This window comes from Streptomyces pseudoechinosporeus, assembly GCF_054783935.1.
Map to the genome: position 1 here is coordinate 1 of NZ_BAAGPS010000058.1, position 57671 is coordinate 57671.

47 protein-coding genes and 2 pseudogenes (1 of these 49 running past the window's edge) are annotated in these 57671 nt (G+C 69.8%); 26 read left to right on the forward strand and 23 right to left on the reverse strand.

What is annotated here, in order from left to right; translation table 11 throughout:
* On the reverse strand, positions 1-194 hold a 194-nt coding region (locus ACYVO6_RS37635), incomplete at its 3' end, for a hypothetical protein (protein ID WP_461069353.1).
* A 197-nt stretch (positions 195-391) separates the two neighbouring features.
* On the opposite strand from ACYVO6_RS37635, the gene ACYVO6_RS37640 reads away from it, so the two are divergent.
* The 4 genes from ACYVO6_RS37640 to ACYVO6_RS37655 all read left to right on the forward strand — a co-directional run bounded on the left by ACYVO6_RS37640 (position 392) and on the right by ACYVO6_RS37655 (position 2637).
* The gene (locus ACYVO6_RS37640; RefSeq protein WP_461069355.1) at positions 392-1012 is read left to right on the forward strand and encodes an ester cyclase; all 621 of its coding nucleotides are present in this window, start codon (positions 392-394) and stop codon (positions 1010-1012) included.
* 47 nt (positions 1013-1059) lie between these two features.
* Positions 1060-1182 (forward strand): hypothetical protein, encoded by a 123-nt coding sequence (locus ACYVO6_RS37645; RefSeq protein WP_461069357.1) that lies wholly within the window; start codon positions 1060-1062, stop codon positions 1180-1182.
* A gap of 75 nt (positions 1183-1257) precedes the next feature.
* Positions 1258-1797, forward strand: coding sequence for an alpha/beta fold hydrolase (locus tag ACYVO6_RS37650; protein ID WP_461069503.1), 540 nt, complete (start codon positions 1258-1260; stop codon positions 1795-1797).
* 33 nt (positions 1798-1830) lie between these two features.
* Positions 1831-2637: a strictosidine synthase gene (locus ACYVO6_RS37655; protein ID WP_461069359.1), complete on the forward strand. Its 807-nt coding sequence runs from the start codon at positions 1831-1833 to the stop codon at positions 2635-2637.
* Between the two features lie 54 nt (positions 2638-2691).
* Here ACYVO6_RS37655 and ACYVO6_RS37660 read toward each other — a convergent pair.
* Together ACYVO6_RS37660 and ACYVO6_RS37665 are read right to left on the reverse strand one after the other, a co-directional pair.
* A pseudogene (locus ACYVO6_RS37660) lies at positions 2692-2916 on the reverse strand (XRE family transcriptional regulator); the annotation flags it as partial.
* A 266-nt stretch (positions 2917-3182) separates the two neighbouring features.
* Positions 3183-4442 carry a glycoside hydrolase 5 family protein gene (locus ACYVO6_RS37665; protein ID WP_461069361.1) on the reverse strand — a complete coding sequence of 420 codons (1260 nt, stop codon included), beginning with the start codon at positions 4440-4442 and terminating at the stop codon, positions 3183-3185.
* 105 nt (positions 4443-4547) lie between these two features.
* Here ACYVO6_RS37665 and ACYVO6_RS37670 point away from each other — a divergent pair, with 105 nt between their 5' ends.
* Positions 4548-5585, forward strand: a complete 1038-nt coding sequence (locus ACYVO6_RS37670) for an N-acetylglucosamine kinase (RefSeq protein WP_461069363.1) — start codon at positions 4548-4550, stop codon at positions 5583-5585.
* Positions 5579-7888, forward strand: a complete 2310-nt coding sequence (locus tag ACYVO6_RS37675; protein ID WP_461069365.1) for a glycoside hydrolase family 3 N-terminal domain-containing protein — start codon at positions 5579-5581, stop codon at positions 7886-7888. The genes ACYVO6_RS37670 and ACYVO6_RS37675 overlap by 7 nt, the downstream gene beginning before the upstream one ends.
* On the opposite strand, the gene ACYVO6_RS37680 is transcribed toward ACYVO6_RS37675, so the two are convergent.
* The 6 genes from ACYVO6_RS37680 to ACYVO6_RS37705 form a co-directional block, all read right to left on the reverse strand.
* Complete coding sequence (locus ACYVO6_RS37680; protein WP_461069367.1) at positions 7852-8757, reverse strand: carbohydrate ABC transporter permease; 906 nt, start codon at positions 8755-8757, stop codon at positions 7852-7854. The genes ACYVO6_RS37675 and ACYVO6_RS37680 overlap by 37 nt on opposite strands.
* Positions 8754-9773 carry a carbohydrate ABC transporter permease gene (locus ACYVO6_RS37685; protein WP_461069369.1) on the reverse strand — a complete coding sequence of 340 codons (1020 nt, stop codon included), beginning with the start codon at positions 9771-9773 and terminating at the stop codon, positions 8754-8756. The genes ACYVO6_RS37680 and ACYVO6_RS37685 overlap by 4 nt, the downstream gene beginning before the upstream one ends.
* Entirely contained in the window at positions 9773-11143 is a 1371-nt protein-coding gene (locus tag ACYVO6_RS37690) for an extracellular solute-binding protein (protein ID WP_461069371.1), read from the reverse strand. The genes ACYVO6_RS37685 and ACYVO6_RS37690 overlap by 1 nt, the downstream gene beginning before the upstream one ends.
* A gap of 210 nt (positions 11144-11353) precedes the next feature.
* Positions 11354-11995 carry a peptidyl-prolyl cis-trans isomerase gene (locus ACYVO6_RS37695; RefSeq protein WP_461069373.1) on the reverse strand — a complete coding sequence of 214 codons (642 nt, stop codon included), beginning with the start codon at positions 11993-11995 and terminating at the stop codon, positions 11354-11356.
* Complete coding sequence (locus ACYVO6_RS37700) at positions 11992-16269, reverse strand: glycoside hydrolase family 38 N-terminal domain-containing protein (protein WP_461069375.1); 4278 nt, start codon at positions 16267-16269, stop codon at positions 11992-11994. Before ACYVO6_RS37700 ends, ACYVO6_RS37695 begins: the two co-directional genes overlap by 4 nt.
* A 236-nt stretch (positions 16270-16505) precedes the next feature.
* Positions 16506-17396 carry a MurR/RpiR family transcriptional regulator gene (locus ACYVO6_RS37705; protein WP_461069377.1) on the reverse strand — a complete coding sequence of 297 codons (891 nt, stop codon included), beginning with the start codon at positions 17394-17396 and terminating at the stop codon, positions 16506-16508.
* A gap of 251 nt (positions 17397-17647) precedes the next feature.
* Here ACYVO6_RS37705 and ACYVO6_RS37710 point away from each other — a divergent pair, with 251 nt between their 5' ends.
* Both ACYVO6_RS37710 and ACYVO6_RS37715 read left to right on the forward strand, forming a co-directional pair.
* Positions 17648-18412, forward strand: a complete 765-nt coding sequence (locus tag ACYVO6_RS37710; RefSeq protein WP_461069505.1) for a sugar isomerase domain-containing protein — start codon at positions 17648-17650, stop codon at positions 18410-18412.
* A gap of 28 nt (positions 18413-18440) precedes the next feature.
* Positions 18441-18965: a CGNR zinc finger domain-containing protein gene (locus ACYVO6_RS37715; RefSeq protein WP_461069379.1), complete on the forward strand. Its 525-nt coding sequence runs from the start codon at positions 18441-18443 to the stop codon at positions 18963-18965.
* Between the two features lie 46 nt (positions 18966-19011).
* Here ACYVO6_RS37715 and ACYVO6_RS37720 read toward each other — a convergent pair whose 3' ends face one another.
* Both ACYVO6_RS37720 and ACYVO6_RS37725 read right to left on the reverse strand, forming a co-directional pair.
* Entirely contained in the window at positions 19012-19929 is a 918-nt protein-coding gene (locus ACYVO6_RS37720) for an AEC family transporter (protein ID WP_461069381.1), read from the reverse strand.
* Positions 19926-21221, reverse strand: coding sequence for an aminotransferase class I/II-fold pyridoxal phosphate-dependent enzyme (locus ACYVO6_RS37725; RefSeq protein WP_461069383.1), 1296 nt, complete (start codon positions 21219-21221; stop codon positions 19926-19928). Before ACYVO6_RS37725 ends, ACYVO6_RS37720 begins: the two co-directional genes overlap by 4 nt.
* Before the next feature lie 267 nt (positions 21222-21488).
* Between ACYVO6_RS37725 and ACYVO6_RS37730 the strand changes: the two are divergent.
* A pseudogene (locus ACYVO6_RS37730) lies at positions 21489-21640 on the forward strand (sugar isomerase); the annotation flags it as partial.
* Positions 21641-21684: 44 nt separating this feature from the next.
* Here the strand turns inward: ACYVO6_RS37730 and ACYVO6_RS37735 are convergent.
* The 7 genes from ACYVO6_RS37735 to ACYVO6_RS37765 form a co-directional block, all read right to left on the reverse strand.
* On the reverse strand, positions 21685-22404 hold the full coding sequence (locus ACYVO6_RS37735; RefSeq protein WP_461069385.1) for a VOC family protein: 720 nt from the start codon (positions 22402-22404) through the stop codon (positions 21685-21687).
* A 50-nt stretch (positions 22405-22454) separates the two neighbouring features.
* Entirely contained in the window at positions 22455-22988 is a 534-nt protein-coding gene (cpt, locus tag ACYVO6_RS37740; protein ID WP_461069387.1) for a chloramphenicol phosphotransferase CPT, read from the reverse strand.
* A 434-nt stretch (positions 22989-23422) separates the two neighbouring features.
* Entirely contained in the window at positions 23423-23779 is a 357-nt protein-coding gene (locus tag ACYVO6_RS37745; RefSeq protein ID WP_461069389.1) for a hypothetical protein, read from the reverse strand.
* 190 nt (positions 23780-23969) lie between these two features.
* Positions 23970-27071 (reverse strand): beta-N-acetylglucosaminidase domain-containing protein, encoded by a 3102-nt coding sequence (locus tag ACYVO6_RS37750; RefSeq protein WP_461069391.1) that lies wholly within the window; start codon positions 27069-27071, stop codon positions 23970-23972.
* A 145-nt stretch (positions 27072-27216) separates the two neighbouring features.
* Positions 27217-28032, reverse strand: coding sequence for an SAM-dependent methyltransferase (locus ACYVO6_RS37755; protein ID WP_461069393.1), 816 nt, complete (start codon positions 28030-28032; stop codon positions 27217-27219).
* 81 nt (positions 28033-28113) lie between these two features.
* Positions 28114-28350, reverse strand: coding sequence for a DUF397 domain-containing protein (locus ACYVO6_RS37760; RefSeq protein ID WP_461069395.1), 237 nt, complete (start codon positions 28348-28350; stop codon positions 28114-28116).
* A gap of 1 nt (position 28351) precedes the next feature.
* Positions 28352-29227 carry a helix-turn-helix domain-containing protein gene (locus ACYVO6_RS37765; protein ID WP_461069397.1) on the reverse strand — a complete coding sequence of 292 codons (876 nt, stop codon included), beginning with the start codon at positions 29225-29227 and terminating at the stop codon, positions 28352-28354.
* A gap of 241 nt (positions 29228-29468) precedes the next feature.
* Between ACYVO6_RS37765 and ACYVO6_RS37770 the strand changes: the two genes are divergently transcribed.
* The 5 genes from ACYVO6_RS37770 (at position 29469) to ACYVO6_RS37790 (ending at position 33716) form a co-directional block, all read left to right on the forward strand.
* Entirely contained in the window at positions 29469-30017 is a 549-nt protein-coding gene (locus ACYVO6_RS37770; RefSeq protein WP_461069399.1) for an ATP-binding protein, read from the forward strand.
* A gap of 73 nt (positions 30018-30090) precedes the next feature.
* Positions 30091-30390, forward strand: coding sequence for a trypco2 family protein (locus ACYVO6_RS37775; RefSeq protein ID WP_461069401.1), 300 nt, complete (start codon positions 30091-30093; stop codon positions 30388-30390).
* A 9-nt stretch (positions 30391-30399) separates the two neighbouring features.
* Entirely contained in the window at positions 30400-31491 is a 1092-nt protein-coding gene (locus tag ACYVO6_RS37780) for an effector-associated domain 2-containing protein (RefSeq protein WP_461069403.1), read from the forward strand.
* A gap of 132 nt (positions 31492-31623) precedes the next feature.
* Complete coding sequence (locus ACYVO6_RS37785; protein ID WP_461069405.1) at positions 31624-31818, forward strand: hypothetical protein; 195 nt, start codon at positions 31624-31626, stop codon at positions 31816-31818.
* Between the two features lie 29 nt (positions 31819-31847).
* On the forward strand, positions 31848-33716 hold the full coding sequence (locus ACYVO6_RS37790) for an HEXXH motif domain-containing protein (RefSeq protein ID WP_461069407.1): 1869 nt from the start codon (positions 31848-31850) through the stop codon (positions 33714-33716).
* 166 nt (positions 33717-33882) lie between these two features.
* Here ACYVO6_RS37790 and fxsT read toward each other — a convergent pair whose 3' ends face one another.
* Together fxsT and ACYVO6_RS37800 are read right to left on the reverse strand one after the other, a co-directional pair.
* Positions 33883-37860, reverse strand: a complete 3978-nt coding sequence (gene fxsT, locus ACYVO6_RS37795) for an FxSxx-COOH system tetratricopeptide repeat protein (RefSeq protein ID WP_461069409.1) — start codon at positions 37858-37860, stop codon at positions 33883-33885.
* A gap of 282 nt (positions 37861-38142) precedes the next feature.
* Positions 38143-39660 (reverse strand): VMAP-C domain-containing protein, encoded by a 1518-nt coding sequence (locus tag ACYVO6_RS37800; RefSeq protein ID WP_461069411.1) that lies wholly within the window; start codon positions 39658-39660, stop codon positions 38143-38145.
* A 101-nt stretch (positions 39661-39761) separates the two neighbouring features.
* Here ACYVO6_RS37800 and ACYVO6_RS37805 point away from each other — a divergent pair, with 101 nt between their 5' ends.
* Positions 39762-41525 (forward strand): ABC transporter ATP-binding protein, encoded by a 1764-nt coding sequence (locus ACYVO6_RS37805; protein WP_461069413.1) that lies wholly within the window; start codon positions 39762-39764, stop codon positions 41523-41525.
* Positions 41526-41684: 159 nt separating this feature from the next.
* Here ACYVO6_RS37805 and ACYVO6_RS37810 read toward each other — a convergent pair whose 3' ends face one another.
* Positions 41685-42743, reverse strand: a complete 1059-nt coding sequence (locus tag ACYVO6_RS37810) for an ABC transporter substrate-binding protein (protein ID WP_461069415.1) — start codon at positions 42741-42743, stop codon at positions 41685-41687.
* A gap of 410 nt (positions 42744-43153) precedes the next feature.
* Between ACYVO6_RS37810 and ACYVO6_RS37815 the strand changes: the two genes are divergently transcribed.
* Together ACYVO6_RS37815 and ACYVO6_RS37820 are read left to right on the forward strand one after the other, a co-directional pair.
* Entirely contained in the window at positions 43154-44950 is a 1797-nt protein-coding gene (locus ACYVO6_RS37815; protein WP_461069417.1) for a S8 family peptidase, read from the forward strand.
* 169 nt (positions 44951-45119) lie between these two features.
* Positions 45120-45797 carry an AIM24 family protein gene (locus ACYVO6_RS37820; protein ID WP_461069419.1) on the forward strand — a complete coding sequence of 226 codons (678 nt, stop codon included), beginning with the start codon at positions 45120-45122 and terminating at the stop codon, positions 45795-45797.
* A gap of 147 nt (positions 45798-45944) precedes the next feature.
* Here the strand turns inward: ACYVO6_RS37820 and ACYVO6_RS37825 are convergent, their stop codons facing one another.
* Positions 45945-47483 (reverse strand): hypothetical protein, encoded by a 1539-nt coding sequence (locus ACYVO6_RS37825; protein WP_461069421.1) that lies wholly within the window; start codon positions 47481-47483, stop codon positions 45945-45947.
* Positions 47480-48037 carry a hypothetical protein gene (locus tag ACYVO6_RS37830; protein ID WP_461069423.1) on the reverse strand — a complete coding sequence of 186 codons (558 nt, stop codon included), beginning with the start codon at positions 48035-48037 and terminating at the stop codon, positions 47480-47482. The genes ACYVO6_RS37825 and ACYVO6_RS37830 overlap by 4 nt, the downstream gene beginning before the upstream one ends.
* 283 nt (positions 48038-48320) lie before the next feature.
* On the opposite strand from ACYVO6_RS37830, the gene ACYVO6_RS37835 reads away from it, so the two are divergent.
* The 9 genes from ACYVO6_RS37835 to ACYVO6_RS37875 all read left to right on the forward strand — a co-directional run.
* Positions 48321-49265 (forward strand): ABC transporter substrate-binding protein, encoded by a 945-nt coding sequence (locus ACYVO6_RS37835; protein WP_461069425.1) that lies wholly within the window; start codon positions 48321-48323, stop codon positions 49263-49265.
* 37 nt (positions 49266-49302) lie between these two features.
* Positions 49303-50079: an ABC transporter permease gene (locus tag ACYVO6_RS37840; protein ID WP_461069427.1), complete on the forward strand. Its 777-nt coding sequence runs from the start codon at positions 49303-49305 to the stop codon at positions 50077-50079.
* On the forward strand, positions 50076-50861 hold the full coding sequence (locus ACYVO6_RS37845) for an ABC transporter permease (protein ID WP_461069429.1): 786 nt from the start codon (positions 50076-50078) through the stop codon (positions 50859-50861). Before ACYVO6_RS37840 ends, ACYVO6_RS37845 begins: the two co-directional genes overlap by 4 nt.
* Positions 50858-52492: a benzoylformate decarboxylase gene (mdlC, locus tag ACYVO6_RS37850; RefSeq protein ID WP_461069431.1), complete on the forward strand. Its 1635-nt coding sequence runs from the start codon at positions 50858-50860 to the stop codon at positions 52490-52492. Before ACYVO6_RS37845 ends, mdlC begins: the two co-directional genes overlap by 4 nt.
* Positions 52493-52501: 9 nt before the next feature.
* Complete coding sequence (locus tag ACYVO6_RS37855) at positions 52502-53248, forward strand: ABC transporter ATP-binding protein (protein ID WP_461069433.1); 747 nt, start codon at positions 52502-52504, stop codon at positions 53246-53248.
* A 243-nt stretch (positions 53249-53491) separates the two neighbouring features.
* Positions 53492-55849 (forward strand): GTPase-associated protein 1-related protein, encoded by a 2358-nt coding sequence (locus tag ACYVO6_RS37860; protein WP_461069435.1) that lies wholly within the window; start codon positions 53492-53494, stop codon positions 55847-55849.
* A 174-nt stretch (positions 55850-56023) separates the two neighbouring features.
* Positions 56024-56689, forward strand: a complete 666-nt coding sequence (locus ACYVO6_RS37865) for a vWA domain-containing protein (RefSeq protein ID WP_461069507.1) — start codon at positions 56024-56026, stop codon at positions 56687-56689.
* A complete protein-coding gene (locus ACYVO6_RS37870) occupies positions 56686-57594 on the forward strand; it encodes a protein phosphatase 2C domain-containing protein (RefSeq protein WP_461069437.1) in 909 nt (302 codons plus the stop codon). Before ACYVO6_RS37865 ends, ACYVO6_RS37870 begins: the two co-directional genes overlap by 4 nt.
* A 19-nt stretch (positions 57595-57613) precedes the next feature.
* Positions 57614-57671: the 5' end (the start) of a protein kinase domain-containing protein gene (locus ACYVO6_RS37875; RefSeq protein WP_461069439.1), read on the forward strand. 1295 nt of this gene lie beyond the right edge of the window; 58 of the gene's 1353 nt are visible here — the first part of the coding sequence; its start codon is at positions 57614-57616; its stop codon lies beyond the right edge, outside the window.

Below are 57671 nucleotides of genomic sequence, written 5' to 3' on the forward strand. Positions count from 1 at the left end.
ACGGTGTCGAGGCCAAGGCCGGGACCGGCCGCCTCCTGCGCTGGGGAGACTGGGACCAGCCCACCGCCACCAACTGAGAGGCGGTCCGCGAGAGCAGTGATGGTCTTCCGGGCGATCGTCAAGTGTTCGTCATCGTCGACGCGGCGCGCTCGCTGCCGCGCACGCTGCGCCCCGTTCTCCGCCGTGACGTTCACGGCTGACTGCGTGCCCCGGTGCTCGACCGGTAGGCCGCCACACGATCCCACTCGCCTCGGAACTCGCTTGCGGCCTCTCGGTCACCCCGATAGAATTACGACCGTAAGTCAATGAGTGGCCGCCCTCCCGGTGATGACACTCGTGACCGTCGCGTCCCGGGCTCGGAAGGGCGGTCGCACTCGCGCGGGCCGGAAACGTGTCAGACCCTGCTCGTCCAACCCGCCTGTTCGACCCGATTCCACTGTCCATCACCGGGGCGGAGCCGCTCCGTCCATCCACATGGGAGAAGCGCATGTCTTCCTCGAACGTCGAGACCCGAACGTCCACCGCCGACTTGCACCAGTTTGCCGATGAGTTGATCAGGCAACTCAACCTGCGGGACACCGACGGCGCGTTCGCCCTGTTCGCGCCGGACGCCCGCTTGTACGCCGCCGACGGCACCACCACCGGCGTCGAGGAGAACCGCGCGGTGGTGGCGTCGGTCTTCGATGCGTTCCCCGACGTCACCTTCACGCCGGTCCGTGTCGTCGCCGAGGACGATTGGTTCGCGATCGGCTTCATCTGGGTCGGCACGAGCACCCGGCCCTTCAACGGCACTCCCGCCACCGGCCGATCCATCAAGGTGCTGGAGTTCCGTATGTTCAAGGTGGCCGACGGGAAGATCACCGAGGCCTGGGGGCCTCATCGACCTGGCGTCGCTCTTCGCTCAGTTGCAGTCCTGAGAGGATTACGTGAGTTGATGCCTGTTTCACCCTTTCGGGAGGGGCAGGCGGGCTGGCCGCCGCGTCGCCGGGCGGCTGCGGCCGCGGCTGGGTGAACAAGCCCTGCTCGGTCTCGACCAGGATTCCGTGCTCGGTCAGCCGCTTGAGCTTCAGGCGGGTGTTGTTGATGTTGTTGGGCGCGATCTCCATGTCCATCGCCTCGTACACCTGCCGCGCCCGCAGCGGCGCGTCGGCCGCGGCGAACAGCACCGTGATCTGCTGGTAGGCCGGATGGTCCGGCAGTTTCGGGGCCGACGACGCCTACGCCTTCATCTCGGCGCTCGGCTTCGACAAGATCGACATCTTCTCCTTCTCCCTCGGCGGCTTCGTCGCCCAGGCCCTGGTGGTGAAGCACCCCGAGCTCGTCCGCAAACTCGTCCTCACCGGCACCGGGCCCAAGGGCGGCAAGGACATCGACAAGGTTGTCGCCACCACGTACTGGGACACGCTGCGCGCCACCTTGACCCGGTCGGACCCCAAGGAGTTCCTGTTCTTCAACCGCGACTCCGTCGGCAAGGCCGCCGCGCGCGCGTTCGTCAACCGGCTCAAGGAGCGCACCGTCGACCGCGACGCGAAGATCAAGGTCAAGGCGTTCCAGACGCAGCTGAGGGCGATCCAGAAGTGGGGGCGCTCCACCCCCGACGACCTGTCGAAGATCACCCATCCCACGCTGATCGCCAACGGCGACAACGACCGCATGGTCCCCTCGATCCTCTCCGAGGACCTGCACCGGCGCATCAAGGACAGCGAGCTGATCATCTATCCCGACTCCGGTCACGGCGGCATCTTCCAGTACTACGAGGAGTTCGCCCCGATCGCGGTCGAGTTCCTCGCCCGATGACCACCGTCTGACCAGGAAGAGAAAGGCAACACCATGAGCATGCCATCGACCGCCGCGCAACTGGACGTGAAAAAGCACTTCACCTCCTCGATCCTGTTGTGGGTGCGCACCGACCAGCCCCGTCAGACCGGCATGGACTACTGGAAGGGCCCGCACTCAGGGATCATCTCCGCCACCCCGGGCCTGGAGGAGTACCGCCAGATCCACCTCGCCGAGCACAACCCGGGCCGGTGGCCGGCAACCGGCGGAGTGGAGACCTCGATCCCCGTCGACCGGAAGATCGACGGCGTCGCGGAAGTCACCTTCCGATCGGCGCTTGCGCCCTCACAGGGGCGTAAGCAGACGAAGCTGGCCTACCAGGACGAGATCAACGTGTTCCGCCGCACCCTGCTCTACGCCGGCCCGCCGAACTCATCCCGCTGGTATGACGTCGCAGGCCCGGGAGAGAAGGTCGGTGCCCGCGTCCTGGTCTACCTGCGCCGCAGAGACGGGGCCGGCGCAGGTGAGTTCCGGAAGTTCGTCAAGAAGCAGCTCGTCCCCGCACTCGCCGGCACCGGAGTGCTGAAGGAGCTGCGCACGCAGACGTTCCTGCCCTGGAGCGAAAAGCTCTGGGACACCCCGAACGTCGCCCACGACAACCCCCACGACCAGCGCTTCCACGCCTCCCTCATCCTCGGGTTCACCGACACCGCAGCACGGGACGCCTTCTTCACCGGCAACGTGATCCAGGACCTGTCCGACCAGCTGGCACCGCTGGTCTCCGCGATCCACGCCTACGACGTCACCGCCGCCCTCACCTACGTCAAGAACGGCGACATCCTCCCGCACTACCAGGAGTGAGCGGCAACGGCCGGGAGGAAGACCGCCGGACTCTACGAAACTCGGGGCAGCTCACTCGTCGTCGAAGCGGAACACCGACAGCGACACGTGGTTCACGGCGTCCTCCGCCGCACTGAAACGGGCCTCCACGCCCTCCAGCGGGCCCAGCTTGGCCAGGGCCTCCAGGGTCATGCTGATCCGGGTGGACACCGTGAGCGCGACGTACTCGATCACTTCGCGCTGCCGGGTCACTTCGCCCGCCGGGTCTCCGAGGAGGAAGCGCACCCGACAGCCGGACGTGGGCGGAGCCCACTGACGTAACGAGCGCCGAGCCGCTGGAGCCGCTGGCCACGGGCGCCTGGCCACCATGTCGATGTCGCCAGTGCGCGACGGCCAGGGCGGGTCGGGGCGGGGGTGGACCCAGGGTGAGTCGCATAGCGTGAGCACTTCTCCCGCTTGTGTTCACGCAGTGCTCGTTTGAGTGCCTGAATGGCATTCCTCCGCCGTGTGTTCACGATTTACGCGACAGGGGTCATGGGACCGCGGTGCCAGTACGGCAGGTGAAGTCACGGCATCCGAATGAGTTCCCTGATGCCTCGCGCACTCAAGTACTCCGCATCATCCGCCCATGCCGCCCTCACCACCGCCGGGCGTGCCCCCTCGACCCGCAGTCGCATCCACTCCTCGAAGTACGCGCCGCCCGGGCCGGACACGGAACGGGTCGCGGGTGTGCAGTCCAGAACCAGGGCGGTGTCGCGGGGCTGCGCCCGGTGTGAGCCGGTGCGCAGCTTCGCCACCGCGTCCGCGAGAGCCGTGGCGATGGGCTTGGTGCGGCCCGTGGAGTCGAAGAGGCCCAGGGTGTACTCCAGTTCCGGGAAGTCGGTGAGGGAGCGGTCCACGTCGTGGGAGCACCACCAGGTCACGCCCCACAGGTCCGTGCAGTCGGCCGCGTTCAGGACGGTCGCGCGGGCGAAATCCGGGGCGTCGGACGCGGGGATGTGCGGCTCGGGCGCTCCGGTCTCCTGGACCCAGACCGGGCGGGCCGGTTCGGTGGCGTACGCCTTGGCGAGTTCGACTCCGTACTCGGCGAGGTGCCGTACCTGCGGGGAGCGGGGGCCGTAGCGGCGTGCGCAGTCGGCGGAGAACACCCAGGGGTGGACGGTGGTCAGGTCGCCCTTGCGGGCGGAGGCCTCGGGGGTGAAGGGGTGGTCGTCGCCGTACCAGGCGGCGTCGTATGCGGAGTGGGTGACCAGGCCTTTCGCGCCGAGTCCGGTCCGGGCGGCGGTCAGCAGCGTGTCGAGGTAATGGTCCACCTGGTCGGGTGTGACCGGGTTGTGTTCGACCAGGTTGTTGAGCTCGTTGCCGAGTTGGAGGCCGAGGAGGTTGGGGCGGTCGGCCAGGGCGCGGCCCAGGACCCGTAGTAGTTCGGCCTGGGCCTCGATGGCCTCGGGGTCGGTGAACACATTGCGGTGGTGCCAGCTGCGGGTCCACTCCGGGTAGAAGTCGAAGCTGGACAGGTGGCCCTGGATGCCGTCCACGAGTACGTCGAGGCCGGCCTCGGCAGCCAGGTCGACCAGGTGCACCAGTTGGTCGACGGCGGCGGTGCGGATGAGCGTGCGGTTGGGCTGGAGGAGCGGCCAGAGGTGGAAGATCCGTACGTGGTCGAGGCCCAGGCCGGCTATCTGCGCCAGGTCCTCGCGTGCGTGCGCCGGGTCGAAGTCGTGCCAGGAGTGGAACCAGCCGCGTCGGGGGGTGTAGTTGACACCGAAGCGCAGGCTTGCGGGCGCGGTGGGAGTGTTGATGGGGACCTCCTCCTGGTCGGACACGTCGGGACCCGTCGGGCCTCATCGGGAACTGTCGGGCCTCGTCGGATCTGTCAGGGCCTCGTCGTGTCTTGTATCCGGCGAATGTATCAACCACCATGGTCGCCAATGAACAATGATTTGAACCAGGATTTCGTGGTCGGCCTGGACGTGGGCGGCACCCGTACGCGCGCCGTTCTGGCGTCCGTGCGCGACGGCCGCCCGAGGGGTGAGGGCGCCGCGGGACCGGGCAACGCCCTGACCGTCCCGGTGCCTCAGCTCACCGACCACCTTGCCGAGGCGGTCGCACAGGCCGTGCCGGAAGGGCTGCGCGGCCGGGTGGTGGCGGTGGCGGGCGGGTTCGCGGGCGCTTCGCGGACCGCCGCGGACGAGCCCGGCCGGCTCAACGCTCACTCCGCCCTCACCTCGGCGCTCCGGAGGCTGGGCATCGCCGCCGTATCGGTCGAGGTCTACAGCGACATCGAGGCCGCCTTCGCCTCCGCACCCGGCACCCCCGCGGACGGCCTCGCCCTGGTCGCCGGCACCGGCGCGGTCGCGGCCCGCATCACCGACCGCCGCTGCACCGCCACCGCAGGCGGTGACGGCTGGCTCCTCGGCGACGACGGCAGCGGTTTCTGGATCGGGCGCGAGGCGGTGCGGTCGGCGCTGCGTATGGCGGATGGGCGGGGTGGTTCCACGGTGCTGGCGGCACTGGTCGGCCGGGCGTTCGGGCTTCCGGACGACGTGTTGCCGGGCGGTGGTGAGGCGGAAGGGCCTGCCTTCACGTCCCGGGCACAGCGCGAGGCGTATCGCATGCGGCTGCTGCCCGCGGTCATGGCGCAGCCTCCGATCCGGCTCGCCGGGCTCGCGCCACTGGTGAGCGAGGCGGCCCGCGGCACGGATGCCGTCGCCACGGCCATTCTCCGCGAGGCGGCCGATCAACTTACCGAGACCGTCCGCGCGTTGGGCTGTCGCCCGGGAGAGCGACTGGTCGCCACCGGCGGACTGCTTGGCGCGGGCGGGCCCCTTACGGAGGCCGTACATCGTCGCCTGGGCGAACTCGGCCTGGAGGTCGACCGGGTGACGGACGGCTGTGGTGGCGCCGTTGCCCTGGCCCGTCTGGAGCGCGAGTTCGACCCGCCAACGAAGCGGCCAGCCGCATGCTGACCCCCAACCAGACTGCCCTCTACCGCAACCCCACCGCCCCCATCGAAGCCCGCGTCCATGACCTGCTGGGCCGGATGACGCTGCGCGAGAAGGTAGGCCAGCTCAACCAGCGCATGTACGGCTGGAACGCCTACCGCCGCACCCCATCAGGCTTCCAACTCACCGAAGCCCTGCACGCCGAAACCGAGCGCTTCGCCGGCCTCGGCGCCCTCTACGGACTGCTGCGAGCCGACGCCTGGTCGGGTGTCGACCACGCCACCGGAGCAGGCGCCGCGGACAGTGCGGCGCTCGCCGACCTGGTGCAGCGCCACGTCATCGAGGAGAGCAGGCTCGGCATCCCGGTGCTGTTCGTCGAGGAGGTCCCCCACGGCCACATGGCCCTGGACGGCACCGTCTTCCCGGTGAACCTGGCCGTCGGCGCTACCTGGGATCCCGAGCTGTACGAGCGCGCCGCGGCCCATGCGGCAGCCGAAATCCGGGCCCGCGGCGCCCACTTGGCGCTCGTCTCCGCACTGGACATCGCCCGCGACCCCCGCTGGGGCCGCACCGAGGAGTGCTTCGGCGAGGACCCGTACCTCGCGTCCCGTCTCACCGAGGCGCTCGTACGGGGCATGCAGGGGAACCCCGGCGATCTCTTCGCCCCCGACAAGGCTCCCGTCGTGCTGAAGCACTTCGCCGGCCAGGGCGCCACCATCGGCGGCCGCAACTCCGCCGAATCCGAACTCGGGCCGCGGGAGCTGCACGAGATTCACCTCCCCGCCGCGAGGGCCGGCGTACGCGCCGGAGCCGCCGCCGTCATGGCCGCGTACAACGAGGTCGACGGCATGCCCTGCTCCGGCAACCGCGCCCTGCTGCACGATCTGCTCCGCCAACGCTGGGGCTTCGAGGGCCTGGTGATGGCCGACGGCCTGGCTGTGGACCGGCTGGCCCGCATCACCGGCGACAAGGTTTCCGCGGGCGCGCTCGCCCTCAACGCCGGTGTTGATCTGAGCCTCTGGGACGAAGGCTTCACGCACCTAGAGGAGGCGGTTGAGCGGGGGCTCGTCTCCGAGCAGAGATTGGACGCCGCCGTCGCCCGCGTCCTGTGCCTGAAGTTCCGCCTCGGCCTCTTTGAACGGCCGTACACCGCAAGCCCGTTGCCGCCTCCATCCGTCGGCCGGGACCTGAGCACCGCCCTCGCCCGAGCCGCAGTCACCCTCCTCCACAACAACAGCGGCGTTCTCCCCATCCCCCCGACCGCGACCCGTATCGCCGTCCTGGGCCCGCACGCCGCCACCACCGCGCACCAACTCGGCGACTACACGGCCCCGCAACGCCCTGGCACCGGCGCGAGCGTGCTGGACGGGATACGACGGCTCGCCCCGCCCGGCACGGACGTACGCCACGCGCGCGGCTGCGCCCTCACCGGCGGCGACACCTCCGGCATACCCGAAGCCGTCGCCCTGGCCCGCGAGTCCGACCTGGCCGTGCTCGTGCTCGGCGGCAGCAGCGCCCGTACCCCCGAGACCGGCTTCGCCGCCAACGGGGCCGCACAAGAGACCGGTTCCGAGATGACCTGCGGTGAGGGCGTCGACCTCGCCGGGCTGCGGCTCGGCGAGGCGCAGTACGAGCTGTTGCGCGCCGTCTCGGCGACCGGCACCCCCGCCGTGGTCGTCCTGGTGCAGGGGCGCCCACACGCCGTCCCGGAGGCGGCGGACCTCGCGGCGGCGCTGCTCACCGCCTGGTACCCGGGCCCTTGGGGTGGCGACGCGATCGCCGATGTGCTGCTCGGGAACGCGGAACCGGTCGGCCGCCTTCCCGTCTCCGTCCCCCGGTCGGCGGCCCAACTGCCCGTCTACTACAACCACAAGGACACCGAGTACGGCTCCTACGCCGACGAAAGCGCCGAGCCGCTCTACTCCTTCGGGCACGGACTGTCGTACACGACCTTTGCGTACGGCCCGCCTCGTCTGTCGGGCCCCTCGGGGCACACCGTCGAGGTCGATGTCACCAACACGGGGGAGCGGCACGGGCGTACGGTCGTCCAGCTGTACGTCCGGCGGCTGCTGACCCCCGTCTGGCCGCGCACCCTCGAACTGAGGGCCTTCCGCTCCGTCGACCTCGCGCCGGGCGAGTGCCGTACCGTCGACATCCCGCTCGGCGCCGACCAACTCGCCCTGGCCGACGCCGACTTGGAGACGGCCGTGCTGCCCGGCACGCTGGAGGTCCGGATCGCCGAGTCGGCCCGGGCCGCGCTGACCGCGGTACCCGTCCTGTTCCGCGTGGATCAGAACTTCACCGCTCCCGACGCGACGCCCTTGTAGAACCACCGTTGTGTGATGGCGAACAGCACGAGCACCGGAATCAGGGAGATCACCGACCCGGCCATCACCACCCGCTGGTCGTAGCCGAACGACGAGGTCTGCAGCCGGGCCAGTCCCAGCGTGAGGGTGAAGTTCTCCTCGGAGCGCAGCACGATCAGCGGCCACAGGAAGTCGTCCCAGGCGGCGATGAAGGTGTTGATGGCGACGACCGACATCGCACCGAAGGCGCTCGGCAGGTACAGAAGCCGGAAACGCTGCCACTCTCCCGCCCCGTCGAGCATGGCCGAATCCTCGAGCTCCCGGGGGACGGCGAGGAATGCGGCCCGCATGATGAGGACATTGATGGCGCCGACGAAGCCCGGGAGCCATACGCCCGCCAGGCTGTCCACCAGCCCCAGGTCCCTCACGCTCAGGAAGAGGGACACCATGATCGCCTCGAAGGGGAACATCATCGAGGCGACCAGCAGGATCCAGACCGACTTTCGGCCCCGCCACGCCGGCTTGGAGAGCATGTAGCCGGCCATGGTGGAGAACAGCAGCTGGCTGACGAGGGACAGCACCACCACGATCATGCTGTTCCTGATGTACGTCGCCACCGGCACCTGGTCGAAGACCTGCTCGTACGCCCGCAGCGTCGGGTGCTGCGGCAGGAGGGAGGCGTTCGCGCCGAAGACGTCCTCCGTCGTTCCCTTCAATGAGGTCAGGAGCTGCCACAGCAGCGGGCCGACGGTGATCGCCAGCACGAAGAGCAGCAAGAGATAGCGGACCACGAGTTCGCGGGGGCGTCCGTAGTCCCGCCAGCGGAAGCGCCGCCGCGCGGGCCGCGGGGCGGCCGGGGTGCTCGGGGCGGTCGGGGTGCTCGTGGTCATTCCTCATCCCCCCTGGTGAGGCGCTGCGCCAGCAGCGTGAGGCCCAAGGTCAGTACGAAGAGGGCGACGCTGACCGCGGCGCCGTACCCGGCGTTGCCGCTCAGCGGATCGAGCCCGACGTCACGGATGTAGAAGGGCAGCGTGCGGGCCTGGCCGCCGGGACCGCCGGTGGGGCTGCCGAGCATGTAGATCTCGGTGAACACCCGCAGCGAGCCGATGCCCGTCAGCACGCCGACCAGCAGCATCGTCTGCCGCACGCCCGGCACGGTGATGTGCCAGAAGCGCCGGACAGCGCCCGCGCCGTCCATGGCCGCCGCCTCGTGCAGGTCCTGCGAGACGTTCCCCAGGGCGGCGAGGTAGAAGATCATGTACCAGCCGAGCCCCTTCCACAGCGTGAGGCCCATCGCGGACAGCAGGATCAGCCACGGATCGGACAGGAAGGGGATGGCCTCCCTGATCAGATGCGCCTTCTCCAGCCAGGTGTTGACCAGTCCCTCGTCCTTGAGCAGCCACTGCCAGCTCAGTCCGACGACCACGCTGGAGGCGATCACCGGCGTGTAGAAGGCGGACCGGAAGAACCCGATGCCGGGCAGTTTCTTCTCCACCAGCACGGCGAGCAGCAGCGGCAGCAGCACCATCAGCGGCACCACGATCACCGCGTACAGCACGCTGTTGCGGGTCGCCAGCCAGAAGTCGTCGTCGCCGAGCATGCGGGTGTAGTTGGACAGCCCGACGAAGTTCGCCGCGCCGCCGAGCGGCTTGGCGTCGGTGAACGACAGCAGGAGGGTGTTGAGGAAGGGGAACACGCCGAAGCCCGCGGCGCACACGATGGCAGGGAGGGCCCACACCCAGGGCAGCCACCAGCGGCGGTACAGGGCGGCGCCGTTGGCGCCCGGCGCGGGCCCGGGCCGCAGCGCCCGGCCCAGACGCCGCAGACGGCCCGGGGCCGGGCCCGGTGCGGCGCTGCTCGCGCCACCTGGCCCGGCCGTCGGCTTCGCGGTCTGTGTCGCTGTCATCAACTGCCCTGCGTCAGCAGCTCGTTGGCCTTGTCCTGGGCCTCCTTGACCGCCTGTTCGGGGCTCTTCTTGCCCTGCATGGCCAGTTGCACCTGGGCCACGATCGCGTTCCGCTGCGGGTCGGAGAGGACGATCTCGTCAGCGGTGGCGGTCTTGAGCTGCTCGGCGACCACCTTGCGGGCCTCGGCGAAGGGGTCGTCTCCGGTCACCGTGGTGAAGAACGGGTCGTCCAGCGACTCGGTGGTCGTCGGGAAGATCACGACGTTCGGGTCCTTGCACCAGGCCGTCTGGTTCTCCGCGTTGGTGAGGAACTTCGCGAACGCCAGCGCGGTGGGTGCGTTCTTGCTGGTCGCGGGGACGGAGATGTACTGCGGGGCGCCGGTGGTGTGCCCGAGCTTGTCGAACGGGTACTGGCCGACGCCGGTCTTTTCGTAGACCGACGGGCTGTTCTGCTTCACGAAGCGCACGAAGCTGGGGTTCGTCGATCCGTAGGCCACCTGGCCGTTGCTGTAGGGCGTGGAGGGGTCGTCGCTGGACGACAGCGAGTCCTTCGGCATCGCGCCTCCCTGATACAGCCTTTTCATCCAGGCGACCCACTCGGTGGTCCTGGGGTCGTCGGCGAAGACGAAGGACTTGCCGTCGTCGGAGTACACCTTGATGTCCATCTGCTGCCAGTCGGCCGGGAGGCGCCAGATCGGGTTGGCCATCGTCGCGTAGTACTTGCCCTTGGCCGATTTGGCGATCTTCTCGTAGTCCTCGAACAGCCCGAAGAGGGTCGTCGGCGGCTTCTTGGGGTCGATACCGGCCTTCTCCAGCATCTCGGTGTTGTACGTCAGGTTGATTCCGCCGGTGTACCAGGGCAGCACGGTGTGGATGTCCGAGCCGGAGGCGTCCTTCAGGGCGCTGGAGTCCCAGAATGCCTTCACGAAGGGCTTCGACGCATCGGGGTCCTTCTCGTCGAGGTTGAGCAGGTAGCCGGACTTGGTGAGGGCCGTCGCGGTGACCTTGTTCAGGTTGATCACGTCGGGCAGGGAGCAGGCCTGGGCGTCGGCGACGTTCCGCTCGGTGAACTTGGCGTCGCCCGGGTCGTCGACCCACTTGACGGAGGTGCCGGGGTGTTCCTTCTCGAACGCCTTGATCACTCCGTTGAAGAACGTCCCGAAGTCCTTCTTCAGGTTGGTCGTCTGGAAGGTGATCTTGCCCTTGACGTCCCCGGTGAGCTTGCCGGAACCGACGTTGCCCTTGTCGACCTTGCAGCCGCCGGCGGTGGCCTCGCCGTCCCCGGAGTCTCCGGAGAGACCGCAGCCGGCCGTGGCCAGCGACAGGACGATGAGGCCGGCCAGGGATCCGGTGAGTCTTCTTGCGCGCATTTTTGCCCTCCTGCGACCAGGCTTCTGCTGGTTCAGTCGCTGGTTCAATTCACCAACTTGGACTCCGATTGATGAAAATGTGGACCAAAATTCATCGGAGGTCAATGGGCTGCCGTGTTGCTTTTGGGTTCCGGATCGGGGTCGCGGACGGTCGGATGCCGGGCGCCGGGTGTCGGGCGAGTGCCGGTCGGTGTCCGTCAGTGCCCTCGGTCAGTGACGGTGCTCGTGGTCCGGGTGCGAGGGGTCGCCCGGGTGTTCATGGCCGACGGCGTACACCACACCGGCGCGGGCCCGGTCCAGCCAGGCGAAGAAGGCGCGCCGACCCGCCGCCTGCCGCAGCCCGTGGGCGATGCCTTCCCGTACGTCCGCGTACGGCAGAAAGTCCGCAGGCGCCGCGCCGCCGAAGGGGTCGACTCCTCGCCGCAGGGCGTCCTGGGTGAGGAAGCGGTCCCGGTTGCGGTCGTAGTAGTCCCGTACGGCTGCTTCGGGCAGGTCCTGCTCGTCCGCGAGTTGGGCCAGCAGGGTGCGTGCGGCGGGGGAGTAGGCGAGTACGACCGCGACGATGCTCCCGAGGTCGGCGACGTCGGCCTCGTCCACGGCGAGCACTTGGGGCGCGGCCTGAGCAGGAGGTTCCAGGCTGCGCTCGGCGCAGGCGCGGCGGGCGAGTTCGTCGGCGACGACGACCTGGGTGGCCCATCGGCGGCGCTGCCTCTCAGCACGGGCGAGAGCCTCGGGACGTGTTTCCCGATCCCGCGCCGGTACGGCTCTCAGCAGCGCGTCCACCCGTTCCCCGGCGAGGGTCTCGCCGTGCACCACGGCGGCGGCACCGTCGGGCGGGTGCACATGAGTCACGGCGTCACCTCCAGCGGAATGGCTTCGGTGTACGCGACGCTGCCGTGCCAGGCGACCTTCGCCATCAGCCAGTACGAGCCCGGCGGCACCGCCCGGCCGTCCACCTCGATGACGCACTCCACCTGCTCCCCGGGCGCCACGGCGAACCCTTGGCAGCCGGGCCCCACCCCCGGCCAGGTGCCCCACGAGGAAACGGCCCACAGGGTGCCAGTGATCGGACCACGGGTCGTGTTCCGCACGCTCACTGGAACCCGCCCTCGCTCACCCCTGCGCACACTGACCCACTCAACTCCCAGCCGGGACACCAGGGTTGGCCCGGTACGCCCGTCCGGCTCGCCCTCCGGAACCGCGCCCGGCACATCGAGGGCCACGACATCCTCGTACACCTGCCCGCCGTACGACAGCCGCGCGGCGAGCCAGTGCCGACCGGGTACGGCGTCGGGGGCGGGCGTCACGGTGCACTCGGCGAGGGTGAATCCACCGGGCCCCAGCGCGTACGGCAGTCGGTCGGGCTCGGCGACCCAGCCGGGCGGTACGTGGAGGGTCACGTCGCCCGACACCGGGGCATCGGTGAGCTCCGAGGCGACCCGCACGGTCGCGGTGACGGGCCCGTCGACGGTGAGCGCGGTCGGTGAGACGTACACGGTCACGGGCATGTTCCCGCGCGGCGCGGGGCCGGAGTTGTGCAGCCAGTACCGGGTGGGGACGGGTTGGGCGGGCTCGTACGCGGCGATTCCGGGCCCCTGAGCCGAGCCGGGGGAGCCTGCGCCTGTCGGGTCGCCGGGTGTGGCCAGCACCGTGGCGACCTCGAACCCGGTCAGGCCGACGCCGAGGACTCCGTCGTCCGGGGTCAGTGGCTCCCCCGGCGTCTCCAGGACGTCGGCACGCGAGCCGGCCGTCCATGGCCGCGGCCCGCGCACCCGCGCCCGCACCGGGCGGCCCGACACCTCGTGCATGCGCACCGCGATCCCACGCGCCGGGTCGGCGGGTGTCACGCTGCCCCGGGCCAGCGGGGAGCCGAGCGGCTTGAGGGCGTCGAGGAGTACCCGGCCCTCCGGCTCAAGACCCAGCAGAGCCGTCCGCCTGGAGAGTACGGGGGCTTCCGCTGCCTGGCCGTCCCGCAGCCGCGCCGTGAGCGGGTGGTTGAACTCATGCCCCGCCTGCGGGAGTTGCAGCTCGCGCCAGTCGCCCTCGCCGCCCAGCACCGCGTACTCGAAGGTGTGGGACCAGCGTTGGAGCTGAAAGGACGAGCCGTCGGGGGCGGTACGTCGCGGTGGGTCGATCCAGATGCCCGAGGGCCAGCCGGTGCAGGAGCGCATCAGGGACATGTAGAGATCGCCGGAGGACGTGACCACGCAGCCCGGCGTGCCGCGGTTGAGGACGGCGAAGCTGCGGCCGTCCCAGGCGTCACCCGGTGGCAGGGCCTCACCGCCGCCCGCCGCGGTGGCCCGTACCGTCGCGTCCTCCAGGTCCGCCACCAGCTCGGCGACCGCCTTCGCGTCGTCCTCGGGCCGGGCACCCGCCACCACGAGCAGCGGCAGCCGCTCCAGGTCACGGAGGTCCGCCCCCGGCACCCACTCCTCGCGCAGCCCCGCACGCGGCGCGACCCACACCGCCGCCACACCCCGCTCGGCCAGTTGCCGCCGCAGCTCGCGCCCGGCGGCCGGGTCCCAGCCCAGCGCCTCGGCGACCACGGAGTTGCGGTCGGGGGCGCCGACGGCGATACGGATGTCGGGGAGGTTGGAGTCCACCTCCAGGTCGCCGTAACGAGGACCGTCCGCGATCGTCGAGGTCGCCGTGACGCCCGCGCGGACGAGGGCCGCCGCGAGCGGGGCACCGAGGTCGCCGGCCTCCTCCCAGGAGGCGTAGATCAACTCGGCGACCCCGATCGACCGGTGCCCGAGCAACGCGCCCGCGTCGTCCCGGAGTTCGGTCCGCGCGGTGGAGCCGAGCCCGAACCACGTGTTGGCCGGGTTGTCCAGCGTCCAGGGAAACTGCTCGCTGTCGACGTCCACGAACCCGAACCCACGCCCGATCACCGCATCCGCCACCTCGTGCACCGGCAGCCCGCCCCGCACATCCGACGGCCACCGCACCCGGATGAGCCGGTCGGCCCCGTCGTAACCGTCGATGGTGGTGGACACGTCCAGCCGCGCGACCCCCTTCCACAGGCACAGCCGCTGGGTGTAGCGGAAGAGGCCGAGGTCCGCGGTGACGGTGATACGGGATCCGGCGGGGGAGTGCTCGACCCGTACGCCGGCGGTCACCTCGCTGCTGCGGGCGGCGGTCGTACCGGTCGGCGTGAGATGCCAGGGGCCCTCGCCGAAACGCGGGTGCCTCGGGTACTCCTCCTGCACGACCAGCTCGTTGCCGATGTCCCCGGCGCGGAGCAGGTCCCGGCCGCCCTCCGTCAGCGCGCGCAACCGGCTCACGCCCCCGCCGCGCGCCGGATCGACGGTCACCTCGTAGAACTCGTTGCGGATCGTGGTGCTTTCGCCGGGCGTCCACTCGGGTACCGTGCCCTCGGCGAGGGGCAGGGCGCGCAGGCCCATGCCCGGCACCTCCGGTACGACCACGCGCAGTCGGCCGTCGTCGTCGCGTACGGCAGGCAGCGGCAGACCCGTGTCGTCGAGCGGTACGAGCCCCGGGTCGGCCACGGTGAGCACGTCCCGCCGCTCCCACGTGGCGGAGTTGAAGACCACCAAGTCCGGTCCGCCGCCGGGCAGTTGGGCCACCTGCTGGGCCAGGGCGTCGGTCGCGTCGGCGTGCACCGTCCCGGCCAGGCCGTACAACTCCCGCCAGCCCGTCAGCAGGTCGATATAGACCTGGTCGGACTCGGAGCCGGTGACGGCGTCGTGATGGGCGCCGTAGATCAGCTGGCGCCACGCCTTGTCGAGCGCCGCGTCCGGATACGGATGCCCGGTGACCATCGAGGCGAGCGTCGCCCATGCCTCCGCGTCGGCGAGCAGCGTCTCCCCGTATCGCTGGGCCTGCTTGGTGTCGATGTACGAGACGTCCTTGCCGGTGTAGACGGGGTTCATGTCCCGCGTCTGCGGCGAGGCCTTGCGGCCTTCCTCGTCGAGTTGCGCACGTACTGCGGCGAAGAAGTCCCTCGGGATCGCGCTGACGAAACGCGGCCAGACATAACGGGCGTTCCAGTCCCGGTGGATGTCCATCACCCAACGGCACGGCGGCGCGTAGTCCCCACCGACCGGAAGCAGCACATTGCGCGTGAGCGCCACCTGCTTGAGCCCCTTGAACAGCTTGTACGCGGCTTGCTCGGCCTTGGGGAGGGTGGGGGCGTTGTCGATCGCCCAGCCCGCCCCGTAGTGGTTGACCATGTACGCGGTCAGCAGCCCGCGCCCCGAGGGAGCGATCCATGAGAACTCCGCCGGGAACTGCATCCGGTTCGGATCCCGCGGCTCCTCCCCGAAGACGGACAGCGTCGGCCCCCACTGATGGAAGGGCCCACGCGCCCACGAACTGGAGCTCAGCCCCGCGTCCGCCATCAGCCCCGGGAACTGGGGATCGTGCCCGAAGGCGTCCAACTGCCAGGCGGTTTCCGGGGACGCGCCCATGACAGCTCGCTGGAAACCGTCGCCGTACACGGCGTTGCGTACGGTCGCCTCGGCGCCGGTGAGATTCGTGTTGGGCTCGTTGTACGTACCGCCCATGATCTCCACGCGACCCGTGCGGATCAGTTCGCGGAGAAAGGCGCGCTCCTCCGGGAAGGCGTCCCAGTACGGCTTGAGGTAGTCGACCTCCGCGAGCACGAAGGTGTACGCCGGATCGCGCCGCGCCAGATCACAGTGGGCCCGCACCAGGCTCATCCCGGACTGGCCGCGCGAGTCGAAGGTACGGGCCGGGAGGCCGGTGGAGGCGGGATCGTCGGCGACGTCCCAGGTCTCGGTGTAGGCGGCCTGGGTGTTCCACCAGACGGGGTCGTAGTGGAAGTGGCTGACCATGAACATGGTCCAGCCGGGCTCGGCGACCGTGAACTCGCTGGTGTGGTGGGTGAGTTGGTCTCCGTCGGCGGCTGTCACCGTGATCTCGCGACGCTCGCCGACGGCGAGCTCGGTGACCATGGGGATCTCGGCGCGTACGGTGCCGTCCTCGGCCGTGGTGGCCTCGGTCTCGCCGGTCACGCCGGGGCCCTCGACAGTGAGGCGGACGGTCCGGCCAGGGCTGTGGCTCAGCTCGACGGCCACCACCTGGCGCGGCTGCTCGGTGGTTCCGACGAAAAGCTCGGTCGACTCGACAGAGGTGACGCGCATGGGTCTCCTACGAGAGGGCTCGGCGGAGCCACATCCTGACACCGGGGGGATGGTTCAAACAACCACCCGTGCGTCGCATTGGTGGTTCATCCATGCAGAATGCGTCTGCTCGGCCTTGGTGAAGTCCGGTGAAGTACGCGCCCCGAAGGAGGCCGCAGGCCTCTAAGGGGCGCGGGGAACTGCGCGACCAGCCCCCACCGGCCCGCAGCTTCATCGCTGCACTCCCAGCCGAGCGCTCAGCGGGTACGGCGGGACTTCACCGCATGCTGCGGGGTGATGTGGTCGGTCAGCGCCAGCGACGCGCTCGCCCGCTGGTAGGAGAGCTGGGCGACCCGTACGTACAGGCAGTCGATGAGCACCAGCACCGAGTGCCGGCCGCCGATGCTGCCGGTGCGCCCGGGGAAGATGGTCTCCGAGGAGGTGGAGGTGAGCCGGATGTCGGCGGCCTTGGCGAGCGGCGAGCGCGGGTCGGAGGTGATCGCCACCGTCGTGGCACCGCGCTCCTTGGCGAGCTCGAACGGCTCGATGGTCTCGCGGGTGGCCCCCGAGTGTGAGATGCCGATGGCGACGTCCGCCGGGGTGAGCAGAGCCGCCGAGGTGGCCGCGGCGTGCACCTCGGTCCAGCCGCGCACCGAGCAGCCGATGCGGAACAGCCGGGTCTCGGTCTCCTGCGCCACCGCGCCGCTGCCGCCGACGCCATAGACGTCGATGCGCCGGGCGCGGGCGACGGCCTGGGCCGCGCGCTCCATCGCGTCGAGGTCGATCCGGTCGATGGTCTGCTGCACCGCGCGCAGGTCGGCGCTGCCCACGACCTGGACGACCCGTTCGAGGTCGTCGTCCGGGGAGATGTCCGGGCCGATCTCGGCGCTGCCCCAGTCGGAGACCTCACCGCGACCGCGTTCCTGGGCCAGTTCGATCAGCAGATGCTGGTACGAGTCGAGCCCGATGGCCCGGCAGAAACGGGTCACCGTCGCCTGCGAGGTCCCGGTCCTGCGGCCCAACTCGGCGGCCGAGGCGTGCGTGACGCTCGCCGGATCCTCCAGGATCAGCTCGCCCACCTTCCGCAGGGAGCCGGCCAGCCGGGGCAGCTCGGTGCGGATGAGTGAGGTGACGTCCGTCGGGGGCATCCGATCTCCTTGAAACTGGCCGCTGAGAAGGTAACAGCCACCGTACAACTCACTAGTTGAAATTCAGGACCGGCGGCGATCGGCAGGTACGGGGTGCCAGTGGACGCGGCGGTGGATGCGATCGGGATGCGACTGCGGATGTCGCCCGTGGTTGCCCGCTGATCGCGAGGTGTGTTTTATTCATTCACGTATGGATGCACGCGATGGTGGTTTCAGCCACCGGTGGGGAGTACCCCTTGTCTGTCGAGTCCGTGAACGGCGGCTCCGTGAGCGCCGACGGCTTCGCGCGCGAGAGCCTGGCTGTCCTTGACCGCGTCACCGGGTCCGCGCGCGACGAGGTGCGGCGTGCCGCCGAGTTGATCGCCGACTGCGTGGGCGCGGACGGCGTCATCCAGGCCTTCGGCACCGGGCACTCCCAGGCCATCGTCCTGGAGGTCGCGGGCCGCGCCGGCGGCCTGGTGCCCACCAACCGGCTGAGCATCGCCGACCTCGTCCTGTACGGCGGCGAGGATGCGGGAGTCCTCGACGACCCGCTTCTGGAGCGCAAGTCCGGTGTCGCCCGGCGGATTTACGACCTCGCCGCCCCACGCCCCGAGGACCTCTTCGTCATCATCTCCAACTCCGGCGTGAACAACGTGATCGTGGAGATGGCCCTGCACGCCAAGGAACAAGGCCACCGCCTCCTGGCCATCACCTCGGTCGCCCACACCCGCGCCGTCCCCGCCTCCCACCCCAGCGGCAAGAAGCTCGCCGACCTCGCCGACGTAGTCCTCGACAACGCGGCCCCGCGAGGCGACGCCCTCCTCGAACTCCCCGACGGCGGCGCCGTATGCGCCCTGTCCACCCTCACCGGCGTGATGCTGGTCCAGATGGCCGTCGCCGAAGCCGCCTCCCTCCTCCTGGCCGCCGGCCGACGACCGCCGGTGTACGTCTCGGCCAACGTCCCCGGCGGCTTCGAGGGCAACCTGGAACTGGAGAAGCATTACGCGGGGCGCATCCGCCGCACCGCGAGCTGACTCAGAGGTCCTGTGTTGCAATGGTCAAGTGCAGTTTGAGCATGACAACATGGTCGGGGTTCACTTGGCCGTGGCGCTGGTGAATCTTGAATCGAGTGATTCGTGGGTGCCTGAGATGCTGGAAGGGGCCCTGCGGGAGCATCAGATCCGTCGTCCGCGTGTCACTGATTCCACCTGTGAGGAGATCAGGGCGTGGTCGCGACGGATGCGGCTGGTTTTCGAGTCGTCCTCGCAGGCCGAACGGTGCCAGACGATCAACACTCTGCTCGCGGATGGCGCCGCGAGTGTGTATCTGACCACGCATGACAGCTTGCGCCCGCATCTGCACTTCGCTCCGGACGGCCAGGACCTCCAAAGCCGCGTGAAAGCCGTGACGGCTGGAGGGTTGGCCATTTTCACCATGGAGGCCGAGGGGGAGCGGTTGGGCGTATGTGCGCTGGGCTCTTGCCGGAAGGCTTTCGTGGACACCAGCCGCAACGGCCGTCGTGCTTACTGTTGCGCACGCTGCGCCAACACTGACGCGGTCCGCCGGCATCGCATGAAGCATCACTAGCCTCTTGGTGGGCCGTTATGCGGCTGTCTTCCCGTTGGGGCGGCCGCTATGTCGGGACCAGTGCCATGACGAGCGGGACAGCGGCCAGGCCCAGGAGTGTCTGTGTCGCGGTGATCCCGGCCATCAGCGGTGCGTCGCCGCCGAGTTGCCTTGCCATGATGTACGACGACGATGCCGTGGGCAGAGCCTGGAAGAGGACGGCGATGATCAGCGCGTGGGAGCCCAGGCCGAACAGCTGAGCCGCGAGCAATGTTGCGGCCGGCATGAGCGCGAACTTGGCGGTCGAGGACGCGAGGAGCGGTGCTGCCCACGACCGTGCCGCGCCGAAGCGCAGAGCGGCACCGATGCAGAGCAGACCCAGCGGCATCGAGGCGGCTCCCAGAGCCTGGAGTGCTGGTTCGATGCCCGGCGGCAGGCTCAGATCGAGTGTTTGCAGGAGGATGCCTGCTGCGCAGGCGAGGATGAGCGGGTTCGTCACGAGCTGTTTGACGATGCCCGAGAAATGCAGTCGCGCGGTCCCGAACCGCGCGAAGACCAGCACGCACAGCACATTGACGGTGGGCACGACCGCCGCGTTGCAGACCGCGGCAAGGGCGACGCCCTTGGTGCCGAACAAACCGGCAGCGATCGTCACGCCAATGTAGTTGTTGAACCGGATACTGCCTTGGAAGACCGAGGTAAAGGCATCGTTTCTCAGCCGCATCATGGGTTTGCAGGCGATGACCAGTACGGCCACGGCCACCGTGGAGGCGATCAGAGCGCCGGCGAGGGGTCCCACCGGCAGATCGTCGGTGTCGGCGGTCGCCAGGCTGTGGAGAAACAGAGCCGGCAGCAGGACGCGATAACTGAGGCGCTCGGCTTCGGACCAGAAACTCTCGGCTGTGACCATCGATCGCTTGAGCGCGTAGCCCAGCGTGATCAGCAGGACGACCGGAACAAGCGCCTTTACGGTCAGTCCGATCACGCCGAGACCCGATCCAGTGCGGCAACGAGGATGCGGCAGCCTTCTTCCAGGGTTGCGGTGTCGGTGGCGAAGGAGAGCCGCAGGTGGCCCGGCGCGCCGAAGGCGCTGCCCGGGACGGTCGCGCATCCTGCTTCGAGGAGGGCGTCGGCTGCTGCGAGGTCGTCGCCGGTGGCAAGGCGCGGGAAGAGGTAGAAAGCGCCGTCGGGTTCCACTGTGTCCAGGTGCCGGCTCTGCTTCAGAATCGCCAGGCCCGCATCGCGCCGCCGGCGGTATATCTCGCGCCGTTCCGCCAGAAGATCCTGCGGGCCCTGCAGTGCGGCGACAGCCGCGATCTGGCTCACGGTCGCGGTCTGCGTGCAGTTCTGGGTCTGCACGGCGGTGATGCGGCGAACGAGATCGGTCGGCCCGAACCCCCAGCCGACACGCCACCCGGTCATCGCGTACGCCTTGGAGACGCCGTCGACGAGCAGGATTCGCTCGCGCAGGTCAGGCGCGACCTGGGCGATGCTGACGTACTCCCCGGCGTGGTAGCGGATGTGAGCGTAGATCTCGTCCGAGAGGATCATTGCCGAGGGGTGGCGCCGCAGTACCTCGGCCAGACCGGCCAGAGCGTCATGGCTGTAAGTGGCGCCAGACGGATTTCCGGGGGCGTTGAGCACGACCCAGCGTGTGCGGTCGGTCATGGCCGCTTCCAGCGCGTCGGGAGACAGTCTGAACCCTGAGTCGGCTGAGCAGGCAACGATCACGGGCACGGCACCGCACAGACGAACCATGTCCGGATAGCTCGCCCAGTAAGGCGCCGGGATGATTACCTCGTCGCCCGGGCTCAGGGTCGCGAACAACGCGTTGAAGATCACCTGCTTGGCGCCGCATCCCACGGCCACTTCGGCATCCGTGTAGCTCAGAGCGCGGTCTCGTTCCAGCGCACGCCGCGCGGCACGGCGCAGTTCCGGTATCCCGTTGGCAGGGGTGTAGCCCATCGGGCGGATGGCGGCCTGCTGGGCGGCAGCCGCGGCGTGAACAGGCGCGGCGAAGTCCGGCTCGCCGAGCGTGAGGTCGATGACGCGACGGCCGGCCGCACGGTACTCGGCCGCACGGCGAGCCATCTCCAGGATCGGCGAACCGGCAGGTGTTGCTTGGGCCTGCGAAAACGCGGGCGGAGCCGACCGCGAGCCCGCAGTGGCGCCCGCCGGGTTCGCGCGGCGGTCAGCACAGTGCCGGCGGGGAACCGCTTCTTCACTGGTCGAGTGGGAAGGATCAGTGGCCTGTGGGCCAGGCGTCATACCGTTCATGCCGACAGGCTGAAGTAACGTTGCGACGCATTACAACCATTACAGGTTCGCTGGACGGTCTCTGTGGTTCCGGTTCCCTGGCACGTCGTCGCTGACCACGGCCCTGCCGACCGCACCGCGACTACATGAATAGCTTGCTGATGTCGCCACCATTTCGGCCCGGCGTGTGCGTATCGCATGCGGCTGCTGCCCGCAGTCATGGCGGAGCCACCGATCCGCATCGCCGGGCTCGCACCGCTGGTGAGCGAGGCGGCCCTGGGCACGGATGCCGTCGCCGAGGCGGCCTCCCTCCTTCTCACCGCTGGCCCGTCGGCCGCCGCCCACCGGTGTACGTCTCGGCCAACGTCCCCGGCGGCTTCGAAAGCAACCTGGAACTGGAGAAGCACTACGCGGGGTGCATCCGGCGCACGGCCAGCTGAGGGTGGCGACTCGTGCCCGAGGCCCCGCTCGGCCGATGAGCGAGTCACTGCTCCAGGCGGTGAACCTGGAAGGTCAGTCCCTCTGGGCTGCTCAACCGCACAACACGACGACCGGTCTCTTCGGACCAGGTGACGGAGCCTTGGCCAAGGTCGTGTGCGCGGGCGACGACGCTGTCCGGATCACCGACCTCGACCGCAAGTTCCCACTGCGGGGCGGATGCGCCGCTGGGTCCACGTGTGGCGATGAAATCGGCGCAGATCAGAGGGGTGCCAGTCGTCTCCCCGTAGAAGTGCCGGGCCTTGTCAGGCTGATCGCAGGCCAGGACCATGCGGTGCGGAGCACCCGCCAAGTGGGGCGGGATCCTCCATCCGGTGAAGTGGCGTGGCTGCCACAGCGAGAAGGCGGCACCAATCGGATCGATCAATGTCGCCATGCGGCCCTGATCGCCCGCGTCGAAGGGAGGCACGACAAGGCGAGCGCCGTTCACCTCCGCCGCTTCGGCACGGCGATCGACGTTGTCGACAGCCAAGTAGTAGGCGATGTGGGCGGGTGTTCCCGGAGGGTAGACCGGGTTCGCCAAGTCGCTCACGCCGCCGATCGGGTGGCCGTCGACGGCTATCTTGGTGGCCTTGCGCCAGTCCTTCTCATCCACCGCGAAGCGCCAGCCCAGCGTCTTCGAGAAGAAGGTGGCGGTGCCGGCCAAGTCGCGGGTTTTGAGGTCCATCCAGCAGAACTCGTTCGATGAACCCAGACGGGTCGTCATCCTGTGCTCCTCGTCGTCTCGATGCTGGGCAGCGGGAGCCGATCCGGCGATCAGCTGACGTGGGCGGCGATGGCCCGCGCACACACCAGGGACTCGGTACGAGTCGTGTCCACCTCGAGGTCGTAGACCACGCCCTCGTGAACCACATCCGCCTGCAACGCGGCCATCCCCTGGACGCGATCTCCTCGTGCGACCTCACGGCCTGCGGCGACCGCGTTCTCACACCTGACGCCGACCCACAAGACGGCCGTTCCACCCAGAGCCTTCTGCCACCGCTCCTGGGACGCCGCTCCGCCGAGGAAGACGTCATCGATGATGACTCTGGCGCCCGCACGGGCCATCGCCACGACGCCCTCCATCCAGGCCGCCTCCAGCGCCCGGAAGTCCGCCCCGACGCTCACTCCGCCGTCCGCCGCGAACGCGATCCCTTCCTCCGACGACTGCATCTTCGCGGGCAGCGCGTCGACGAAGGAGTCGCACCCGAACGCCAGCCACGGATCTGGCAGTACGGACTGCAGGCACCGTACGATCCCGGACTTCCCCGAGCTGGAACCGCCGTTGAGAATGATCAACTGAGTCGTCACCGCGCCACGGTAAGGCGCTTCCCGCACGGCACGAAACGAATATCGGCGCACACTGCTCTGCTGCCACAACCCCGTGAACGTCTCCGGTCACTGCACCAGCGCGGACGGCACGGGCCGTCTCAGGCTGGTCGACCTCCTCGCGCCGGGCTGGCACGTACGGCGCTCGGCAATCGGAAAGCAGGTGCGCTGCCGCGTGCCCGCCGAACCCAGCTGGAACTGAAGGACTTGCTCCTGCCCGCATCGCAGGACGGTGGTCCGGAAGTGCACCGCCCTCGCCGGGGCGGCATCGACACCGGACGGCGCTACGCGCGGGGGACGGTCACGCAGCGGATGACTGGCCCGGCACAACCGCCGTCCGCCCACACCAGGTGCACGCGCCGATACGGCGGGAAGCCCGCGGGCAGGTTGGCCCATTCACCGATCAGGAACGCTGCTCAGTCCTCCCACCAGACGGAACCTGCGTAGATCCAGCCACACCAGTCGTTGGTGCGGTCAGAGTACTGAACCTTGAACCACTCATTTCCGTGGCTGTTCCTGACGCCCTTGAAGAAAGCCAAGGACGCACCCCGGGACACGGTCTTTACGACGGAGGCAGATTTGTAGTAAGTAGTCCTGATATACCCCTTGTCGACGACGACCGAGACCCTGTCGGTGGCCGTGCCGCTGCATGCGCCCTGGACGGCGGCAGGTAGTTGAGGCGGGGCGACGGCAGCAGCAGGCGACGCCCCCAGGGTTCCGATCATGATCGCAGATGCAGCTGCGGCTCCGGCCAGACGATGAAGCTTGCTCATCAGGTCACTCCCCGTTGAGGATTGTCATTTCTGTCCTCGGCCAAGCTAGGGGGAGAGTGTGTCAGCCCGAACCTGGAACTCTTTAGGTTGACCTCGGGCCGTCGATGGCGAGGCTCGCGAGACCGCCGGCCGACGCCCGCTGGTCTACGTCTTGGCCAACGTCCCCGGCGGCTTCGAGGGCTGACGCCCGCTACTCCACGGGTACGGGTGTGAGCGCGACCGCGAGCGGATAGGCGCCGGTGGCCAGAGGTGACCCGGTGGTGCCCGACGAGGTGTCGACCGGTACCAGGACGTTTCCGTCGGCGGTGGTGACGTAGGCCTTGGCGCCGTTCCAGTCCAGGGCGATGTCGAAGGCGGACCTGCCGACCTTGATCGTGGTGCCGGGGGCGCCGGTGACCGTGTCGACGGGGGTGACGGTGTCGCCGGTACTGGGGCTGACCCACAGGGTCCGTCCGTCCGGGGACAGGGCGAGACCGTAGGCCTGGCCGGAGACCAGGAGCGTCGGCTCGGTGTCGTTGGTGGCCGTGTCGATCGGAGTGACCGTCGAACCGCCGGAGTTGGACACGTACACCGTCCTGCCGTCGGGTGCGGCCACCACGTTGAAGGGGCGGGGGCCCACCGGGATGGGAGCGCCGGCCTTCTGGGTGGCCAGGTCGACCGGTGTGACGGTGTTGTCGTGGATGTCGGCCACGTACAGCGTCCTGCCGTCAGGCGTGATCGCCATGTTCTCCGGACCGGAGCCGACCGGGACGGCGGTGCCTGCCTTGAGGTCGGCGGTGTCCACCGGCTGGACCGTGTTGTCGGAGTAGTTGGCGACCCAGAGCGTGCGGCCGTCCGGCGTGAGCGCGAGCCCGGCGGGGACGCGCCCCACGGCGACCGTGGCGGTGACCGTTCCGCGCGCCACATCGATGACGCTGACCGAGTTCGAGCCCTGGTTGGCGGCGTAGGCGGTGCGCCCGTCCGCGCTGAGGATCACCTCACCGGGGTTGTTGCCCACCGAGATGTCGGTGCTCTTCCCGGAGTCCAGGTCGATCGAACTGACCGAAGCGCCGCTGAAGTTGGCCGTCAGCGCCCGGGGTGTGCCCGTGCCGTCGCCGACCTGGACCGGGATCGCCCGGTTCAGGACGGCCGTGCCGTCCGCCGAGCCCGTCGCCACGACGGAGCGGACCCCGTCTGCGGCGCCGTCCTGCGCCGTGAAGGTGACGGTGGTGGAGGCGCTGCCTCCGGCGGGGACGGTCAGGGTGCCCTCGTCGGGTGCGGCGGTTACGCCGTCGGGCACGTCGAGCCTCCAGGAGACCGTCCGGGCGGACGTGGACCGCTTGTCGGTCAGAGCCAGTGTCACGGTCTCGGTCGTGCCGGGCTTCAAGGCGAGGGAACCGGGATCGAAGGAGATGTCGACGCCGGGGTCGGGCGCGTTCTCGATCACTGTCGTGTAGAGGAACTGGTCCATCACTCCCGGCGAGACCTGCTGGGGAATCGCGTCCAGCTCCTTGCGCTCGGCCCTGAGCTTCTTCCAGTACGTGGTGACCGCGTCGGCGTCGCCCTCCTTGTTCGCCAGGAGCAGGTCCACGGCCGTCTGTCCCGCCGTGCCGTAGCGGCCGAGCTTGTCCAGCCAGGCGGATGTCTCCGTCAGGAAACCGGAGTTGTCGAGCCGGGCGCGCAGTTCGCGGGGCGTGGCGGCCATGTCGGAGAAGTACGCCCTGAGCGCCTCGGCGGCCTGGTCGAGGCCGCTGTCCTGCTCGTACGCCTTGCGGAAGGCGGCGATGAGCAGGGTGAGCGTGGGCGATTCGGTCGCGTCGAGCTGCGAGGAGTAGTTGTTCTCGGCGAAGATCCGCAGCCATTTCGCCGCCGCGGGCCCGCCGAGGTCGCGGACGGAGGCGAGGAAGGACGTACGGGGGTCGTAGGCGTCCGGGTTCCAGAGGTAGTCGGCGGAGGTGAACAGGGCGATCCGGCTCGCCTCGCCCTGGACCATGGGGTTGGCGGTCACTCCGGTTGCCGCCGCGGCCACTGCGGGTTCGCGGCCGGTGTAGGGGCCGAGGAGCAGGCGGCTGGTGACGTAGTCGTTGACCGGGTAGTTGTCCCAGATCAGGATCGGGTGGCCGTACACCTTGCGGGCCTGCTCGACCTGGTCGGCGGTGATGGTCGGCGCGATCACGCCGACGCCGGTCCACTCCACGACCACAGAGGGGTCAAGCTTCTCCCGGAGCGCCTTCTTGTAGGGGGAGTCGGCGAGGTCGGAGTACTCGGTGGGGACCATTTCCAGCGGTTGCAGGCCGGAGTGGTCGGCGGAGAAGTCCTGCCACACCTGGTTGAGCAGATGGGCCTGTGCTGTGCCCGCCGCGCCGCCACCAGTGCCGAACTCCTTCTCGTCGGCGTCGCAGTTCCACTTCGTGTAGCTGATGTCGTCGAGCGGGATCGCGAAGGAGCGCACGCCGATGTCGTACAGCGAGTCGAACTTGGCGGTGAGGGCCTTGATGTCGGCGTCCGAGGAGTAGCAGACCGACAGTCCCGGCGACAGGGCGTAGGTGAAGCGGACGTGGTTGGCGTCGGCCCGGTCCACCAGCTCCTCGATCCGGGCCAGTTCGGCGGACGGGTAGGCGTCACGCCACTTCGCCCGCAGGTACGGGTCGTCCTTGGGCGAGTAGACGTAGACGTTCTGCTTCGTACGACCGTAGAAGTCCAGCTGGTTCAGCCGCTCGGCGTGCGACCAGGGAGTCCCGTAGAAACCCTCGATGACCCCGCGCAGCGCGGCTGCCGGCCAGTCCCGCACGGCCACTTCGGGGAGTACGGAACGCGATCCGCGCGTCTTGGTGACGAGCTGGCGCAGGGTCTGGGCCGCGTAGAACGTGCCGGTGGGGTCGACGCCGGACAGGGCGACGAGGGCCCGTCCGTCCTTGCGCCCGGACGCCAGGACATAACCGCCCGAAGCCAGGCCGGTCGGCGGCTCGGCGCCCAGCCGTTTCAGCGCCTTCCCGGTGGCGCCGCTCTCGTCCGGGCCGCCCACGTAGACCGTGAGCCCGGCGGCGGGAGGCTTGTCACCGTCGCTCACAGTGATGATCTTGTCGGCTCCGGCATCGCGCAGAACGGACTCGACGAGCCGTCGGGCCGACGGGTCGGTCCGAGGGCCGACGACCTCCACGACCCGGTCGGAGACGGTGAGTCGACCCGAACCGGCCTTCATGCTCTGGGGAGTCGGCCACACCTTCGGAACGGCGCTCGGCGGCTGCTCCGCCGCGGACGACGACGGCGGGGCCGCCACCCCCGCGGCCGTCAGCAGCGCGGCGACCAACATCGCCGGTCGCCGCGTCCGTCTCCTACCTCTGACACGAGTGGCTGAGAGCACGGGATCTCCTCAGTGGGTGAATGGACCCACCGAGTGATGCTAGAGATGCTGAATGGAACATTCAACGGTGCCTGCGGCCGGGACAGGGCTTGGCTCAGGGCTTACGAGCCACCGCCCCGTACATGGCGATGTCCTCGTCCCGGATGGGCTCCGAATCGCTGCCGTCCGGACGCCACTTGTGGACCTGCGTGATGCCCGGCTCAACCAGTTCGAGGCCTTCGAAGAACTCCTCGGCCTCCGGGAACGTACGCAACCGCATGGGCATGTTGCGTGCCGCGTACTCGCGCGCGACCCGGCCCACCTCCTCCGGCGCGAACTCCGCGGTGCCGATGGACATCGCGAGATAGCTGCCGGAGGGGAGCGGTTCGAGGAGGCGGCGGACGATGCCGACCGCGTCGTCCTCGTCCAGCACGAAGTGGACGATCGCGATGACGGTGAGCGCGACCGGCTTGGACAGGTCGAGGGTGTCGCGGAACTCGGCGGAGTCGAGGATGGCCTCCGGGTGCTGGAAGTCGGCCTCGATGTACGACGTCTTCCCCTCGGGCGCGCTGGCCAGCAGGCCCTGGGAGAGGGTGAGGACGATGGGGTCGTTGTCCACGTAGACGACGCGGGACTCGGGGGCCACCGACTGGGCGATCTCGTGGAGGTTCGGGGAGGTGGGGATGCCCGTGCCGACGTCGAGGAACTGGCGTATACCCGCCTCCTCGGCCAGCCAGCGCACCGCGCGGTTCATGAAGTCGCGGTTGGCCCGCATATGGATCGGCAGGGCGGGCCACTCATGCGACATGGCGTCGCCGGCTTCCTTGTCGGCGGGGTAGTAGTCCTTTCCGCCGAGGATGTAGTCGTAGATACGCGCGGAGTGCGCGCTCTCGGTGTCGATACGGTCGGCAGGCCATCCGTTGTCGGACAACGCGGCCCTCCCATCAAGTCGTCGGATAACAAGGGTAGTTCGGTCAACAAGGGTGTTTCGGACCGGGGTTGCTCAGAGCAGTCAGAGCAGGAAGTCGGCGTCGCCCGCCTTCACGCCCGTCAGGAAGCTCGTCATCTCGCGGGGAGTGAAAACCAGGGCCGGACCGTCGGGATCGGTGGACTGACGCACCGCCACCCGTCCGTCGCCCAGCTTCTTCACTTCGACGCAGGCGCCTCCCGCGTCGTCGCTCCACGGCTTGTACCAGCCCTGCGCGCCGAGATCACGGGACGGCACGCCGTTGCGTATGTGGTGGTGCACTTCAGAGCTCCTTGCGTATCGCACCGAGGAGAGCCTCGGTCCTGCTGGCGGGTGTCGACTGGGCGCCCAGCCGGTCCAGGGCCTCGCGATAGACCAGGACGTCGTCGGCCTTGTCGAGATACACAGCGCCCACCAGGCCGCTGAGATACACGATGTCGGGCAACTCCCTGGCCCTGAACCGGAAGAGATGGAAGGCGCCGGCCCGCATCGCCGGATGCGGGCCGTTCCCGAACGGCATGATCTGTACGGTCACATGGGGCAGCGCGTTCAGCGCGATCAGGTGGTCGACCTGGGCGCGCATCACTTCGGGTCCCCCGACCGGCCACCTCAGCACCGTCTCGTCCATCACGATCCACACGCGGGGCGGGTTCGGACGGGACAGCAGTTCCTGGCGCTGCATACGCAGCGCGACCCGGCGCTCCGTGGCGTCCGCTGGAGCGTGCGGATTGCCGGCGCCGAGCAGGGCGCGCGCGTAGGCCTCGGTCTGCAGCAGTCCGTGCACGAACTGCGCCTCGTACGCCCGGATCTGCAGCGCCGCCTGCTCCAGGCTCAGATACGCGGCGAACCAGTCGGGCAGTACGTCACGGTAGGTGTGCCACCAGCCGCGCTTGTTGGCCTCCCGGACCGACTTCAGGAAGGTGTCGATCTCCTGCTGGTCCTTGACGCCGTAGGTCTGGAGCAGCTTCTCGGCGTCCGCGAGCCTGAGCCGGGCCACCTTGGCGGATTCCATCCGGCGGATCGTGGAGTGGCTCACCCCGATCGCCGTCGCCGCCTGCTCGTACGTCAGACCGGCCCGGTTGCGCAGCTCCTCGAGCTGCTTGCCCAGGATCATGCGCAGGACGGAAGGCGCGCCGCCCCAGTCGGTTTCCGAGGTCACGCCTTACCTCCTCACCCGTGGTCCGGGCCAATGCATCGCAGTCTGTCACGATCATCGTCGACCGGGGCGGCCTGCGCCCTACAAAATGCAATTTTCAACTTGCTGGTTGCGGGACGTTGTCCGCAGATGTCACAGTGGTCGTACGCCCCGGTCCGGTGAACGAAGGGGCTGTGCAGCTCAGTTGGGGGATCACGGGCCGCAACTCGGAGTGTTGTGCTCTGCAGACGAAAGGCGTACGGCGATGGTTTCGCCCTCCTTCCCCCAGTCCCTGGGCCGACTTTCCGGAGACGAACTCCTCCACAAGGCAGGCGTGTTCGGCCTGCCCGCCGTCCCCGCCTCGGTGGGCGCCGCCCGCAGGAACGTACGGGAGCTGCTGGGCGAGTGGGGCATCAGCCGCGAGACCTGTGACAACGCCGTACTGGTGACCTCCGAGCTCGTCACCAACGCACTCACGCACACGGAGAGCGATCTGATCGTGTGCAGACTCCGCGCCGCGGGAGAGCGGCTCCATATCGAGGTCGAGGACCAGAACCGCGGCTGCACGCTCCCGGCGTGCAGACAGCCGAAGCCCGACGACCAAGGTGGCCGCGGGCTTCTGCTCGTCGGCGTGCTGAGCAGCGACTGGGGCGTCAGGGACGCACCGCACCGGTCCGGCCGCATCGTCTGGGCCGAACTGCCGACGGTGGCGACGGAGGCAGCGATGACATCGGAGATATCGGCGACATCGGCTGTATCGAAGCCCCAGGACGGATCGGCCGACGCCCATGCGGCCGATCCGTCCTGGACGTGACGGCGGTCCGGGCCGAGCCGGCCCTCGCTGTCCCCCACGCGTGCTGGGATCACGCCGGGGGTAAAGGGGCCATGTGATTGAACTCGCGGAAATGATCGCCCAGTTGCGTACGGAGCTCTCCGCCGCCATGTCCGCGGCGCGCGACGAGGAGCTGCGCTTCGAGCTGGGCGCTGTGGAGCTCGAGGCGGAGTTCGTCGTGGAGCGGTCCGGTACGGCGGAGGGCAGGGTCCGCTTCTGGGTCGTGGAGGCCGGTGCCGCGGGCCATACGGGGACCAGCACCACCCATCGGGTCACGTTGACCCTGGAGCCTCGCCTTCGTGACTCCGGGGCGCAGCCCTGGGTGGGCGGAGATGAAGCGGAACGCGAGCGCTGAGCCGGTCCGATGTCAGCTCAGACGCAGGTACGGGCACAGAGGTTGGCGGCGGTGCGGGTCGCCGAAGTGCTCGTGAGCAGACCCGGTGGGCAGCCCGGGCGGCGCGGGTCCGGCTACCGGGTGTCAGAGCGGTGCGTGCTGACAGCGGCGCACGTGGTGGCAGGACCGGTGACGTCGGTACGGGTGCGCCTCGACGCCGACCGGCCGGGGGAGTGGACCGCCGACGCCCACATCGTGCTCCTCGCCGAGGCCGCCGATGTCGCACTGCTCGAGATCACGGGCGCGCCGCCCGAGCCCGGTGACACCGAGCGGCCTCGCTACGCCGCGGTGCCCGACGCCGACGTGGTGCTGCCCTTCAGCGCGGTGGGCTTCCCCCGGTTCAAACTGCGCAAGGACAGCATGCGCCTCCTCGACGACGGCGCTCCCAGCCAGTACCGGGACTCCTGCCACCTCACGGGAACGGTCTCCGTATTGTCCAACCGCCGGGAAGGCACCCTTGAACTGGCCGTCGCCGCCCCACGAGGCGACAGCGAACCGGAACGCTCTCCCTGGGAGGGAATGTCGGGTGCCGTGGTGTGGTGCGACGGCGCCGTGATCGGAGTGGTGAGCGCCCATCACCGCTCGGACGGCCTGGGGAGGCTGGCCGCCAGCCGCGTCGAGCACTGGTACGAGGTGCTGTCCGCCGCCGAGCTGGAGCGGTTCCATCGGTACGCCGGCCTGCCGGCGCGTGAGCGCCTCGGGTCCGCGACAGACCCCGTACATTCCCGGCCGGTCGCCGGTCTGCCCCGTCTGACCGGTCTGCCTTCCGACCTGCCGCTGCGTGAACTCGCGGACCTCGTGGACGCGTTGGTGGCGCTTCCCTCCCTGCGCAACGCGAACAGCATGGCCCTGCTGCTCGACAGCATCAGCGCCGAGATCGCGGCGAACAGCCCGAGGGATCCCCGGCTGAGGACGGACGTCTACGGGATCGTACGCACCTGTCTGCGCTATCCGGGCACGCTCGATCAGCTCCTGGAGGCCGTACGTCTGCTGGAGGGGCCCTCCTCGGAAGTGGCCCGAGTCGACCATGAGGCGGCCCGACTGGCCCGGCGACATGGCTGACTCGATCTCGCGGTGTGGCCTGGTCGCGGGGTTTCGGCTTGAGGCCTGCTGGGTCATCATGATGAGGGCACGGACCGCGCGGACATGGAATTACGGGATACGGGAGGGGACTTGGCAGCCGTGGAGCGATCGATGCCTGCCGTCGAGTCCGGTCTCGTAGATCTCTCGGGGGTTTCTCTTGAAGCGCTGCGCTCCATGGACAACACGGCCGTCGCCGAGTCGCTGGAGCGGCTGCTGCACCAAATCGACGACCCGTCCATCACGGAGTCGGGGCACAACCCTCAGTCCATCAGGGAACCGGGGCACAGCCCGTCACGTTTCGACTGAGGGCATAGGCTCGGTGCTGAGGAGTGCTCATGCCGGGTGAGCCCTCTGCCTCGGCGGACCTGCCGTTCCACCAACTGTCGGCGGCAAGCTTACGGACCCTTGCCCGAGGCGAGGGCGGCGGCGCCGTGGTCGCGGAGATACTGGCCGCCGAGCGCAGCCGTCGGTTGCTGCTTCTGCGGGCCCTCGACGAGGGCGTTCCCGAAGACGATCCTCCGCAGGCGTATGGGGCGGCGCTGTCGCACCGGGACGCCTGGTCCCTCCTCGAACGCGTCCAGCGGCAGGCACCCGAGGTGTTCGAGGATGTCTTGATGTCCCCGCCCACGGGCATGTGGGCGTCCCTCGCGCTGCGTCAGATGCGAGGCAAGTCCTCAGAGGACGCTCCCTTGTGGGTGGTGCTCGGGCACTTGTCGGCGCTGGCCGCAGCAGCCGGAGCCCGGGCCGGTCTGGACTTCTCGCTGGTCGTACCGGTGCGCCGGGGCCTGGTGCCGCTACCGACACTGGGGTGCGCGGTGCTGCCCGTGCGTGAGCCGTGGAGCGTGGCCCAAGTCGAGGCGCGACAAGGGGAGTTGAGGATCAGCGGCGAGTGCGGCCAGGTGCTGGTCCCGCGGGACGCGGAGGCGAACAGCCCTGACTGGCATGCCGTACGCCACGTCGTACTGGAGTCTGGAGAACGTCCCAAGCGCCTGTCCCTCGAAGAACTGGACCCCCACCGGACGTTCCCTCGTCCGAGCGAGCCCCGACTCCTGTCCGCCGCCGAGGCCGAGGCATGGGAGGGCATGCTCGTCGACGCGTGGAAGATCCTGCTGCGGGACGAGCCGGAGAGCGCCGAGGCCATGCGACACGGGCTGCTGTCGATGACTCCCACGCCGACGACGGAAAGGTTTCGGCCGTACAGCGGGACGGCCGGGGACGGATTCGGAGGTGTCACGGCGTCCTGTCCGGACGACGTACCGCAACTCGCCGCCACGCTGGTGCACGAGTTCCAGCACACCAAGCTGAGCGGCCTGATCCACCTGCAACCGCTGAGCATCGCCGAGGCCACACAGGATCCGGAGGAGCTGTTCTACGCCCCCTGGCGGGATGATCCTCGCCCACTGAGCGGCTTGTTGCAGGGTATCTACGCCTTTACGGGGGTCACCCGTTTCTGGCGCGTACATCGGTACACCGCTGATGTCGCCCAGGCCTCGCCGGCGCATTTCGAATTCGCTCTGTGGCGTACGCAGGTGTGGTCCACTTTGCGCCTGGTGCGGGGCCACGAGAGGCTGACGTCCCTGGGCCGGTACGTGATCGAGGGGCTGCGCGAGCAGTGCGCCCAGTGGCTGGCCGACCCCGTGCCGGACGCCGAGTCGCAGCTGGCCCGGGAAGCGGCAGCCGACCACCGGGCCCGCTGGCGTGCGCACCATCTACGGCCTCCCGCCGTGGCCGTGGAGGAGGCCGTGCGGGCCTGGCAGCGGGGCGATGACCGCGCGCCGGTCGGCCTGGCCGCCGAGCCCGAACTGGTGCCGGACAGTGAAGCCCGTTTCCTGGACAGCGCGGCCATCCTGGTCCGGCACCGCCTCAGCGAGCCCGACGGGGCCTGGCGGCGGGCTGCCGCCCAGGGCTCCGGAGATACCGCCGGTGTCGAGGGCGTCACCGCGGCGGACGTCCTGCTGGCCTGCGACGACCGGGCCGGAGCCCGAGCCGCCTTCGTCGCGCAGCTCTCCGGCAAAGGCGCACCCGTGGCAGCCTGGGCCGGTCTGGGCCGGGCGCTTGCCGGTGAGGGACAGGTCCGGAACGCCGCCTCCCGCCTGCTGCTCCACTTTCCGGAGCGGGCCCGTGCCGTACACGAGGCGGTCGAGGCCGCCCAGGGCCGGGCCCCGGACCCCGTACGCCTCGCGGAGTGGCTGGGCCAGGGCTGAGCGCTCCGCTGGAAGAACCTGGAAGAACGGTGATGAACCCGCGGGCCGGTGGGGGCTGGTCGCTCCCCCACTCTCGGCTTCGCTCGAGCGGGGGGATCCCCATCGCGGCGGAGCCGCATATGTCACAGCCCCGCGCCCCTTGCGGGGCGCGGTCCCGCACCGGACTTCACAGCCTCAGCGGGTCGATGTCGCAGTTGGCCCGCAGGCCCTCCTTGGCCTCCACCGTGGCCGGGTGTGCGGTGCCCGGGTCGGCTCGCAGCCGTGGGGCGTCGAGAACCCGCTCCATCCGCTCCAGAGTGTCCTGGCGGAGTGCGGTGCCCTCTTCCTCGGCACCGACGGCGATGAGGTCCATCGCGAGGTTCACGGAGCACGCCAACGTGGTCGGGTGGTCCGGGCCGAAGGTGGACAGGCACAGTGGCAGCGTCGTCTCGCCCCGGGTGCGGGCCTCGGCGTGGTTGCCCAGAGCGGCGAGATCACTGGCGAGGTTGATCGCACAGTTGAGGGTGGTGGGATGAGCCGCGCCGAGCCGCTCGGTGAGGGAGGCGAGAGCGGTCTCGTCCAGGCGGTGCGCCTCCTCCGGCTGGCCGAGCAGCCTAAGGGTGACCGCGAGGTTGACGTCCGAGGCCAGGACATGCGGATGGTTCGGGTCGTAGACCTGGCGGTAGTCCTTGCAGGCGTTGACGCCGCGCGCGCGGGCCGCCTGCAGGTCGCCGTTCTGGCGCAGGGCCACCGACAGGGCCAGCGCGGCGGACAGCGACTGGGGGTGGGCGTCGCCGTAGCGCCGGGTGAACCTTCCGTAGGCCTCCGTGGCCAGTTCGAGAGAGCGGGCGTGGTCGCCCGCCTTACGGCAGGCCTCGCTGAGCTGGCGCATCACACCGATGGTGGCGGGGTTTCCGCTGCCGAACACATCGCGGAACGCCTCCAGTGCGGCTTCCTGGAGGGCACGCGCACCGACGTAGTCCCCCATCTCCCGCACGTCGATGGCGACGGAGTTCTCGGTGATGAGAGTCCGCTGGTCGTCGCGGCCGAACACCCGCAGCTTGAGTGCCAGCGTGTGCTGGTCCAGCTCCAGGGCCCGGCCGAACTCACCGGCCAGGCGCAGGCTCACCCCGAGGTTGTGGGCGGTGTTGAGGGTGGTGGGATCGTCCTCCCCGAAGGCCCTGCGGGCCCGCTCGTACGCGATCTCGTCCAACTCGGCCCCGGTGGCGAACCTGCCTTCGGCGCGGCGTACGGCGGCCTCCATGTTCATCGCGTCCAGGGCGTCCTCTCGGGTGTCCTCGCCGTCGGCGGGCGCGGTCCGCGCGTAGATCTCCCTGAGCTGGGCCACCAGCCTGGCCGCGTCGTCGAAGCGGCCCACGACCATATACACGAAGCAGAGCCACTGACCCATGAGGCGTGTCTGCTGGTCCTCCTCGCCGAAAATGGTGCGCCAGGACTCCCAGGCCTGTTCGGAGAAGTCGAGCGACACGTCGTGGTCGCCCCAGTAGTAGAGGTAATTGGCAATGTTCATGACCAGCTGCCGTACCCACGGCTGGTCGGACTTGATCGCTTCGGAGGCGATGACATGACCGTAGAGCTCCGCATACCGTGGCCAACTGGCCGGGCTGGTCGGACTTTTCGGGTCGGCGGCGGCCAGCAGGGTGTGGGCGCCATGGCGCATGCGGGACTGCTCCTCGGGGGTCATGCGGTTGTTCAGCACGAGCTGCACCAGGCGATGCATCTCAATGGAGTTCGTGCGATGGTCGATCCGCGCCAGGGAGTAGCGGTTCACCTCCCTTATGGCCCTGGCGAGCCTCATTGGATCGTTCAGCGTCGCGTCCAGCTCGGGGAAAATGCTGCTGTTCCCGAGGCCGGAGAAGATGGACCGGGAGATCGGGTCCGGGGCGAAATAGGAGCACAGCTGCAGCAGCCGCAGAGCTGACGGGCTGCGGGTTTCCAGATGGTCGAGGGACACATTCCAGGCTGCGGCGACAGGCAGTTGGTAGTCCGGCGGCGGGGCCACTTCGAGGAGTTCGGTGCGCTTGCTCTCGAACAGCCGCAGGTATTCGGAGGCGGGCATTCCCGTCTCCGCCCGCCAGGCGGCCGCCTGTTCCAGTGCCAGGGGCAGGTCGCCCAGTGCCTCGGCCAGCTGATCGGCCTCGTCGTCCTGCAGCGGCGGCCCGGAGCGGCGCAGCAGTTCCTTGCTCTCCTCGCGGGTGAACACATCCACTTCGAGGGATCCGCCGACCAGCCCCCACCGCCGGTTGCGGGAGGTGACAAGGATCGTTCCGTTGCCGCCGGTGGGGAAATAGTGACGTACCTGCTCCGGACTGTCGGCATTGTCGAAGATGAGCAGCCAGCGGGAGAAGGGCCGCCCCTCGCGCAGCGCCTCGCGGACCGCGGGTCCGGCGATATTGGCTTCGGTGCTGGTCTCGATACCCAGGCGCCCGGCAAGCTCCACCAGCGCCTGCCCGATCTGGCCGGGCCGCTCCGCGGGAATCCACCACACGATGTCGTACTCCGACTGGTGGCGATACGCGTACTCGATGGCGAGCTGTGTTTTGCCGACACCTCCCATACCATGAATCGCTTCCGGCAGAACCGTGGTCGTGCCTTCCCGCAGACGCTCGTCGAGCTGTTCCAGCAACTCCATGCGGCCGGTGAAATTGGGGTTCCGGGGCGGCAGATTTCCCCAGACGCGCGGTTGTGATGTGCGGTCCCCCGGCACCGTTCGCGGGTGCGTAGTCGACATCTCCGATGCTCCTTCAGAAACGTTACGAGAAATGGGGGAATCACCGTGTTCAGCTGTCCCCGAGCCGGACGGTGCGGGGCCCGTCGAAATGTGTGGTGTTTTCTCCAGGCTGACTGCGTATCGCCGATCGTGCCAGTGCAACACTCTGGCCAACATGTCGGTGCGCTGCGCATAGCGGCCGGACAACGCCCGCAGAGCAGCGAGCTCCACGCGGAGGAATGCGATATTGCGACTGTTCACGCGCGGCATGGCCAAGGTGTCCAGCGGTTCGGTGGGCGGCGGCAGAGGCGAGCCGCCTTCCTCTGCCTCGTCGGCCAGTAACGCGCGTACGTCACGCAGAATCCGCGCGGTGTCACTCCGGCGTCCCAGCGCGAGGAGTTCCTCGCGGATGTCGGGAGCGAAGACGAACGTCACGTCCGCCGGGCCCTCGCCCCGCACTCCGCTGGGCCGGACCAGACCGCTCATCAGCAGTTCCGACACGTGGACCGGACCCGCGCCCGGAGTGGTCTCCACGATCCGGTGGATGACGGGAAGACTCAACGGCGCGGCGGACAGCCGGGTCGCGAGGGTGAACGCCGTGGGGGAGGCGCCCGCCCGGAAGTCCGAGACACGCTCCGCCGCGGGCACCGTGCTCTGCGGGTCGGGCACGTACTCCGCCCAGGGCAGGGCGCGCGCGGCGTCGGGCCTGCGCTTCCACTCCCTGGCCTGAATGGCGGACAGGTCCAGCCAGTGCGGCTCCTGCCCCGAGACCAGGCGTGTCAGGGCCTGCGCCCAGCGGTTGGTCAGCGCGAGGACCGGTACGACGACGGTGCCGGTGTCGTCCCTTTCGGTCTCGTGCCTGTCCGTCTCGTGCCTGTCGGTCCCGTGTTCGCCGGAGTCGGGTAACTCCACCGGGGCGACGCGTGGTTCCCAGTCGAACTCGCTGTTGGCCGCCCAGGCGCGCGGGGCGCGGATCCGCACCCGGGAGACGTCGAGCCCCGTACGGAACCACAGCTGCTGCGGCAGCATGTGCACCACGGCGACAGAGCACGTACGCCCCCACGCGCGCAGCAGGGGCAGTACGGCGCCCGATCTCCATCCGGCGGCCAGCCCGTCGGTCAGCACCAGCACCAGGCGGCGTACCCGAGCGGCGTCGCCGAGCGGTTCCTCCAGGCGCATCCGCGCCGGATCGGTCTCGTCCGTCCTCAGCAGGCGCACCACCCGCACCCGGGTGAAGTCTCCCGCCCCATCCAGCTCGTCGGCCAGCTCCCCGACGGCTCGGTCCCACAGCTTCATCGTCACGTGGGTGTCGATGACGAGGACCGCCTCCGCGGGCTCCTGTCCGCCCGGCCGGCCGAGCCTGCTCAGGACGTGTGCGGCCTCCTGCCGTGCCCGCGTAGCAGGTGGGGGCCGCTGCCCGTCGTCATCGTGCATAGGTGCTCTCATGGCGTCGCGGTGACGGTGAGAGTTCCGCGGAGTCCCGCAGACCGCGGGCATGCGTGACGTCCACGGGCAAAGCCTCGCAGTGCGTCCGCTCTCCGGGCAAGTGCGTGCGGGGGCTCATGCGAGGCGTGGGCGACAGCATGCCCGGCATGACTGGGGTCCCGGCGCCAGGGTGGAACACATGTGCGTCAGCGGAAGCATCCAGGTGCACGGCGTGACGCCCCTTCCTCGCCGGGTGCGCGCGGTCCACGGGCGTGCGTCCGTACGGCCGGTTCAAGGCTTCACCGGCGCACGGTCCGGCCCGGAGGGGCCGGGTCTGCGCTCCGGATCGTCGACCAGGATCGCGAGATGGCGCCCCACATGGTTGTCCCATCCCTCCGGCCCCACCGCCAGAGCCTCCCTGCGCCATTTTCCGGCCCGCTCCACCAGGCCTGCCAGCCCTCTGTCCTGCACGATGTCGGCGACCGCCTCCTTGAAGGCGGGGTCGTCGCAGTCGCCGCGATGCCAGATCATCGCCGGTATGCCGGCGCGCAGAGCCGCCATGTACTCCTGCTGGCCGGACGGCGAGTCGGTGCCCGGCGGCTGGCTGAGCACCAGGCACACCGCGTGCTCGTCCTCCTTCAGCTCCAGTTCCAGGTGGAAGTGCGACCGGTCGGGACGGTTCCAGTACGAGTGGCTGTCCGCCGGCTTCTCCTTGAGATGACGCCACTTCTTGTGCCAGGGCCGGTGCCAGGCCGCCTTGCGCAGCCGCTCGAAGCTGCGGACCAGGACGGCGTAGTCCATCACCAGCGGTGTCGGGGACGACGAGGACGACTCCTTGTGCCACCACTCCACCGGCTCGCCCAGCAATTCCCACGGGAGGATGAACTCGAGGACGACCGGTTGCCTCAAATCCGCCCACCGCTCCTCGGTCTGCTCGATGAGCTGCTCGACCTCGCGGGGAAGATCGTCGCGGTGCAGGTGCAGCGTCTCGCCCGGCACGGGATGCCAGCCCTCCGCGTCCGACTGCCGCCAGTGGGAGAGGTAGTAACGGTCGGGATCCACACCGTCGGGCTCGAACTGGATCATCAGGTAGGCCGGCACCAGGGAGGGCGGCGGCTGGACGGCGCCACCGCGCTGCCAGTCCGCCATCTTGTCCTCCAGCCCCCACGCGCGGGCCTGCCCACGGTTCCAGCGGCGCAGCAGCTCCGCCGCCTCCCTCTGTCCGTCCTCCATGAGCTGATCGGCGGCCAGCGCCAGGAACGCCATGCTCACCGGGAGTTCGTTCGCGGCCGAATTGTCCCCGGCAAGGCGCAGGAAGACCGCCCAGCCCGTGTCGCACCACTCGGGGAGCTCCTGGATACGCGACCGGCTGGCCCGCCGCATCATCGCCGCGAGGCCCGCCGACGACCGCATCTCGCGCAGCACCGGCCGCAGGGGATGCAGATCGGCGCCGTCGAAGAAATCCACCGCCTCCCACTCGTCCACCAGACGCCGCAGCGACGCGATGGCGACGGACTGCTGCTCCACATATCCCAGGCAGCGCACCAGACATGACAGACCGTCAGGGATCTGTGTGCAGTTCTCCACCAGGCGCAGCAGCCACGGACGCAGCGCCTCGCTGCGTAACGGCTCCACCGGCGTGCCCAGTTCCTGGCCCAGCATGCTCACCCACAGCTCGACGCTGCTTCCGTGCCGCACCGTGGCCGACTCCTGTAATACGTCGACGACTTCGGCCGCCAGCTCATTGCGAACCCGTGCAGGGCTGCGCCCTTCCACCCCCGTGACCTCCCGATCGCCACCAACTGTCATCGAGTTCGTCGTACGTCGTAAACCGTCTTGATAGTGGCGACCAGCGTACGGCTACAGTTCCAACCACGTCAGGGTGTCATCAATGCCATACGGGGAGCGCCGTGCAGGATTCCGAGCCGTCTGCCCCGCCCGCCGTGCCGCCTTGGCGGCTGTTGCTCGGATATGTGCGGCCGCATCGCTGGGCGTTGCTGGGCGGGGCGGTTCTGTCGTTGATGACCGGGGCGACGGGGCTCGCGTTGCCGTTGGTGGCCCGCGGGTTGATCGACGACCTGCAGCACGACCGTGCCATCACCGGGGCGTTGCTGGCCATGTCCGCGCTCGTGGTCGCCAATGCCGCGATCGGGGCGCTGGGTGGCTACGTACTGCGGTACACCGCCGAGTCCGTGGTGCTCGGGGCGCGGCGCGCGCTGGTGTCGCATCTGCTGCGGCTGCGTATCGCCGCCGTCGACCGCAGCGAACCCGGCGATCTGATGGCCCGGATCACCTCCGACACCACACTGCTGCGCGAGGTCACCACCGATTCGCTGGTTGGTATCGGTACGGGCGGACTGACCCTCGTCGCCACGCTCGTGATGATGGGGGTGGTCGACCCTGTGCTGTTCGCCGTCACCCTGGGCGTGGTATTCGGCGCGGGCACGGTGATCGGGGTGATCGTGCCCCGTATCAACCGGGCCAGCAGGCAGGCGCAGAACGCGGTCGGCGCGATGGGTGCCTCACTGGAGCGGGTCCTGGGCGCGCTGCGTACCGTCAAGGCGTCCGGGGCCGAGCACCGTGAGGAACAGGCCGTGCACGCCGCAGCCCAGGAGTCGTGGCGGCAGAGCGTGAAGGCCGCCAAGTGGTCGGCGCTGGCCGGGAACACGGCCGGTCTGTCGATGCAGATCGCGTTCATCACCGTGCTCGCGGTGGGCGGGGCGCGGGTCGCGACCGGTGCTATCGACATCGGCACGCTGGTCGCCTTTCTGCTGTTCGTCTTCTATCTGATGTCGCCTATCCAGCAGGTCGTCGGCGCCGTCGCGCAGTACCAGACGGGTGCGGCCGCCCTGGCCCGGATCGAGGAGGCCCGGCAGCTGCCCGCCGAGTCGGCGACCGAACCCGCGCCGCTGCCCAGCCCCGGCGCCGAACCCGCCGCGGTCGCCTTCGAGAACGTCCGCTTCCGGTACGCCGACGACCTGCCGTACGTCCACCACGGCGTGACCTTCACCATCCCGCCGCGCGGCATGACCGCCTTCGTCGGACCGTCAGGCGCGGGCAAGACCACCGTCTTCTCCCTCATCGAGCGGTTCTACGACCCGGGCGAGGGCCGGATCACGCTGGACGGCCGGGATCTCGCCGACTGGGATGTGTCCCAACTTCGGTCCGCCATCGGTTACGTGGAGCAGGACGCACCTGTCCTCTCCGGAAGCCTCCGCGACAACCTTGTGCTCGGCAACCCCGGCGCCGACGAGAACGACGTACTCCGCGCCCTGAAGACCACCCGCCTCGACGGCCTCGTCGACCGGCTGCCGAACGGCCTGGACACCCTCGTCGGCCACCGCGGCACCAAGCTCTCCGGCGGCGAACGCCAGCGGGTCGCCATCGCCCGCGCCCTGCTGCGACGCCCCCGGCTGCTGCTGCTCGACGAGGCCACCAGCCAGCTCGACGCGGTCAACGAAGCGGCACTGCGCGACACCGTCGCCGATGTCGCCCGTACGACCACGGTCCTGGTCGTCGCGCACCGGCTGTCCACGGTCACCATGGCGGACCGCATAGTCGTCATGGACGCGGGCGAGGTACGGGCCGTCGGCACCCACCGCGAACTCGTGGCCGCCGACCCGCTCTACGCCGAACTCGCCGCCACGCAGTTCCTCGCGGCGGCGGACGCCTAGCGCCCCGTAGGGGCGCGGGGCTGTTTCAATTTGCGGCTCCGCCGCGATGGGGGTCCCCCCGCTCATGGGGGGTCCCCCCGCTCGAGCGAAGCCGAGAGTGGGGGAGGAGCCGAGAGTGGGGGAGCGACCAGCCACGACGGACCCGCAGCTTCGAACCGCCTACTCGGTCACGGCCTCTGCCCCCTTCACCGCCGCCGCGAGTTGCTCGAGGCGCGGCGCATACCCGGCGTGGCTGAAGCGTTCCTCGTTGGCCCACTCCATCGTCTGGTCCGCCTGTACGGCGGGCAGGCGGGCCCAGGTCGGCTTGGTCTTCTTCAGCTCGGCGGGCTGGAGGTTGCCGACGCGGTTGTCGACGAGGATCAGATCGGCCTCGTACCTGTCGGCGTTCTCCAAGCTGAGTTCCTGCCAGAAGCCGCCCTGGCCCGTCTTCTCAGGGGTGACGAACTCGACACCGAGCGATTTGTAGTAGCGCAGATCCGTGAAGGCGTCCGGGGCGGCGACGTACAGAAGGTCGGCCGACGCGGAGACCGCCATGACCTTCAGGCCGCCGCGTGCCTTGGCCTCTTGGCGCAGGGTTTCCGAGGCCGTCTCGAAGCGCTTCTTGGCGGCGGTGACCTTGTCTGCCTTCACGTCTGCGCCGAGAGAGGCGGCGAGTTCGGTGAAGCGGCCGATCACCTCGGTGAGCGAGCTCTTCGTGGTGAGGATGCCGACGCTGGGGGCGAGCGACTCGATCTTCTCGGCCGACTCCTCGGGGACGTACCAGAGCGCCGGCGGTTCGGTCATCTGGGCGATCAGGAGGTCGGGGCGCAGTTCGGCGTACTTCTCGACGTTGAACTGGGGGTAGACGTTGCCGAGGTTCGGCACCTTGTCCACGTCGACATCACCGGCCCGGAAGTCGGGCTCACCGTTCTCCAGCGTCGCAGGCCCGAACACACCAGTGCACTCGATCCCGAAATCCTGCAGAACGGCAGCCACGCCGATATACGCGACCAGCCGCTTCGGCGTGCTGTCGGCCTTGACCGTCTTCCCCCGGTCGTCCTTGAAGCTCCAGGCCCCGCCGGCAGTTCCGTCCCCCGTCGCCTCACTGTCCGAGCTGTCGGAGGCACCGCCACACGCCGTGAGTACGGCGCCGAGACCGACCGCACCGGCCGCTCCGAGAACGCCACGACGGGAAAGAGCTCGAGGGTACGAAGTGGGTGCAGGGCGCGGCGAGTTCATGGAACGCATCCTTCAGCGAGGGACCAACGCCTGGTAAGGCTAACCTAACTTGACCAAGGCCAGCAGTTCCGCCGTCCGATGCGGAACGGCGGGACGAGAGCGGACCGAGCGGGGGAAAGCGGTGTCTTCCGGTCCTCAACTGGGCGGCCCGTAGGGGGATCTCGGGCAGGGATCGAGGGTTTTCCCCGTATCCGGAGGATCAGGGTCCCGCCTATTGTTCGAACACAGCTGACCCATAGGTCACCCCCTCAAGGGTCGCTCGCGCCTGGCCGGCCGCCGCGTCTTTCTGATCGCACCTGTCTTTTCGATCGCACCCCCCGCCGCTTCGACGACGAAGCGATTCGAACGCTGCTCCGTCGCGTCACGTTGGGCGCCTCGCCCCGGAGCCGGCCCCCGAAAGGCACACACTCTTGCGTACTTCACGCTCCGCGAGACGGACGCTGATATCCGTCACCGCGATATCCGCGACGCTGCTGGCAGGCACCGCCACCTCGGTCGCCGCCGTCCCCACCGAGCAGACGAAGGCTGCCGCCGCCGAGCAGACCACCGCCGCCGCCGTGGCGGCCCCCGCCGAGCGGCTGATCGTCGGCTACAAGTCCGGCGCCAGTGAGGCCAAGTCGAACAAGGACGCCGCCGAAGACGCCGAGGCCAAGGGCAAGGACGCGGGCGAGAACCTCGACTTCCAGCGCCGCCTCGGCACCGGTGCCGCGCTCGTCGACCTGGGCGCGAAGCTCAGCAAGGCCGCGGTCGCCGACGTCGTCGCCGAGTACCAGGCCGACCCGCAGGTCGCGTACGTCGTTCCGGACCGCCTCAACAAGCCCCTCGCGGACCCGAACGACACCGAGTACAGCAAGCAGTGGGACCTGTTCGAGTCCACCGCGGGCATGCGCGTACCGGGCGCCTGGGACACCGCGACCGGCACCGGCGTGACCGTCGCCGTGATCGACACCGGCTACGTCACCCACTCCGACCTCGCCTCCAACATCGTCGGCGGCTACGACTTCATCGCCGACACCGCGGTCGCCGTCGACGGCAACGGCCGCGACAGCAACCCGGCCGACCCGGGCGACTGGTACGCGGACGGCGAGTGCGGCCAGGCCGAGGGCAGCACCTCCTCCTGGCACGGCACCCACGTCGCGGGCACCATCGCCGCCGCCACCAACAACGGCAAGGGCGTCGCCGGCATCGCGTACAACGCGAAGATCTCCCCGGTGCGCGTCCTCGGCAAGTGTGGCGGCTACGACTCCGACATCATCGACGCCATCACCTGGGCGTCCGGCGGCACCGTCTCCGGCGTGCCCGCCAACACCAACGTCGCCAAGGTCATCAACATGAGCCTCGGCGGTGGCGGCGCCTGCACCAGCGCCACCCAGACCGCGATCAACAACGCCGTGAACCGCGGCACCACGGTCGTCGTCGCAGCGGGCAACAGCAACGCCAACGCCGCCAACTACTCCCCGGCGAGCTGCAACAACGTCATCTCCGTGGCCGCGCTCAACCGCGCCGGCTCCAGGACCTACTACTCCAACTTCGGCTCGACCGTCGACATCGCGGCCCCCGGCGGCGAGACCAGGACCACCACCGCCAACGGCATCCTGTCCACGCTGAACTCCGGTGCGCAGGGCCCGGCTTCGGAGTCGTACGCCTACTACCAGGGCACCAGCATGGCCGCCCCGCACATCGCGGGCCTCGCGGCGCTGGCCAAGTCGGCGAAGTCCTCGCTCACCCCGGCCCAGATCGAGTCCGCGATCAAGACCAACTCGCGTGCTCTGCCCGGTACTTGCTCGGGCGGCTGTGGTGCGGGTCTGGCGGACGCGACCAAGACGGTGCAGGCGGTGAGCGGGACCGGCGGTTCCACGGGGGGCACCACCTTCACCAGCACCTCGGCCGTCTCCATCCCGGACAACGGCTCGGCCGTCGAGTCCCCGATCGCCGTCACCGGCCGCACGGGCAGCGCCCCCTCGGCCCTCCAGGTCGGCGTCGACATCACCCACACCTACCGCGGTGACCTGGTCGTCGACCTGATCGCCCCGGACGGTACGAGCTACCGGCTGAAGGCGTCCGGCTCGGACTCGGCCGACGACGTCAAGACCACGTACACCGTCAACGCCTCCAGCGAGACCGCCAACGGCACGTGGAAGCTCCGCGTCCAGGACGTCGCCGCCCAGGACACCGGCACCCTCAACAACTGGAAGCTGACCTTCTGACGGCCTGCTGACCAGGCTGACAACTTCAGACCGCCACCCCCCACAGGGGCGGCCGACGCGAGCGGGCGTCGGCCGCCCCGTCTTTCGTTCCGCAGACGGATACCTTCGGCGATGCTTCTCATTCCGTCGCCGGATGGCGGAACGTGCACGTCCGGGACACGATGCCCGCATGAAGGGTGACTTGTTTTCCAGTGAGTACATGGTGCAGCCCGCCACCACCGTGGGCATGAGCGTGCAGAACGCCAAGTCGATCCGATACATGATCAACGGCGAGATGCTCGCACGACAGGGGGCGATGATCGCCTATCGGGGAAACCTGCAGTTCGAGCGCAAGGGCCAGGGAGTCGGCGGCATGCTCAAGCGCGCCGTCACCGGGGAGGGGCTGTCGCTCATGGCGGTCCGCGGGCAGGGAGAGGCCTGGTTCGCGCAGGAGGCGCAGAACTGCTTCATCGTCGACATCGACCCCGGCGACGTCTTCACCGTCAACGGCCGCAACGTCCTGTGCTTCGACGCCTCACTGTCGTACGAGATCAAGACCGTGAAGGGCGCGGGCATGACCGGCGGCGGCCTGTTCAACAGCGTCTTCACCGGGCAGGGCAGGCTCGGCCTGGTCTGCGAGGGCAATCCGCTGGTCATCCCGGTCTCGCCGCAGTACCCGGTGTACGTCGACACGGACGCGATCGTCGGCTGGACGGCCAACCTCCAGACCAGCCTGCACCGTTCGCAGTCCATCGGCTCGATGATCCGCGGCGGCTCGGGGGAGGCGGTCCAGCTGATGCTGCAGGGTGAGGGATACGTCGTCGTACGCCCGAGCGAGGCGACGCCGCAGAAACCGCAACAGCACTGATGCGTAGGGTCTCTACCACCAGGGGCTCCGCCCCTGGGACCCCGCTGGGGGCTCCGCCCCCAGACCCCCGTATCGGCCTTGCGGCCTCGTCCTCAAACGCCGGACGGGCTGATTTCAGCCCGTCCGGCTTCTGCGGAGCTGACGTCTCTACTCTGTGGCCGCTCGGCGGCGCCACAGGACCGCTGCGGTGCCGCCGGCGAACAGGGCGGCGGCGGTTCCGGCGGTCAGCAGCACGGTGGTGCCGGTGGAGGCGAGGATGCCTTCGCCGGATGTGGCCGCCGAGCCGCCACCGGTGGTCGTGGTCAGTGAGCCGCTGTCTCCGCTGCCACCGACACTGCCTCCGGTCCCGTTGCCTCCGTTGTCCCCGCTGGACGTCGGGATGTCGATGGGGACCACGCCGTCCGAGGCGGACGGGTCGGCCGTCGGATCACCGGTCGCATCGGTGCCACTGGGATCCGGCTCCGGCTCCGAGGGCCCGTCGGACGGCGACGGGGAGCCGGACGGCGTGGGCGATTCGGTGGGTGTCGGTGACTCGGACGGAGCCGGAGGCCGCTGGAACGTGGTGACCGAGCCGTCGGCCGGGCTCCCCACGAACACCGACTCGCCGCCCGGCGTCACCGCGATGGAGGAAGCGCCCAACTGGCCGTGGACGCCCGGAAGTTCGACATCCTCGCCGGAGTCCTTCAGAGCCGCCGTGTCGTAGACCGCGAGCCGTCCGACGCCGTCCCCCTCCTCCGGCGGATTGCCGAAGTCCTGCCACACGGCGAAGGCCTGGTCGGAGCCCGGGTCGACGGCGACATCGGCGACGGAGTCCCCGGGGTCCGACTCGAAGGAGGCGGCGAGCTTGCCCGTGGAGATGTCGTACGCCTCCAGTGCGGCACCGCGCCCCGCCCACAGCACACCGTGCTCGGTGTCCCACTCCAGGAAGCTCACCGCGGCACCGGCGCCGAGTGTGATCTCGGTGCCGTCCAGTGCGAAGCCGGCCGAATCGACCCTGCGCAGCAGGCTGTTGGTGTTGTCGGCGACCCAGATCTGGCCGGCGGCCCGGTCGACGGCGAGGGGTCCGCCGGCCGGCAGGGTGAGGGAGCGCTCCACGGTCACCGACGTCTCGGCGACGGTGACCTCCTCCAGCCTGGTGCCGCGCAGGACCACGACCGTGCCGTCCTTCGCACCCGGCTTGGCCTGCGTGATCGCCGTACCGGTGAGCCAGCCGCCGCGTCCCGCCGCCTCGCCGTCCTTCGCGGCGGCGATACCGCGCAGCCCGACCAGGTAGTGCACACCGTCGCCCGGCAGCGGCCCGGCGAACCGCTTCGCCGGGAGCTGTGCGGGCTGCCCCGTACTGCCCGGGGACTCCTTCACCCAGCTCAGGGTCTGTCCCGAGTCCGGGTCGACGACGTAGAGGCCCGCCAGGCTTGCGCCCGCCGTACCGGCGACGGTGTCGGACCCGACGTACAGCTTCCCGGACTCGGGGTGCACCAGCAGGTCCAGCGGTTTGCCGACGGCCGTGTTGCGCGCGGTCTGCGCGTATCCGCCGCCGGTCGCCGACGGATCGGCGTCGTCGGCGCCCGCGATGGGTGCGCCGACGACAGCCGTCAGGACCACGGCGGTGATTCCGGCGAGGGCGCCCGCCGCCCGGGGGCGGGACAGGCCGCTGCCCCGCCCCCGGGATCTGTCGGGCGTGGTCATGAGAAGGAGACCGGGACGTAGACGTCGTACGAGCGGGTGCCGCTCGCCGTGTGGTCGGCGCGCGTCACGATCGCGCACTCGACGTCCGTGCCGCAGACCTGGCCGGCGGCGATCGTCGGGTTCACGTGCACATTGACGCTGAAGGAGCCGCCGGAGCCGTAGACGGAGCTGTTGGCGACCATGCCGCCGCCGAAGTTCGACACCCAGTGCGAGGCGCCGGTCGTGCCCGACTGGTCCGCGCCGCCGAGGCAGGGGGTCGGCCGGGAGGTGTACGTCGACGGGTTGCCGACCTCGACGCCGTCGGGGATCACACACAGGCCTATGTAGATGCCCTGGATGGTGTTGTAGCCGCTGCCGGAGACGGTGATGTTCTGCCCTGCGGCTGACAGGGTGTCGGGGGCCGTCAGCGACAGGTTGTACGTCGTGCCGCTCACCGTCACCGTCCGCGTGGCGGTGGCGGCCGAGGCCGAGGTGGCGAGCCCGATCGTCAGCGCGGCGGCGGTCGCGCCGACGGCGACGGTACGGGTGGCACGGGCGAACAGGGCGGATCTCATGGGCAGTTGACCTTTCGCAGGCTTCCGCTGTTTAGGTAAGGCAAACCTAAGTAACGCCTGATGAATCGTCAAGCCTCGCCACTTGAGCCGCTTCTGTGACGCCGGTCCGGAGCGCATCGGGAGCACCGTGGGCCTTTTTGCAAAGGTTGCGAACCGGCTTTCCTCAAAGGGTGACGATCGGCGCATAGGCATGTTGTGGTCGTCTCGGGATTGCGATAGGCATGCGCGCATGTCGATGCGTCAGATGTGCGAGATGGGTCAAGTCCGGTTACACAGAAGCCAGTTGATCGTCACGGCCGTCGCCCTGGCGATGACCGCCGTCGCCTGCGGCGGCGACTCCGACCAGGCCGGCTCGGGCGGCAACGGGCTGGAGAAGCCGAGCATTTCCGTCGCCGCACTCCCGCTGGCCGACGACGCGACTCTCTACCTCGCGCAGGACCGGGGCCTGTTCGAGAAAGAGGGCCTCGACGTACGCATCCAGCCCGTCCAGCAGAGCATCCAGGCGCTGCCCGCGCTGTCGAAGGGCCAGGTCGACGTGATCGCGAGCGCGAACTACGTCACCTTCCTGCAGGCCCATGAGAAGGGCACCCTCGACGTCCGTGTCCTCGCGGAGGGCGCCCGTGTCGCGCCGCACATGATGGACGTCCTCGTGCCCGAGGACTCGGACATCAAGAGCGTCGCCGACCTCAAGGGCAAGAAGCTCGCCGTCAACATCCTCAACAACATCCAGTCGCTGACCCTGAACGCCATCCTCGCCAAGGAGGGCGCGGACCGCCCCGTCTACCGGCAGATCGCCTTCCCGCAGATGGGGCCCGCCCTGGAAAAGGGCCAGGTCGACGCCGTGCACGCGGCCGAACCGTTCAACAGCGCCCTCCAGAAGGACCTGAACGCCCGGGTGCTCATCGACGGCGGCTCAGCGCCCGTGGAGTCCATACCGATCAGCGGATACGTCACGACCGGGCCGTTCGCCGAGAAGAACCCGAAGACCGCGGCGGCCTTCCAGCGGGCCATCGCCGCCGCCGCGAAGCTCGCGACGCAGGATCCGTCGGCGATACGGGAACAGCTCCCCAAGTACGCCAAGGTGACGCCGGATCAGGCCAAGACGATCCGGCTGCCCGAGTATCCCGAGACGACGGACCCCGGACAGCTGAGCCGACTCACCGAACTCATGGAGGAACAGGGCCTGTTGAAGAAACCGGTCGATCCGGCCACGCTCCTGGTCAAGTAGGGCCGCTCGGTTGGGACGACTCGGTTGGGGCCACCCGGTGCGACGAAGGCAGGAGTTGCTGCTCGGCGGGCTCGGTGTGCTGCTCGCGTTCGGGCTGTGCGAGGCGGTCAGCCGGGCCGGTCTGGTACGCCGCACCTATCTGCCGCCCGCCTCCGAAGTCCTCGCGCGCGCCGTGGAGTTGGCGGGCGATCAGGTCTTCCTGGACGGACTGGGCGCCACGCTGCTGGCCTGGGCGCTCGGACTGGGCCTCGCCTGCGCGATCGCCATCCCGCTGGGCCTGCTGCTCGGCAGCGTGCCCGTCGTCGACGACGCCGTACGCGCCATCGTCGAGTTCCTGCGCCCGTTGCCCTCCGTGGCGCTGATCCCGCTGGTGTCCCTGCTGCTGGGCTCCGGCACCGAGACGAAGGTCGCGCTGATCACGTACGCCTCCGTCTGGCCGATCCTCTTCAACACCGTCTACGGCCTCGGCGAGACCGACCCCCTGGCCAAGGACACCCTCCGCGCCTTCGGCTTCGGCCGCCTCGCGGTCCTCCTCCGCGTCGAACTCCCCGCCACCGCCCCCTTCATCGCCGCCGGCATCCGCATCTCCGCCGCCATCGCCCTCATCCTGGCCGTCGCCACCGAGGTCCTCGCCGGCTTCGGCGAGGGCCTCGGCATCTTCATCGCCCAGGCGGGCCTCGCGACGGACGGCACCCGGGATGTCCTGGCGGGCGTGGTGTGGGCCGGAGCGCTCGGGCTGCTGATCAACAGCGTGCTGGTGTGGGGCGAACGGCAGCTGTTCCCGTGGACACCCGAACATCGGGAGCGGCGGTGAGCCGGGGCGTGCGGGGCGTGCTGCTGCGGTGGGGTGTGCTCGCGGTGGCCGTCGCGGGGTGGCAGGTCGTCGCTCGGGCGCACGGCAGTGTGTACTTTCCGCCGCCCGCCGACATCGCCGGGCATGCCTACGACTTGTGGTTCTCGGGGCCCGTCGGGCATGCGTTCCTCACCGCCGCAGCCGTCGACAACATCCTGCCCAGCCTCGGCCGCATGGCCGCCGGCTTCGCGATCGCCGCCGTCGCCGGGATCGCCCTCGGCATCGCGGTCGGCCGCTCGCACCGGACGTACGCGCTCTGCAACCCGGTGCTCCAGTTCGCCCGCGCGATCCCGCCCCCGGCCCTCGTACCCGTCTTCGTCGTGGTCTTCGACTTCGGTACGCCGATGCAGCTTGCGTCGATCGTCTTCAGCGCCGTATGGCCCGTACTGATCAACACGGCGGACGGAGCGCGCAACACCGACCCGCTACGGCTCGAAGTCGCCGCCGTACTGCGGCTGACCGCGCCCGAGCGGCTGTGGCTGCTGCTCCTGCCGTCCGCGCTGCCGCGCATCTTCGCCGGGTTGCGGCTGAGCCTCTCGCTCTGCCTCATCCTCATGGTCTTCTCGGAGCTGCTGCCGGGCACGGCCAACGGCATCGGCTTCACCCTCACCGACGCCCAGTCACGCTCGGATCTGCTCACCGTATGGGCGGCGCTGGTCCTGCTCGGCGCGCTCGGATATCTGCTCAACACCGGCCTGTTGGCGGTCGAGAAACGACTGCTCGGCAGAGGGAGGCCCGTATGAACCCTGCGACCGGAACAGTTCTGGACGCCGTCGTGCAGTTCTGCCGCGACACCGGCATGACCACGGTGTTCGGCAACCCGGGCTCCACGGAGCTGCGGATGTTCCGCGACTGGCCCGATGACTTCACCTACGTACTCGGACTACAGGAGTCCGTCGCCGTCGCCATGGCCGCGGGACACGCGCTCGGCACCGGGCGCGCGGCTCTCGTCAGCCTGCACTCGGCGGGCGGCACCGGACACGCGCTGGGCGCGGTCTTCAACGCGTACCGGGACCGGGTTCCCCTCGTCGTCATGGCCGGCCAGCAGTCGCGCCCGCTGCTCCAGCTGCGGCCGTTCCTCGGCGCCGACGAACCGGCCCAGTTTCCGCGCCCGTACGTGAAGTTCAGCCGCCAGCCGGACCGCCCGGAGGACGTACCCGCGGTGCTCGCCGAGGCCCACCGCATCGCCATGTCCCACCCGCGCGGCCCCGTCTTCGTCTCGATCCCCGAGGACGACTGGGACCAGCCGGCCCCGCCCGTCGAACCACGCACCGTGCACGGCGCGTTCACCGCCGACACGAGCGCGCTGTCCGCCCTGGCCGCACGCCTAGACACCTGCGAACGGCCCGCCCTGGTCGTCGGGCCCGGAGTCGACGACGAGGACGCCCTCGCCGAGGCCCGCACCCTCGCCGAACGCACCCGCGCGGCCGTCTGGATCAGCCCGATGTCCGGCCGCTCCGGCTTCCCCGAGTCCCATCCGCTCTTCCAGGGCTTCCTGCCACCGGCCGCTGACCGCCTGACGGCCTGCCTGGAGGCATACGACGTGGTCGTCGCCCTGGGCGCACCCCTGTTCACGTACCACTTCCACACGGAGAGCCCGCCACTGCCCGCCCGCACCGAACTGTTCCACCTCGACTGCGACCCCGGGCAGGCGGCGTGGCTGCCCACGGGAACGAGCATCGTGACGACGTTGAAGCCCGCCCTGGGTCAACTGGCGGAGCTGGTGGGGGAGTCGGACCGGTCGAACCGTAAACCGCCGCCCCCGCGTCCGGCACCCACCCCCGCGCCACTTCCCGACCACCACATCACGCCGGAGCTGGTCCTCGACCTGCTTCAGGAGCGGCTGCCGCACGACCGTGTCCTGGTCGAGGAGGCCCCGAGCCACCGCGAGGCTCTCCACGCGCGCGTGCGGGTCGACTTGGCGGGCGGCTTCCTCACCACCGGCAGCGGCGCGCTCGGCTGGGGCCTGCCGCTGGCCGTCGGGCGCGCCCTTGCCGATGGGCGGCGGGTGGTGTGCGTGCTGGGCGACGGCTCGGCCCTCTACTCCATCCAGGGACTGTGGACCGCCGCGCGCCATCGGGTGCCGGTCACCTACGTCCTCCTCGACAACGCCGGTTACGCCGCCGTACGCGCCCTCGGCCACCGCATCGACATCGCACCCGTCCCCGGCACGGAGATCGGCGACGTCGACTTCACCGCGCTGGCCGCCGGCTTCGGATGCCCGGCGGCGTACGTCGAATCGCCCGCCGAACTCCCCGACGCCCTCGACCGGGCACTGGCCCACGGCGACGGCGACGGGCCCTTTCTGCTGCACGTCCGCGTCACCGGTATCGGTACCGGCTCCGACGGCACGCTCGACTCCCGGGACAGGTGACCGCTCCGTATGCTCCGCCTCGACTCGCTCGGTCAGCGTTACGGCGAACACCGCGTCCTGCACGACATCAGCCTCACCGTGCCCGACGGTCAACTCCTGTGCGTGGTCGGGCCGTCCGGGTGCGGGAAGTCGACGCTGCTGCGAACGATCGCGGGCTTGCTGCCCGCGCACGAGGGGACGGTCAGCATCGACGGGGACCCGGTCGTCGGGGTGCCGGACCGGCTCGCGGTCGTCTTCCAGGACTACGGGCGTTCGCTGTTCCCCTGGCTGTCCGTCCGGGAGAACGTCGCGTTGCCGTTGCGCCGGCGGGGCATGGGCCGTGCCGAACGGCAGGACGAGGCCGAACGCATCCTGGAACGCGTCGGGCTCGGCGGCGCCGGCCGCCGCCATCCCTGGCAGCTGTCGGGCGGCATGCAACAACGCGTCGCCATCGCACGGGCGTTGGTCTGCCGCCCCTCCCTCCTCCTCATGGACGAGCCCTTCGGCTCCCTCGACGCGCAGACCCGCGAGGACCTCGAGGATCTGCTGCTCGACGTGCATCGGGCAGAGGGGACGACGATCGTGTTCGTCACGCATGACATCGACGAGAGTGTGTACGTGGGGGACCGGGTCGTCGTTCTCTCGGCGGGGCCCGGGTCGCGTGTCGTGCTCGATCTGCCGGTGGGGCTGCCGGGGGAGCGGGAACAGATCGGCACGCGGGGGCTGGCGGAGTTCGTGGCGTTGCGGGCGGAGGTGGGGCGAGCGGTGCGGGGTTGATACAGGGGGCTCCGCCCCCTGGACCCCCGGTCCTCAAACGCCGGACGGGCTGATTTCAGCCCGTCGTGGGGGTCCCCCGCTCGAGCGAAGCCGAGAGAGGGGCGGTGGGGCGGCGGCCGGTCCCTGGGCGTAGGTCGGGGGCGCGGGCCGGTCCCTGACGTGGAGCGCTCCGCTACCGTGCGCCCCGCGCTCAACTTCTGCGTCCGCCTGCGCCGTTGGGTGCAGATCGCGAGAATCGGGGGCATGGCCATCCGCGAACTCAGTTACGTGCTCCGCCGCGATCCCGGCACCGGCGACGACCGGCTCACCCCGGTCACCGCGGTGCCCGACGACGTGCCGGGCCACCTGATGGAACGGGTCATCGCCGCCACGCACCGAGCAGAGCCCGCCGTGGGAGCCGCGCTCAGCTACACCCGCCTGCCCCACCGCGACGGCGGCGGACTGCTGTGCAGCGCCCGCCCGGACGAGAAGTCGGCCGGACTGCGCGTCGACGCGCAGTACGCGGCGGGCGACGACGCCACCTGGCCGCGCCTGCCCGTCGACGCCTGGCGCCCGGCCGTCCTGCGCGGGCCGGACGACGAACCGTTCGCGGAGCCCGGCAGGCGCTGGGACGAGCCGTTGCTGGTGCGGCACGTGCGCGAGCACGCCCCGCGCGTGGCCTCCTTCCTCGCCGACGTGCGCAGGCTGTTCGCCGACCCCGCGGGCCGCCAGATCGTCGTGGCCGAGCCCGACCAGGAGACCGTCGCCCGCTGGATCGCCCTGGCCTGCGCCTCGCTGCCCGAAGCACACGCGAGGTCTCTGACCTTCACGACCGCCACCACCGACCCCGGCGGCGCCCCGCAGCAGATCCTCGGGATCGGCCCGGACACGGACACGCAGGTCTTCGACCGGTACGACGCCCTGACCGTCACCCACCACTACCGGGTCCACGACGGCCTCGGCGGCCCGGGCAGCCCGCCGCTGACCGATGCCTGGGCCGAGCTGACCGCATGGCTCTGGCGCGAGGGAACGCCCCCGCGGCCGGACGACGAGCCCTTCGCCCTGCTGCCGCTCGCCCGCCGGGCCCTGGCCATCGGCTCCTGGGACGAACTCGCCGCCCTCCGGAGCGACGTACTGCGGGAGATCGCGGCCGCCGCCACGGACGCGGCCGAGCGCGACCAACCGGACGCCGACGACGAGGAATTCCTCACCGAGATCTGCAAGCGGATCGGCGGACACCAGCCGGACGCGGTGCAGCAGCTCTCCCTCGCACTGGCCAGGCGGCGCCTGAAGGCGGCGGGCCGACAGGACACCGACGAGGTGCTGAAGTCCTGCCGCGACCTGCCGCTCGACGAGGCGGCCTGGAACACCCTGCGCGGCGAGTACGGTCCGCCGCCGGAGGAGGAACTGCGCAAGCTGCTGCGGTATCCCTTCGGCACCTGGGAGAAGCCGCTGCGCGGCCTGCTCACCTCCGGCGTCGGCGGGAGTCCCGTACTGGACGCGGCCGTGACGCAGCTCGCCGAGGCCCTCAGCTGCCCCGACAAGCGGCGGAACTGCGATGAGGCCGTCGCGCTGCTCATCTCGCTGCAGGACCGCGGGCTGGTCCGGCGTGTCCTCGAACGGCTCGTCCAGGACCCCAGCGAGCGTCGTATCCGCGGACTGCGGGACCTGGTCCGCTCCGTGCACGGCGGCTGGCTGCGCACCCACCTCGACGGGGCCCCGCTCGCCGTACGCCTCGCCGTGTCGGCGGCGGACCTGAGCCGCGACCCGTACCGCCGGACAGGTGCCGAGATCTGGGTCGAGCTGGCCCGACGGCATCTGGACGGAAAGGTGCCCGACGGCGCCACCCTGCGGATCATGTGGGCGTTGGTCTGGCCGCCGAACGGCCAGCCGGCCCATCCCGACCAGAGCAGGGTCACCGAGGTCTGCTCCCCCCGGCTGATCGTCGAGGAAGGGCTGGAAGTCCGCCTCTCCCACTGGCTCAAACGCCCGGACCAAGTCACTCCCGCGCTCGTCGACTTCGCGCGCGAGACCGTTGCTTCGCGGAAGTTCAACTCGCAGGAGCTGGCCGTCGCCCGACTCCTGGTCCTCGCCCACGACTTCGCGCACGGGCGGGAACGGCTTGTGCCGGCCATGGAGCGCCTGCCCGCCCTGGAGCACGACGCAGGGCGCCTGACCGATGCGCTGCGGGATGCGGTCGACCGAGGGATCGCCCACGGCATCGCCAGGACCGACCCCGAAACGGTGCGCGACACCAGAGCGCTGGACTACGTCGCCGGCAACATGAAGCTGATCGGCCAGTATCAGCGGGCCGTGACCGACGCCCACCGCTCGGGCGGCGGCGCCCTGGACCCGGCGTCGCTGCGTGAACCGCGGCGCGTGGCAATCCTGTTCACCCTCTGGCGCGAACGCCGGGACGGTGCCAAGGGCGCCTGGAAGAACGCCGCCGACCAGCTGACCGACGACGTCATCGGCTCTGCGCTGGCGCAGCTGGGCGAGCACGGAGTCAACGAGGTGGTCAACCTGCTGTCCCAGCGCCAGGGCGGCCAGAAGTGGGTGCAGGCCTGGAACAAGTGGAGCCATCAGATGAGGGGCCACGGGGGCGCGCGCGAGCACGGATGATCCCACAGAGCGTCCCGCTTCCCGGGCAATACTTCCTCACACCTGATCTTCTGCCCGGTTCTCAACTACGCTTGCTCGCGAAGAGTTTGACGACGCAACTCCTGGGCGGACGCACGCCCGGTCTCGGGGGAGAGGACCAGCGTGAGCGGCACTTTCGACCTGCCCGGCGGCAGTATGGCCAGCCGTCCCGTCCATTTCATCTGGCTGCTGGACTGTTCCGGTTCGATGAGCATCAACGGAAAGATCGCCGAGCTGAACTTCGCCATCCGCGAGGCCATCCCGGAGATGCAGGAGGCCGCCCGCTCCAACCCCGGAGCCACCCTCCTGATCCGGGCCGTCTCCTTCGCCGGCGGCGCCAGCTGGCACATCAACGACCCGACCCCGGTGGACCAGTTCACCTGGGAGGACCTGCACACCTACGGCGGCACCGACATGGGCGCCGCGTTCCGGCTCGCGGCCGGCGCTCTGCAGACGCCGCCCATGCCGCAGCGCGCCCTGCCGCCGGTGCTGGCCCTCGTCTCCGACGGCCAGCCGACCGACGACTGGCGCTCCGGGCTGCGCGCCATCGACGACACGCCTTGGGGTAAGCGTGCGGTGCGGGTGGCCCTCGCCATCGGCGACGACGCCGACAAGAGCATGCTCAAGGAGTTCCTGGCCAACCCGGAGCTGGAGCCGCTGCACGCCAAGAACCCGCGCCAGCTCGCCGCCGCGATCCGCTGGATGTCCACAGCCGTGAAGCAGGCCTCCACCCCCAGGACCGACGGCGACGGTGCCGGTCCCATGCAGGCCCCGCCGCCCGTGGCGCTGGGCAAGGACGAGGACGAAGACCCCGTCTGGTGAACGGCGGTGCGACACCGCCCGGGCGGTGGGAACTGCTCGAGGGCATGGTGAAGGGCGCGGGCAAGAAGTACAGCCAGGACCGCTTCGCCGCACGGCACGTCGTCGGCGGAGAGGCTGTCGTCCTGGCCGTGGCCGACGGCCATGGCTCGGCGCCCCACTTCCGCAGTGACCTGGGCGCGCGCTGGGCCGTGGACGAATTCGTCGCGTGTGCACGGAAGTTCGCGCGCACGGCAGTGGAGTACGACAACGAGGCTGAGGAGGACGGTGACGAGGGCCGCTGGTACGCCGGCTTGACCGAACTGCGCGCCCAGGCCCGGCGGTTGCCCGAACAAGTGGCCCACCGCTGGTACGAGCGCGCGACACTGCACGACTGCAACTCCCCGGCCCACGGCGGCCTGCCCGCCGACCCCTCCGCGCAGAACCCCAAGGGCCCCGACCTCACCGCGTACGGCGCCACCCTCGTCGGCGCCGTCCTCACCCGGCGGCTGCTGGTGTGCTGGCAGCTGGGTGACGGCGACATCGTCGTCCTCGACGCCGTCGGCATTCCGTACACGCCCCTGTACACCGGTCCCGACCTCGGCGACGAGACGGACTCCCTGTGCGCCGCCGAGTCCTGGCACCGCGCACGCTGCCACTGGCAGCCCCTCACCAACGAGACTCCGTCGGGCATCCTGCTCTCCACCGACGGACTGTCCAAGAGCTTCACCGACCACCAGGGCTTCCTCGACTTCGCGGCCGGAGTGCAGGGCCGCGCCACCGAACTCGGGATGCCCGCCCTACGGACCCGGCTGCCGGACTGGCTCGGGCGGGCCGCCCAGTACTCCGGGGACGACACGACACTCGTGGGCGCGTTCGAGGCCACCGACCAACTCGCGCCCCAGCAGAACGACGCGCCACACACGTGAGCCACGAGAGGAACCGCGCATGGTGAACGGCATGCTCGCCGCCGGGCAGACCCTGGTGACCGAGGAGGGGGAGAAGG

Excerpts from the sequence above, each read along its gene's own strand:
- ACYVO6_RS37675 (WP_461069365.1), top strand. The coding sequence starts at position 5,579 with ATGCTGACCCCCAACCAGACTGCCCTCTACCGCAACCCCACCGCCCCC.
- ACYVO6_RS37830 (WP_461069423.1), bottom strand. The coding sequence starts at position 48,037 with ATGAGATCCGCCCTGTTCGCCCGTGCCACCCGTACCGTCGCCGTCGGC.
- ACYVO6_RS37690 (WP_461069371.1), bottom strand. The coding sequence starts at position 11,143 with ATGCGCGCAAGAAGACTCACCGGATCCCTGGCCGGCCTCATCGTCCTG.
- ACYVO6_RS37670 (WP_461069363.1), top strand. The coding sequence starts at position 4,548 with ATGAACAATGATTTGAACCAGGATTTCGTGGTCGGCCTGGACGTGGGC.
- ACYVO6_RS37855 (WP_461069433.1), top strand. The coding sequence starts at position 52,502 with ATGCTCCGCCTCGACTCGCTCGGTCAGCGTTACGGCGAACACCGCGTC.
- ACYVO6_RS37780 (WP_461069403.1), top strand. The coding sequence starts at position 30,400 with ATGTCAGCTCAGACGCAGGTACGGGCACAGAGGTTGGCGGCGGTGCGG.
- ACYVO6_RS37700 (WP_461069375.1), bottom strand. The coding sequence starts at position 16,269 with ATGCGCGTCACCTCTGTCGAGTCGACCGAGCTTTTCGTCGGAACCACC.
- ACYVO6_RS37685 (WP_461069369.1), bottom strand. The coding sequence starts at position 9,773 with ATGACAGCGACACAGACCGCGAAGCCGACGGCCGGGCCAGGTGGCGCG.
- ACYVO6_RS37865 (WP_461069507.1), top strand. The coding sequence starts at position 56,024 with ATGGCCAGCCGTCCCGTCCATTTCATCTGGCTGCTGGACTGTTCCGGT.
- ACYVO6_RS37745 (WP_461069389.1), bottom strand. The coding sequence starts at position 23,779 with ATGAGCAAGCTTCATCGTCTGGCCGGAGCCGCAGCTGCATCTGCGATC.
- ACYVO6_RS37770 (WP_461069399.1), top strand. The coding sequence starts at position 29,469 with ATGGTTTCGCCCTCCTTCCCCCAGTCCCTGGGCCGACTTTCCGGAGAC.
- ACYVO6_RS37725 (WP_461069383.1), bottom strand. The coding sequence starts at position 21,221 with ATGAACGGTATGACGCCTGGCCCACAGGCCACTGATCCTTCCCACTCG.
- ACYVO6_RS37785 (WP_461069405.1), top strand. The coding sequence starts at position 31,624 with ATGCCTGCCGTCGAGTCCGGTCTCGTAGATCTCTCGGGGGTTTCTCTT.
- ACYVO6_RS37790 (WP_461069407.1), top strand. The coding sequence starts at position 31,848 with ATGCCGGGTGAGCCCTCTGCCTCGGCGGACCTGCCGTTCCACCAACTG.
- ACYVO6_RS37750 (WP_461069391.1), bottom strand. The coding sequence starts at position 27,071 with ATGTTGGTCGCCGCGCTGCTGACGGCCGCGGGGGTGGCGGCCCCGCCG.
- ACYVO6_RS37655 (WP_461069359.1), top strand. The coding sequence starts at position 1,831 with ATGAGCATGCCATCGACCGCCGCGCAACTGGACGTGAAAAAGCACTTC.
- fxsT (WP_461069409.1), bottom strand. The coding sequence starts at position 37,860 with ATGCACGATGACGACGGGCAGCGGCCCCCACCTGCTACGCGGGCACGG.
- ACYVO6_RS37800 (WP_461069411.1), bottom strand. The coding sequence starts at position 39,660 with ATGACAGTTGGTGGCGATCGGGAGGTCACGGGGGTGGAAGGGCGCAGC.
- ACYVO6_RS37810 (WP_461069415.1), bottom strand. The coding sequence starts at position 42,743 with ATGAACTCGCCGCGCCCTGCACCCACTTCGTACCCTCGAGCTCTTTCC.
- ACYVO6_RS37860 (WP_461069435.1), top strand. The coding sequence starts at position 53,492 with ATGGCCATCCGCGAACTCAGTTACGTGCTCCGCCGCGATCCCGGCACC.
- ACYVO6_RS37705 (WP_461069377.1), bottom strand. The coding sequence starts at position 17,396 with ATGCCCCCGACGGACGTCACCTCACTCATCCGCACCGAGCTGCCCCGG.
- mdlC (WP_461069431.1), top strand. The coding sequence starts at position 50,858 with ATGAACCCTGCGACCGGAACAGTTCTGGACGCCGTCGTGCAGTTCTGC.
- ACYVO6_RS37820 (WP_461069419.1), top strand. The coding sequence starts at position 45,120 with ATGAAGGGTGACTTGTTTTCCAGTGAGTACATGGTGCAGCCCGCCACC.
- ACYVO6_RS37680 (WP_461069367.1), bottom strand. The coding sequence starts at position 8,757 with ATGACCACGAGCACCCCGACCGCCCCGAGCACCCCGGCCGCCCCGCGG.
- ACYVO6_RS37735 (WP_461069385.1), bottom strand. The coding sequence starts at position 22,404 with ATGACGACCCGTCTGGGTTCATCGAACGAGTTCTGCTGGATGGACCTC.
- ACYVO6_RS37825 (WP_461069421.1), bottom strand. The coding sequence starts at position 47,483 with ATGACCACGCCCGACAGATCCCGGGGGCGGGGCAGCGGCCTGTCCCGC.